This is a genomic window from Rossellomorea oryzaecorticis (genome assembly GCF_045897515.1).
Lineage (GTDB): Bacteria > Bacillota > Bacilli > Bacillales > Bacillaceae_B > Rossellomorea > Rossellomorea enclensis.
This window is the reverse complement of record NZ_JBJOSA010000021.1, coordinates 1-57,671: the sequence shown is the minus strand read 5'-3', so window position 1 is coordinate 57,671 and position 57,671 is coordinate 1. Positions and strand designations below refer to the sequence as shown.

At 45.3% G+C, this 57,671-nt stretch carries 56 protein-coding genes and 2 tRNA genes; 55 read left to right on the top strand and 3 right to left on the bottom strand.

What is annotated here, in order from left to right:
- The first annotated feature begins 195 nt into the window (after window positions 1-195).
- From ACKA06_RS18280 to rsmI, 10 genes are all read left to right on the top strand, one after another.
- Entirely contained in the window at window positions 196-396 is a 201-nt protein-coding gene (locus ACKA06_RS18280; protein ID WP_244888213.1) for a sigma factor G inhibitor Gin, read from the top strand.
- A gap of 97 nt (window positions 397-493) precedes the next feature.
- A complete protein-coding gene (locus tag ACKA06_RS18275) occupies window positions 494-1,921 on the top strand; it encodes an aminotransferase class I/II-fold pyridoxal phosphate-dependent enzyme (RefSeq protein ID WP_411160347.1) in 1,428 nt (475 codons plus the stop codon).
- Window positions 1,922-1,938: 17 nt separating this feature from the next.
- On the top strand, window positions 1,939-2,568 hold the full coding sequence (tmk, locus tag ACKA06_RS18270) for a dTMP kinase (RefSeq protein WP_064563550.1): 630 nt from the start codon (window positions 1,939-1,941) through the stop codon (window positions 2,566-2,568).
- 315 nt (window positions 2,569-2,883) lie between these two features.
- The gene (locus ACKA06_RS18265) at window positions 2,884-3,213 is read left to right on the top strand and encodes a cyclic-di-AMP receptor (protein WP_032085232.1); all 330 of its coding nucleotides are present in this window, start codon (window positions 2,884-2,886) and stop codon (window positions 3,211-3,213) included.
- A gap of 198 nt (window positions 3,214-3,411) precedes the next feature.
- The gene (locus tag ACKA06_RS18260; RefSeq protein ID WP_032085231.1) at window positions 3,412-3,852 is read left to right on the top strand and encodes a YaaR family protein; all 441 of its coding nucleotides are present in this window, start codon (window positions 3,412-3,414) and stop codon (window positions 3,850-3,852) included.
- 13 nt (window positions 3,853-3,865) lie between these two features.
- Window positions 3,866-4,849: a DNA polymerase III subunit delta' gene (gene holB / locus ACKA06_RS18255; protein ID WP_032085230.1), complete on the top strand. Its 984-nt coding sequence runs from the start codon at window positions 3,866-3,868 to the stop codon at window positions 4,847-4,849.
- Between the two features lie 7 nt (window positions 4,850-4,856).
- Window positions 4,857-5,684 (top strand): PSP1 domain-containing protein, encoded by an 828-nt coding sequence (locus tag ACKA06_RS18250; protein ID WP_032085229.1) that lies wholly within the window; start codon window positions 4,857-4,859, stop codon window positions 5,682-5,684.
- A gap of 14 nt (window positions 5,685-5,698) precedes the next feature.
- On the top strand, window positions 5,699-6,073 hold the full coding sequence (gene yabA / locus ACKA06_RS18245; protein ID WP_032085228.1) for a DNA replication initiation control protein YabA: 375 nt from the start codon (window positions 5,699-5,701) through the stop codon (window positions 6,071-6,073).
- A gap of 97 nt (window positions 6,074-6,170) precedes the next feature.
- Window positions 6,171-6,914, top strand: coding sequence for a tRNA1(Val) (adenine(37)-N6)-methyltransferase (locus tag ACKA06_RS18240; RefSeq protein ID WP_032085227.1), 744 nt, complete (start codon window positions 6,171-6,173; stop codon window positions 6,912-6,914).
- A gap of 21 nt (window positions 6,915-6,935) precedes the next feature.
- Window positions 6,936-7,811, top strand: a complete 876-nt coding sequence (rsmI, locus tag ACKA06_RS18235; RefSeq protein WP_411160346.1) for a 16S rRNA (cytidine(1402)-2'-O)-methyltransferase — start codon at window positions 6,936-6,938, stop codon at window positions 7,809-7,811.
- 49 nt (window positions 7,812-7,860) lie between these two features.
- Here rsmI and ACKA06_RS18230 read toward each other — a convergent pair whose 3' ends face one another.
- On the bottom strand, window positions 7,861-8,142 hold the full coding sequence (locus tag ACKA06_RS18230; protein ID WP_032085225.1) for an AbrB/MazE/SpoVT family DNA-binding domain-containing protein: 282 nt from the start codon (window positions 8,140-8,142) through the stop codon (window positions 7,861-7,863).
- A gap of 477 nt (window positions 8,143-8,619) precedes the next feature.
- On the opposite strand from ACKA06_RS18230, the gene metG reads away from it, so the two are divergent.
- The 27 genes from metG (at window position 8,620) to ACKA06_RS18095 (ending at window position 36,794) form a co-directional block, all read left to right on the top strand.
- Window positions 8,620-10,581: a methionine--tRNA ligase gene (metG, locus tag ACKA06_RS18225; protein WP_058300015.1), complete on the top strand. Its 1,962-nt coding sequence runs from the start codon at window positions 8,620-8,622 to the stop codon at window positions 10,579-10,581.
- Between the two features lie 516 nt (window positions 10,582-11,097).
- Complete coding sequence (locus ACKA06_RS18220; RefSeq protein WP_058300016.1) at window positions 11,098-11,865, top strand: TatD family hydrolase; 768 nt, start codon at window positions 11,098-11,100, stop codon at window positions 11,863-11,865.
- A 250-nt stretch (window positions 11,866-12,115) separates the two neighbouring features.
- Window positions 12,116-13,336: a G5 and 3D domain-containing protein gene (locus ACKA06_RS18215; protein ID WP_231937996.1), complete on the top strand. Its 1,221-nt coding sequence runs from the start codon at window positions 12,116-12,118 to the stop codon at window positions 13,334-13,336.
- A 158-nt stretch (window positions 13,337-13,494) separates the two neighbouring features.
- Window positions 13,495-14,055 (top strand): ribonuclease M5, encoded by a 561-nt coding sequence (gene rnmV, locus ACKA06_RS18210; protein WP_058300017.1) that lies wholly within the window; start codon window positions 13,495-13,497, stop codon window positions 14,053-14,055.
- Entirely contained in the window at window positions 14,048-14,926 is an 879-nt protein-coding gene (rsmA, locus tag ACKA06_RS18205; RefSeq protein WP_058300018.1) for a 16S rRNA (adenine(1518)-N(6)/adenine(1519)-N(6))-dimethyltransferase RsmA, read from the top strand. Before rnmV ends, rsmA begins: the two co-directional genes overlap by 8 nt.
- A 253-nt stretch (window positions 14,927-15,179) precedes the next feature.
- On the top strand, window positions 15,180-16,058 hold the full coding sequence (yabG, locus tag ACKA06_RS18200) for a sporulation peptidase YabG (protein ID WP_176716116.1): 879 nt from the start codon (window positions 15,180-15,182) through the stop codon (window positions 16,056-16,058).
- A gap of 287 nt (window positions 16,059-16,345) precedes the next feature.
- Window positions 16,346-16,615: a biofilm formation stimulator Veg gene (gene veg, locus ACKA06_RS18195; RefSeq protein WP_032085220.1), complete on the top strand. Its 270-nt coding sequence runs from the start codon at window positions 16,346-16,348 to the stop codon at window positions 16,613-16,615.
- A gap of 471 nt (window positions 16,616-17,086) precedes the next feature.
- On the top strand, window positions 17,087-17,269 hold the full coding sequence (locus ACKA06_RS18190) for a small, acid-soluble spore protein, alpha/beta type (RefSeq protein WP_032085219.1): 183 nt from the start codon (window positions 17,087-17,089) through the stop codon (window positions 17,267-17,269).
- A gap of 218 nt (window positions 17,270-17,487) precedes the next feature.
- Entirely contained in the window at window positions 17,488-18,342 is an 855-nt protein-coding gene (gene ispE / locus ACKA06_RS18185) for a 4-(cytidine 5'-diphospho)-2-C-methyl-D-erythritol kinase (protein ID WP_058300019.1), read from the top strand.
- A gap of 68 nt (window positions 18,343-18,410) precedes the next feature.
- Complete coding sequence (gene purR / locus ACKA06_RS18180; protein WP_032085217.1) at window positions 18,411-19,247, top strand: pur operon repressor; 837 nt, start codon at window positions 18,411-18,413, stop codon at window positions 19,245-19,247.
- A gap of 15 nt (window positions 19,248-19,262) precedes the next feature.
- Window positions 19,263-19,637: a RidA family protein gene (locus ACKA06_RS18175; RefSeq protein WP_411160345.1), complete on the top strand. Its 375-nt coding sequence runs from the start codon at window positions 19,263-19,265 to the stop codon at window positions 19,635-19,637.
- A gap of 192 nt (window positions 19,638-19,829) precedes the next feature.
- The gene (gene spoVG, locus ACKA06_RS18170) at window positions 19,830-20,123 is read left to right on the top strand and encodes a septation regulator SpoVG (protein WP_032085215.1); all 294 of its coding nucleotides are present in this window, start codon (window positions 19,830-19,832) and stop codon (window positions 20,121-20,123) included.
- A 616-nt stretch (window positions 20,124-20,739) separates the two neighbouring features.
- Window positions 20,740-22,113 (top strand): bifunctional UDP-N-acetylglucosamine diphosphorylase/glucosamine-1-phosphate N-acetyltransferase GlmU, encoded by a 1,374-nt coding sequence (glmU, locus tag ACKA06_RS18165; protein WP_214872471.1) that lies wholly within the window; start codon window positions 20,740-20,742, stop codon window positions 22,111-22,113.
- Window positions 22,114-22,127: 14 nt separating this feature from the next.
- Window positions 22,128-23,087, top strand: a complete 960-nt coding sequence (locus ACKA06_RS18160) for a ribose-phosphate diphosphokinase (RefSeq protein ID WP_032085213.1) — start codon at window positions 22,128-22,130, stop codon at window positions 23,085-23,087.
- Between the two features lie 764 nt (window positions 23,088-23,851).
- Window positions 23,852-24,505 (top strand): 50S ribosomal protein L25/general stress protein Ctc, encoded by a 654-nt coding sequence (locus ACKA06_RS18155; protein ID WP_032085212.1) that lies wholly within the window; start codon window positions 23,852-23,854, stop codon window positions 24,503-24,505.
- A gap of 81 nt (window positions 24,506-24,586) precedes the next feature.
- Complete coding sequence (pth, locus tag ACKA06_RS18150; RefSeq protein ID WP_032085211.1) at window positions 24,587-25,144, top strand: aminoacyl-tRNA hydrolase; 558 nt, start codon at window positions 24,587-24,589, stop codon at window positions 25,142-25,144.
- A gap of 134 nt (window positions 25,145-25,278) precedes the next feature.
- The gene (locus ACKA06_RS18145; RefSeq protein ID WP_032085210.1) at window positions 25,279-25,509 is read left to right on the top strand and encodes an anti-sigma-F factor Fin family protein; all 231 of its coding nucleotides are present in this window, start codon (window positions 25,279-25,281) and stop codon (window positions 25,507-25,509) included.
- Window positions 25,510-25,637: 128 nt separating this feature from the next.
- Window positions 25,638-29,171, top strand: a complete 3,534-nt coding sequence (mfd, locus tag ACKA06_RS18140; RefSeq protein WP_214872480.1) for a transcription-repair coupling factor — start codon at window positions 25,638-25,640, stop codon at window positions 29,169-29,171.
- 592 nt (window positions 29,172-29,763) lie between these two features.
- On the top strand, window positions 29,764-30,300 hold the full coding sequence (gene spoVT / locus ACKA06_RS18135) for a stage V sporulation protein T (RefSeq protein WP_032085208.1): 537 nt from the start codon (window positions 29,764-29,766) through the stop codon (window positions 30,298-30,300).
- Between the two features lie 161 nt (window positions 30,301-30,461).
- Window positions 30,462-32,084 carry a putative polysaccharide biosynthesis protein gene (locus ACKA06_RS18130; RefSeq protein WP_411160344.1) on the top strand — a complete coding sequence of 541 codons (1,623 nt, stop codon included), beginning with the start codon at window positions 30,462-30,464 and terminating at the stop codon, window positions 32,082-32,084.
- Window positions 32,085-32,093: 9 nt separating this feature from the next.
- Entirely contained in the window at window positions 32,094-33,560 is a 1,467-nt protein-coding gene (gene yabN / locus ACKA06_RS18125; protein WP_064563566.1) for a bifunctional methyltransferase/pyrophosphohydrolase YabN, read from the top strand.
- Window positions 33,561-33,582: 22 nt separating this feature from the next.
- Window positions 33,583-33,852 (top strand): RNA-binding S4 domain-containing protein, encoded by a 270-nt coding sequence (locus ACKA06_RS18120; protein WP_032085238.1) that lies wholly within the window; start codon window positions 33,583-33,585, stop codon window positions 33,850-33,852.
- A gap of 84 nt (window positions 33,853-33,936) precedes the next feature.
- Window positions 33,937-34,239 carry a sporulation protein YabP gene (gene yabP / locus ACKA06_RS18115; protein WP_032085205.1) on the top strand — a complete coding sequence of 101 codons (303 nt, stop codon included), beginning with the start codon at window positions 33,937-33,939 and terminating at the stop codon, window positions 34,237-34,239.
- Window positions 34,236-34,883 (top strand): spore cortex biosynthesis protein YabQ, encoded by a 648-nt coding sequence (gene yabQ, locus ACKA06_RS18110; RefSeq protein WP_064563568.1) that lies wholly within the window; start codon window positions 34,236-34,238, stop codon window positions 34,881-34,883. Before yabP ends, yabQ begins: the two co-directional genes overlap by 4 nt.
- A gap of 44 nt (window positions 34,884-34,927) precedes the next feature.
- A complete protein-coding gene (locus tag ACKA06_RS18105) occupies window positions 34,928-35,302 on the top strand; it encodes an FtsB family cell division protein (protein WP_032085203.1) in 375 nt (124 codons plus the stop codon).
- 92 nt (window positions 35,303-35,394) lie between these two features.
- Window positions 35,395-35,817 carry a S1 domain-containing RNA-binding protein gene (locus ACKA06_RS18100; RefSeq protein WP_032085202.1) on the top strand — a complete coding sequence of 141 codons (423 nt, stop codon included), beginning with the start codon at window positions 35,395-35,397 and terminating at the stop codon, window positions 35,815-35,817.
- Between the two features lie 506 nt (window positions 35,818-36,323).
- Window positions 36,324-36,794 carry a DinB family protein gene (locus ACKA06_RS18095; RefSeq protein ID WP_032085201.1) on the top strand — a complete coding sequence of 157 codons (471 nt, stop codon included), beginning with the start codon at window positions 36,324-36,326 and terminating at the stop codon, window positions 36,792-36,794.
- Between the two features lie 88 nt (window positions 36,795-36,882).
- Here ACKA06_RS18095 and ACKA06_RS18090 read toward each other — a convergent pair.
- Both ACKA06_RS18090 and ACKA06_RS18085 read right to left on the bottom strand, forming a co-directional pair.
- Window positions 36,883-36,954: transfer RNA gene (locus ACKA06_RS18090), tRNA-Glu, on the bottom strand.
- 10 nt (window positions 36,955-36,964) lie between these two features.
- A tRNA-Met gene (locus ACKA06_RS18085) sits at window positions 36,965-37,041 on the bottom strand.
- Window positions 37,042-37,324: 283 nt separating this feature from the next.
- Here ACKA06_RS18085 and spoIIE point away from each other — a divergent pair.
- The 18 genes from spoIIE to lysS all read left to right on the top strand — a co-directional run bounded on the left by spoIIE (window position 37,325) and on the right by lysS (window position 57,237).
- Complete coding sequence (gene spoIIE, locus ACKA06_RS18080) at window positions 37,325-39,817, top strand: stage II sporulation protein E (protein ID WP_411160343.1); 2,493 nt, start codon at window positions 37,325-37,327, stop codon at window positions 39,815-39,817.
- A 97-nt stretch (window positions 39,818-39,914) separates the two neighbouring features.
- Window positions 39,915-40,655, top strand: a complete 741-nt coding sequence (locus ACKA06_RS18075; RefSeq protein ID WP_032085199.1) for a VWA domain-containing protein — start codon at window positions 39,915-39,917, stop codon at window positions 40,653-40,655.
- Complete coding sequence (locus tag ACKA06_RS18070) at window positions 40,624-41,616, top strand: protein kinase domain-containing protein (RefSeq protein ID WP_411160348.1); 993 nt, start codon at window positions 40,624-40,626, stop codon at window positions 41,614-41,616. The genes ACKA06_RS18075 and ACKA06_RS18070 overlap by 32 nt, the downstream gene beginning before the upstream one ends.
- Window positions 41,617-41,682: 66 nt before the next feature.
- Window positions 41,683-43,089: a tRNA lysidine(34) synthetase TilS gene (gene tilS, locus ACKA06_RS18065; RefSeq protein WP_197669878.1), complete on the top strand. Its 1,407-nt coding sequence runs from the start codon at window positions 41,683-41,685 to the stop codon at window positions 43,087-43,089.
- A gap of 3 nt (window positions 43,090-43,092) precedes the next feature.
- The gene (gene hpt, locus ACKA06_RS18060; protein ID WP_032085197.1) at window positions 43,093-43,641 is read left to right on the top strand and encodes a hypoxanthine phosphoribosyltransferase; all 549 of its coding nucleotides are present in this window, start codon (window positions 43,093-43,095) and stop codon (window positions 43,639-43,641) included.
- Between the two features lie 126 nt (window positions 43,642-43,767).
- Complete coding sequence (gene ftsH / locus ACKA06_RS18055; protein WP_058300024.1) at window positions 43,768-45,744, top strand: ATP-dependent zinc metalloprotease FtsH; 1,977 nt, start codon at window positions 43,768-43,770, stop codon at window positions 45,742-45,744.
- Window positions 45,745-46,227: 483 nt separating this feature from the next.
- A complete protein-coding gene (locus ACKA06_RS18050) occupies window positions 46,228-46,995 on the top strand; it encodes a type III pantothenate kinase (protein ID WP_197495108.1) in 768 nt (255 codons plus the stop codon).
- 22 nt (window positions 46,996-47,017) lie between these two features.
- The gene (gene hslO, locus ACKA06_RS18045; protein WP_058300025.1) at window positions 47,018-47,896 is read left to right on the top strand and encodes an Hsp33 family molecular chaperone HslO; all 879 of its coding nucleotides are present in this window, start codon (window positions 47,018-47,020) and stop codon (window positions 47,894-47,896) included.
- A 27-nt stretch (window positions 47,897-47,923) separates the two neighbouring features.
- Window positions 47,924-48,826 carry a peptidyl-prolyl cis-trans isomerase gene (locus tag ACKA06_RS18040; RefSeq protein WP_411160342.1) on the top strand — a complete coding sequence of 301 codons (903 nt, stop codon included), beginning with the start codon at window positions 47,924-47,926 and terminating at the stop codon, window positions 48,824-48,826.
- A 370-nt stretch (window positions 48,827-49,196) separates the two neighbouring features.
- Entirely contained in the window at window positions 49,197-50,126 is a 930-nt protein-coding gene (cysK, locus tag ACKA06_RS18035; protein WP_058300027.1) for a cysteine synthase A, read from the top strand.
- Window positions 50,127-50,728: 602 nt separating this feature from the next.
- Complete coding sequence (pabB, locus tag ACKA06_RS18030) at window positions 50,729-52,138, top strand: aminodeoxychorismate synthase, component I (RefSeq protein ID WP_098151152.1); 1,410 nt, start codon at window positions 50,729-50,731, stop codon at window positions 52,136-52,138.
- On the top strand, window positions 52,135-52,722 hold the full coding sequence (gene pabA, locus ACKA06_RS18025; RefSeq protein WP_032085190.1) for an aminodeoxychorismate/anthranilate synthase component II: 588 nt from the start codon (window positions 52,135-52,137) through the stop codon (window positions 52,720-52,722). The genes pabB and pabA overlap by 4 nt, the downstream gene beginning before the upstream one ends.
- On the top strand, window positions 52,722-53,609 hold the full coding sequence (gene pabC, locus ACKA06_RS18020; protein WP_411160341.1) for an aminodeoxychorismate lyase: 888 nt from the start codon (window positions 52,722-52,724) through the stop codon (window positions 53,607-53,609). The genes pabA and pabC overlap by 1 nt, the downstream gene beginning before the upstream one ends.
- Entirely contained in the window at window positions 53,593-54,426 is an 834-nt protein-coding gene (folP, locus tag ACKA06_RS18015; protein WP_411160340.1) for a dihydropteroate synthase, read from the top strand. Before pabC ends, folP begins: the two co-directional genes overlap by 17 nt.
- Window positions 54,419-54,781 carry a dihydroneopterin aldolase gene (gene folB, locus ACKA06_RS18010; protein WP_032085187.1) on the top strand — a complete coding sequence of 121 codons (363 nt, stop codon included), beginning with the start codon at window positions 54,419-54,421 and terminating at the stop codon, window positions 54,779-54,781. Before folP ends, folB begins: the two co-directional genes overlap by 8 nt.
- Window positions 54,781-55,308: a 2-amino-4-hydroxy-6-hydroxymethyldihydropteridine diphosphokinase gene (gene folK / locus ACKA06_RS18005; RefSeq protein WP_058300032.1), complete on the top strand. Its 528-nt coding sequence runs from the start codon at window positions 54,781-54,783 to the stop codon at window positions 55,306-55,308. The genes folB and folK overlap by 1 nt, the downstream gene beginning before the upstream one ends.
- Window positions 55,260-55,484, top strand: a complete 225-nt coding sequence (locus ACKA06_RS18000; RefSeq protein ID WP_032085185.1) for a helix-turn-helix domain-containing protein — start codon at window positions 55,260-55,262, stop codon at window positions 55,482-55,484. Before folK ends, ACKA06_RS18000 begins: the two co-directional genes overlap by 49 nt.
- A gap of 265 nt (window positions 55,485-55,749) precedes the next feature.
- Window positions 55,750-57,237, top strand: coding sequence for a lysine--tRNA ligase (lysS, locus tag ACKA06_RS17995; RefSeq protein WP_058300033.1), 1,488 nt, complete (start codon window positions 55,750-55,752; stop codon window positions 57,235-57,237).
- Window positions 57,238-57,671 lie beyond the last annotated feature (434 nt).

Here is a 57,671-nt window from a genome sequence, read left to right as displayed (position 1 = left end):
ATCCCACTCACTCTTACACCCAAACACCGTCCCCAAATCAATTCTACAAACTTTTTTAACAAGACATACACAGACTGGGCGCTCCCTACATAAGATAAAAGTACACTTGATAATTCTGTTAGTTTAAAAGTTTAAAATATTGTATACAATTGGAGCACTTGGGGCACAATAGATTGTATGGAGGTGGGGAACCTTATGATGAATGCAGAGCGTAAGGCGGTTGAAGAGCAGTGTATTGTGTGTCAAAGTGAAAAGTCGGTCGGAATTCATCTGTACACATCATTTATCTGTACGGAATGTGAACGGGAAATGGTCCAGACGGATACAAATGATCCGGTGTACAAATTGTTCGTCCAGCGATTGAAAAAAGTGAATACCCCTCAAATTTATTCATAACCAGGTGATAGACAGCTTGGTTATGATTTTTTTAGTTTAAGAACATAAAATATGGTACGATGAAGATTGATATTTGCGGTGAGAAAGAGGGGTAAACATGAAGGTTGATCAAGCGAGGATGCCTCTTATTGAAGCGATTGAAAGGCATGTTGAGAAAAATCCCATCTCATTTCATGTACCTGGTCATAAAAATGGTTTATTAATAGATGAGAAGGACAAGCAGTTTTTTTATAAAAGGGATTTGACAGAACTTAGCGGATTGGATGATCTACATGATCCGCAGGAAGCGATAAGGGATGCTGAGGCGCTGCTCAGTGATCTGTATGGAAGCAAGAAGAGCTGCTTTCTGGTAAACGGCAGTACGGCAGGGAATATTGCTGCGATACTCGCATCGTGTTCTCAGGGAGAGACTGTTTTGGTACAAAGGAATTGCCATAAGTCCGTGATGAATGGAATAAAGCTTGCGAGGGCGGTACCAGTCCTAATAGAAACAGAGTGGGATGAAGAAGGGAAGATGCCGACCGGGGTCAGTCTTGAGTCGGTCAGGGAGACGATGAAGGCTTTCCCTGATGCCAAGGCATGTGTGCTCACGTATCCTACCTATTATGGAATGACTTTTGATTTGAAATCATTAATCGATGAATTTCACCAACACGGAGTGATCTGTATCATTGACGAAGCACACGGTCCGCATTTTCAGCTGGGAGATCCGTTACCTGCGTCGGCGCTTGATCTGGGAGGGGACATTGTCATTCACTCGGCCCATAAAATGCTCCCTGCGATGACGATGGGATCTTTTTTACATATAGGAAGTGAACGGGTGAATGAAGGAAAGGTAAAGGAATACTTATCGATCCTGCAGTCAAGCAGTCCCTCTTACCCGATCATGGCTTCACTTGATTATGCCAGATCCTACTTAGCGACGGTGACAGCAGCGGATATAAGAAAGAATATAGACGTAATCAATGAATTTGTGCAAGCTTTAAGCGGTATTCATGAGGGATTATCGGTGAAGCGTACAGATGACCCATTGAAGCTGCTGCTTTCCATGAAGGGGATGTCGGGGTATGAGCTTCAACGCTTGTTGGAGGGAGAAGGTATCTTCTGTGAACTCGCGGATTCTTATTATGTTCTGCTGATCCTGCCTTTAATGAAGGAAGGCTTCTCGTTTCCTTATAAGGAAGCAGCCGGGCACATCCATGCTGTATTGAGTAAGGAAGGGGTTCCGGGACAAGCAGGAGACGCCCCTAAGGCAGTAAGAAAAAAACGGCGTTCTTACACGGAACTTGCATTAACCCACGAAGAAATGGATGATAGGGAAGAGGAGTGGGTATCGTTAGCCGGGGCTGAGGGAGAAATCTCGGCGCGGATGATCACTCCGTATCCGCCGGGCATCCCATTGCTGATCCCGGGTGAAAGAATATCAGAAGAAACGATGGCAAGACTGAAACAATATATGGAGAATAAAGCAAACATACAGGGAGATCACCGTTTGGATGAAAGCCGTGTATGCGTGTATCGATAGATGGAGGGTAAAGGGAAATGAAACAAGGAAGATTTATTACAGTCGAAGGCCCTGATGGTGCGGGAAAGTCTACAATACTCAATGAACTTTACAACAAGCTCGTTGAAGAAGGCCGCGATGTTGTGAAAACACGGGAGCCGGGCGGCGTGTCCATTGCTGAACAGATCAGGGAAGTCATTTTGAATAAAGAAAACACAGCCATGGACATCCGCACGGAGGCATTGCTGTATGCAGCGGCAAGGCGCCAGCATCTGGTAGAGGTCGTCATCCCTGCACTTGAAAAAGGGTCCATCGTCATCTGTGACCGGTTTATTGACAGCTCACTGGCTTACCAGGGAAAAGGCCGGGACATAGGGATGACAGAAGTGATGAACATCAATCAATTTGCGATCGAGGATAAGATGCCGGATCTTACACTTTATTTCGATATAACCCCTGAAGAAGGCTTAAAAAGAATCGCCGGGCATGATGGCCGGGAAGTAAATCGGTTAGATCTCGAGTCCCTTGATTTCCACCAAAAGGTTTATGAGGGGTATCAATCTCTAATCGAACAATATCCAGACCGCATCAAGGTCGTGGACGCAAGCAAAAGCAAAGAGGAAGTACTCGCATCAGCATACGACATCGTAAAAAGATTTATAGGGTAACCGTTATAAAGGCAGCTTCGATATGACAGAATGAGTCTATAAAGAGGTTGTCTTTTTATTATACGGCGCTAACTATGTGGTAATTATTGTTATTAGGGGATATCCAGAGCTGTCCTGTAGCTGGACAGTGCTTTCCTTAGATCATTACGACCGGGGAAGTGAACGGGCCACGCGCGGAAAGCGAAGTCTTCCACGGAAATCAACAGCTATAGAGAGTATTTATTAGAGTATTTCTGATAAGTAGGATGTCAGCCCAACCCATTTATTGATATAATAGAAGGAAGTATATGTCTTTGAAACGGAGGAAAGCCGCATATGAAAGTCATTATGGCTGTTGTTCAAGATAAAGATAGCAATCGTTTATCCAATGCGTTGATGGACCACAATTTTCGTTCGACAAAACTTGCAAGCACCGGGGGCTTCCTGAAATCAGGGAATACCACATTCATCATCGGGACGGAAGATATCCGCGTCGACAAAGCCCTGCAGGTGATCAAAGATAATTGCAAATCGCGCGATCAGCTTGTTGCGCCCGTTTCCCCTATGGGAGGGAACGCAGATTCGTATGTTCCTTATCCGGTTGAGGTCGAGGTCGGCGGCGCCACAGTGTTTGTCCTGCCAGTCGATCAGTTCCACCAGTTTTAATAAAAGGCTGTTTTCTAAAAGGTTGTTGCTTTTCGTAAATAGGTTGTAACCTAAATGCAGCTTGTTGTCGTGCTCTTTTCGAACTCAAGTTCGATCTAGGGAAGGACTGATAACCCGAAAATACCCAAGTTCTGTTATTTTCTTGTCTGTATAGCAACAAAGTATGCGAAAAGAGCCTAGTCAAAAGGGGTTTAACGTATGAAGATCAATCAGGATACCCGTGTATCTTTAGATAAACTTCACAAGGAAAGCAAGTCAGCAGGGACAAGCCAGGCGAAGTTCGGCCAGCTCGTTCAAAAGCATGATCAGAAAATGCAGATGGAACAGCTCAGTAAGCTTCTGGCCACGATTGAAGATGCCGGCAGCCGCCTGGCAAAGTCCCGTAATTTCAAGGATCTTGCAAAATATAAAACGCTGGTGAAGAAATTTGTGAGAGAAGCAGTCGATTTCGGCATGGATCTGAAACAATCGCATACATGGAATCAGTACGGTGAAGGAAGAAAGCTCAATATCGTGGAAACGATCGACAGTGAGCTTGTCGAACTGACCGAAGCTGTCATGGATAAAGAGAAAAAGTCGATCGATGTATTGGGGAAAATCGGAGAAATAAAGGGATTGCTGATCAATCTCTATATGTAAGTGAGTGGTTCAGATGAAGTTTGAAGAAATACAATCGTTTCAGCCTGTGGTTCTACAGATGCTTCAAAACAGCATCATGAAGGACCGGGTTGCGCATGCCTATTTATTCGAAGGAGAAAAAGGGACACGTAAAAGGGAAGTGGGCTTCCTGTTTGCGAAAGCCCTGCTCTGTGAAAACCGAACGGACGGCAAAGCATGCGAAGAGTGCAATAATTGCAGGCGCGTCAACCATGGAAATCATCCGGACCTCCATCTGGTTGAGCCGGACGGTCTTTCGATAAAAAAAGAGCAGATTAAATCTCTTCAAGAAGAGTTCTCCAAAACCGGGGTCGAATCGAAAAAGAAGATTTATATCATTGTTCACAGTGATAAGATGACGGCCAATGCCGCTAACAGCCTCCTGAAATTCCTTGAGGAGCCCCTTGCGGATGCGACGGCAATCCTGATTACGGAGAATATTCATAGAATGCTGCCTACCATTCTTTCGAGGTGCCAGACGATTTCTTTCAAACCGCTTCCAAAAGAATATTTAACAAAACAGCTGCTGGACGAGGGAATGCCGCCTCATATGGCGCCGCTCGCCGCTAACTTGACAAACCGATATGAGGAAGCTGTAGAAATATGTCAAAATGAGTGGTTTGCACAAGCAAGAATAATAGTGTTAAAATTATATGAAGTCCTCCAGAAAAGTCCCTTCCAGGCAATGGTGAAGATTCAAGAGGATTTTGTACAGCACTTCAAAGAAAAAGATCAAGTTGATCGAGCATTGGATCTTTTACTTCTAATATATAAAGACTTACTTCAAATCCAGTTAGGAAAAGAAGAACAGCTCGTCTACCCGGACCAAAAGGAAAAATGGAAATCAGACGCACTTCAAGTATCGACAAACCGTCTTTCTACTAGTATGACGGCGATCCTTGAAGCAAAACGCAAGTTAAACGCCAATATGAATTCTCAGCTGCTGGTAGAACAGCTTATGCTAAAACTGCAGGGGTGATGGTCCTTTGTACGATGTTGTAGGAGTACGCTTTAAAAAAGCGGGAAAAATCTATTATTTCGATCCGGGCGAACTCGATATCCATAAAAATAATTATGTGATCGTTGAAACTGTCCGCGGGGTCGAATTTGGAAAAGTAGTCGTAGAAAGAAAGCAAGTCGGTGAAAATGATGTAGTGCTTCCTTTGAAAAAGGTGATCCGGATCGCTGATCAGAAGGATCGGCTGACGGTGGAAGAAAATAAAACTTCCGCTCAGGAAGCCTACGATGTATGTTGTGATAAAATCAATCAGCATCAATTAGATATGAAATTAGTAGATGTAGAATATACATTTGATCGTAATAAAGTCATATTTTATTTTACAGCTGATGGGCGTGTTGATTTCCGGGAGCTGGTGAAAGACCTGGCTTCTATTTTCCGTACGCGGATTGAACTTCGTCAGATTGGCGTTCGTGACGAAGCGAAAATGCTAGGGGGTATCGGTCCTTGTGGCCGTATGCTTTGTTGTTCGACCTTTTTGGGAGATTTTGAACCGGTATCCATCAAGATGGCGAAAGATCAAAATCTATCTCTTAATCCTACCAAGATCTCAGGGCTTTGCGGCCGCTTGATGTGTTGTCTTAAATACGAAAATGACGAATATGAAGCAGCCAAAGCGGAATTGCCTGATATTGGTGAAGTGATTAAAACACCTCACGGGAAAGGTAAAGTGGTAGGTCTTAATATTCTTGAGCGTGTTCTTCAAGTAGATATAAAAGATGCGGAACGCGTATTGGAATTCACTTTAGATGAAATAATGAACGAAGGTGCCGTATCATTCCAAGCCACAGAGTAACGGGGTGTAGTGTCGTGGATAAAAAAGAGTTCTTTGATTCAGTCAGCAATATGGAACAACAGATTGGTGATTTATACAATCAACTTGGCGAGCTTAAGCAGTGTCTTGCCGAAATGCTTGAGGAGAATAATGCGCTCAAGCTTGAAAACGAACATTTGCGCCGAAGACTGGAACAGACTGAGAACTCACCGAAAAAGGTTCAAACAACAGGCGATGCGGGTACGACGAGCGAGTCGGACTTAGAAGATAAACAACTGGATATCGGGGAAGGCTACGATAACCTTGCCCGGCTTTACCAGGAAGGCTTCCATATATGCAATATCCACTTTGGAAGTCCGCGCAAAGACGAGGATTGCTTGTTCTGCCTGTCTTTCTTGAACAAGAAATAAAGCAGGACCTGTAATGCCTAGAATAAGATAAATGATGAAAAGGGCTGATCCATTCAGAAGGGATTGGTCCTTTTTGTTGAACAAGCGGAGGAAACACATGGTTGTATTAAAAGACGATGAAAGATTGGATTATCTGCTGGCAGAAAATATGAGGATCATTCAAAGTCCGTCGGTATTTTCCTTTTCCCTGGATGCGGTATTGCTTGCGCGCTTCAGCTATCTTCCCTTGAAAAGAGGGAAAGTGGTGGATCTATGTTCCGGAAATGGGATCATACCGCTGCTTTTAAGCGCACGGACGAGCGTTGAAATCACCGGGGTGGAAATCCAGGAGCGTCTGCTTGATATGGCTGAGAGAAGCATTCGGTATAATGGCGTTGAGGATCAGGTAACGATGAAGCTTGGCGATGTAAAAGAAATAAACAAACTGCTTCATCATTCCCATTATGATGTGGTGACGTGCAATCCGCCTTATTTCGAAACCGTTCCGACATCCATGCAAAACTTGAATGAACATTATACCATCGCGCGCCATGAAGTCCTCTGCACCCTTGAGGACACCATCCAGGCTGCAAGCTACCTGCTGAAGCAAGGCGGAAAAGCTTCTTTCGTACACAGGCCGGGAAGGCTGATGGATATCCTGTCCCTGATGAGGAAGCACCGTCTTGAACCGAAGCGGATGAGGCTCGTCTATCCGAGGGAGGGAAAAGAAGCCAATACGCTTTTGATCGAAGGAATCAAAGACGGAAAACCTGATTTAAAGATACTCCCGCCTCTATTTGTCTACAATGAAAACAATGAATATTCTCAGGAAGTTTATGAAATGCTTTATGGAAAAGAATAATCCCAGGAGGTGAAACCCATCATGAACCAGCAAAAAAGCTACCAGGAAACCGGCAAAGGCCGCCTCTATCTTGTCCCCACCCCAATCGGGAATCTTGAAGATATGACATTCAGGGCAATTCGCATCATGAAGGAAGCGGATGTCATTGCAGCAGAGGATACAAGAAATACAAAGAAGCTGAGCAACTACTTTGAAATCGATACCCCGATCATCAGTTATCATGAGCATAATAAAGAATCGAGTGGTCCAAAGCTCATTGAGAGAATGGAGCAGGGTGAAACGGTCGCGCTGGTCAGCGACGCAGGGATGCCCTCCATTTCCGACCCGGGTTATGAACTGGTACAGGCAGCGATAGAAAACAATCTGGCCGTCATCCCTCTGCCGGGTGCAAATGCTGCTTTGACGGCATTGATTGCTTCGGGACTTGCCCCCCAGCCGTTTTATTTTTACGGATTCCTTCATAGGGGAAAGAAAGAAAAACGTGCAGAACTCGAACGGCTCCGGTCATTGAAGGATACATTTATCCTGTATGAATCCCCTCACAGATTGAAAGAAACGCTGAAGGAACTTCATCAGTCTCTCGGGAATCGGCAGATTGTCATTTGCCGTGAACTGACAAAGAAATTCGAAGAGTTCATCCGCGGTTCATTGGAAGACGTGCTGGAGTGGGCTGAAACCGGTGAAATAAGAGGTGAATTTTGTGTCATGGTCGAAGGGAATCCGCAGCCAGATGAAGAGGAGCAGGAAGAATGGTGGAATGATTATTCAATTGAAGGCCACGTTCAGTATTATATAGAAGAAAAAGAAATGTCTTCAAAATCGGCGATTAAAGAAGTCGCAAAGGAAAGAAACCTCCCTAAGAGGGAAGTATACCAGGCATTTCATGTGGAGAAATAGAAAAAGGGCTGAGTACATCATGACTCAGCCCTTGTATTTATATCAATGATTAATTTTTTTGGAAAGAATCCTGGATTTCTTTGATTAACTGTTCTGCACCTTCACGGCTCAAAATCAATTTGCCGTCAGCAAGCTTGATGTTATCATCAGATACTTCACCAGTGATTTGGCAAGTCATGCTTGGCTTGTATTTCTTTAAGATGATTCTTTCGTCGTCCACGTAGATCTCAAGCGCATCCTTCTCAGCGATGCCAAGTGTACGGCGAAGTTCGATAGGAATAACGACACGTCCTAATTCGTCAACTTTTCTTACAATACCTGTAGATTTCATATAATTTTCTCCTCCAAAGAATGATTTTATTTTATCTCTCTAGTTTGTTAAAGGTTCGTCAATATTCGACATTTTTCTGTATCTGGTAATATCATACCAACGATTTTATCTATCGTCAATAATTAAATTTGTAAATTTTTTAAAAAGGTTTCCAAAGAGAAAGTTGATATGACAAGCTTTACGATGTATTGTAAATAATTGTATTACCAATTTAATATTATTGTAATCAATTAAGATTTGTCGAAAAATCTTTACAGGTGCAATAATTCGACATTAATCGACATATTACATCTGTCTTTTCGACATTATTTGAAGGTTGGATAGTGCAGTTGCAGAATCCCTTTATTTTAGGTATATTTTGATGAGATAAGCGGTTAAGATAATAGGTAAGAATATAGAATAAAACCCACTTTATACCATTCGTATCTGATTAAAGGTTTATGTGGGCATTATAGAAAAAAAGAGGAGGAAGCGAAAGTGGAAGAGAAATTGAATACCTTCTATATTACAACACCAATCTACTATCCAAGCGGTAATTTACATATTGGTCATGCCTATACGACGGTGGCCGGAGATGCGATGGCCCGTTACAAAAGAATGCGCGGATATGATGTAAGATATTTAACGGGCACAGATGAGCACGGCCAGAAAATCCAGCGTAAAGCGGAAGAGCAGGGTGTCAGCCCGCAAAAATATGTAGATGATATTGTGAGCGGCATTAAAGATTTATGGGGGAAACTTGACATCTCCTATGATGACTTCATCCGGACGACCGAAAAGCGTCATAAAGATATTGTCGAAAAGATCTTCAAGCAGCTTTTAGACCAGGGAGATATTTACCTTGATCAATACGAAGGCTGGTACTGTACACCGTGTGAATCCTTCTTCACAGAAAGACAGCTTGAGAATGGGAATTGCCCAGACTGCGGCCGTCCTGTTGAAAAGGTGAAGGAAGAATCCTACTTCTTTAAGATGAGCAACTATGTAGACCGTCTGCTTGCTTATTATAATGAAAATCCTGAATTTATACAGCCTGAATCTCGTAAAAACGAGATGATCAATAACTTCATCAAACCCGGTCTCGAAGATTTGGCAGTATCACGGACGACTTTTGATTGGGGAGTGAAGGTCCCGGGTGATCCGAAGCATGTCATTTACGTATGGATCGATGCCCTATCCAATTACATCACGTCGCTTGGCTACGGCAGCGAAAATGACAAGAATTATCTGAAGTACTGGCCGGCTGATGTGCATCTGGTAGGGAAGGAAATCGTACGTTTCCATACCATCTATTGGCCGATCATGCTGATGGCATTGGACCTTCCGCTTCCGAAAAAGGTATTTGCACATGGCTGGCTTCTGATGAAGGATGGCAAAATGTCCAAGTCCAAAGGGAATGTAGTCGATCCTGTCACGCTGATCGACCGTTACGGTCTTGATTCACTTCGTTACTATTTATTAAGGGAAGTTCCATTCGGTTCTGACGGGGTATTCACTCCGGAAGGATTTGTCGAACGAATCAACTTCGATCTTGCGAATGACCTTGGTAACTTATTGAACAGAACCGTTGCCATGATCAACAAGTATTTTGACGGTGTTATCCCTGCTTACGAAGGCTCCGACGGGGAGTTCGATCAAAATCTGCTGAACATCAACAAAGATACTGTTAATAAATACGAAGAAGCAATGGAAAACATGGAGTTCTCGGTTGCTTTATCAAGCCTCTGGCAGCTGGTGAGCCGGACCAACAAGTATATCGATGAAACACAGCCTTGGGCCCTTGCCAAAGAAGAAGACAAGAAAGCTGAATTGGGCAGTGTCATGAGCCATCTGGCAGAATCATTGAGAAGAGTGGCCGTCCTGCTGCAGCCGTTCTTGACAAGGACTCCGAAGAAAATCTTTGAACAGCTGAATCTCCATGACGAAAAACTTCAAACATGGGAAAGTTTAGAGACATTTGGTGCCATCCCGTCAGGAACAGAAGTGGTGAAAAAAGGCGAGCCGATCTTCCCGCGTCTTGATCTGCAGGAAGAGGTTGACTTTATCAAAGAAAAAATGCAGGGAAGCAAGCCTGCTGAAGAAGAAAAAGAAGCTGCACCTGCTCCGGAAGAAAGTGATGAAATCACAATTGACGATTTCATGAAAGTAGAGCTCAGGGTAGCACAGGTCGTAAATGCCGAACCTGTCAAAAAAGCGGATAAACTCCTGAAAATCCAGCTTGATCTCGGATATGAAAAGAGACAAGTCGTCTCAGGAATCGCGAAACACTTTAAGCCGGAAGAGTTAGTCGGAAAGAAAGTCATCTGCGTCACAAACCTGAAACCGGTCAAACTGCGCGGTGAACTCTCCCAGGGAATGATCCTCGCAGGAGAAGAAAACGGAACACTATCACTCGCAACCGTGGACCAAACACTGCCAAACGGCACAAAAGTAAAATGAATTCAACAAAAGGATGTTCCACGTGGAACATCCTTTTGTTATATAAAGATAGTATGTGTGAAAAATCGTATTATATTAATAAGTATTATTGTTTGTATTTATTATATGAAAATAATAAGTCGAAAAGATGAAATCAAATTGTTTTAGAATATGCTTTTAAGCCTATACAATATACGGAGATAGATAATAATAAAAATGGGAAAATTGATAGTAACCGGATCCAGCTGTTGGTTGGAGTGGAAGACGAAGACTCCTGCGGGAAAAGCGAAGCTGGGGAGACCCCGCAGGCGCAGAGCGCCGAGGAGGCTCCCCGCTCGCCCGCGGAAAGCGAAGTCTTCCACGGAAACCAACAGCGGTATTTCAAGGTTTTCCAGGCATTAATAAATGGCGTGCGGTGAAGCACTAAAGTTAATATTTTCTCATTCACCCATAATTTGTAACCTAAATGTTACGTTACTGAGATGCTTGTTACTCGTTTTTATAATAAAATTACTTTGAATACAAGGAGTGTCACATATGTTATTTGATACACATGTTCATCTGAACGCTGAACAATTCAATGAAGATCTTGAGGAGGTCATCTCAAGAGCAAAAGAAGCAGGAGTCGGAAGGATGGTTGTCGTCGGCTTTGACCGCCCGACCATCGAAAGAGCCATGGAACTGGTGGGACAGTATGACTTTCTTTATGCCAGCATTGGCTGGCACCCTGTTGATGCAATTGATATGAAAGAGGAGGATCTTGCTTGGATCGAAGAACTTTCCTCTCATCCCAAAGTGGTCGCCCTCGGCGAAATGGGCCTTGATTATCACTGGGATAAGTCACCTAAAGATATTCAAAAAGAAGTATTCAGAAAACAAATTCACTTAGCGAAAAAAGTGAAACTGCCAATCATCATACATAACAGGGAAGCGACTCAGGATATAGTTGATATCCTTCGGGAAGAAGGAGCTGAAGAGGTAGGCGGAATCATGCACTGCTTCAGCGGAAGTCCTGAGATTGCCCAGGAATGCGTAGATATGAATTTCTATATTTCCCTCGGCGGACCGGTGACGTTCAAGAACGCGAAAAAGCCGAAGGAAGTAGCCCAGGAAATTCCACTGGAGCGGCTGCTCATCGAAACAGACTGTCCGTATCTTGCCCCTCATCCGAACAGAGGGAAACGGAATGAACCTGCGTATGTAAAGCTGGTGGCAGAACAGATTGCAGAATTGAAAGGCATCTCCTTGGAAGAAGTAGAAACGGTCACAACAGAAAATGCAAATAAATTATTCAACATAAACTGACATCGAATGCTGTCGAGAATTGAGGGAGCTTGTCCGAAAACTTAAAGAAAACAAAAAGTTCTACATGGCAATTGTCCATCATAGGATAACCATGTCGATAACTCTCTCTTTTCTTTTTCTCTTTTTTTCTGCATAATATGTCCTATGTTCCCTGGTTTTCAATATTTTGCTAGATTAAGAAAAAAGAAGTAAGGGTTGACACTCTCTGGAATACTCTATATAATCACTCCGAGAAAAGGAGGCGTTTTTCATGAACATTCAAAACATGAAAAGCCTGTTTTCCAAGTCTTTGAGTCGAAGGAAATGGATCGCTGCTGTCGCAACAATCGCAGCATCGGCAGCTGTTTTCGGAATCCTTTTTTATGAAGGTTCCAAAAACACTGTGGCATTGACCTTAGACGGCGAGCAAAAAGAGATTAGAACGCATGCAAACACCATTCAAGATATATTAAAAGATTTAGAGATTTCAACCCGCTCAGAAGACTATTTGTATCCCTCGGGAACAAGTAAGGTTACGAACAACATGAAAATCGTTTGGGAACCGGCAAAACAGGTAGAGGTATCGGTTGGTGATCAGAAGAAGAAGATCTGGACCAACGCAGATACGGTAAAAGAGTTACTATCGGAGAACAAGATCGAGATTGGGGAACATGATAAGGTCGAACCAGCCTTATCCAAAAAGATTTCAGGGGACATGAAGATTACCATCGAGGAAGCCTTTCCGCTTCAGCTTGTGGATGGAGGCAAAAAGAAAAAGGCATGGTCCACTTCGACTACGGTCGCTGACTTTTTAAAGCAACAGGGCATCACACTTAATAAAACCGATCGCGTTGAACCGGGTTTAGACAATGTCATCAAACCAGATGACGTCGTAAACGTCGTTCGAGTTGAAAAAGTCACCGATGTAGTGGAAGAACCAACTGACTTTACGGTCGTTTCTCGAAAAGACTCAGCCCTTTCCAAAGGCAAGGAAAAAATCGTGCAGGAAGGGAAAAAGGGTCTTGTTGAAAAGAAATACGAAATCGTCAAAGAGAATGGAAAAGAAGTTTCCAGGAAGTTAGTCAGTGAAAACGTGGTAAAAGAAAGTCAGGATAAAATAGTAAACGTCGGAACAAAAGTGCTTGTCGCACAGGTTTCGCGTGGAAGCTCGCCTTCCGCCTCAGCCTCAGCAGAGAGCGGCGGCAGGGAATTCTATGTTAGCTCAACGGCTTACACAGCAAACTGTAACGGATGTTCAGGACATACGGCGACAGGCATCAACCTGAAAGCCAATCCTGGCGCTAAAGTCATTGCGGTCGATCCTTCAGTTATCCCGCTTGGTTCAAAGGTATATGTAGAAGGGTATGGCTATGCAGTCGCAGCCGATACAGGCGGCGCTATCAAAGGGAACAAAATCGATGTTTTCTTCTCATCGCAATCTGATGCGTACCGTTGGGGAAGAAAAACAATCAAAATAAAAATATTAGACTAAGGGCAGGAGTCTTTTTCTCCTGCTTTTTCTTTTTGGATTGATATGGGGACTGACCTTTCTGTATAAGCACTGAACGATTTCAGTTATAATAAAAATATTGGGTTCTACAGATTAGACGAACGTCACGGATAATAAGTTTCAACTTTTTTGGAGGTTTTATGAAAATAAAAGAAATCATCGTCGTGGAAGGAAAAGACGATACGACAGCGATACAGCGTGCTGTATCAGCCGATACGATTGAAACGAACGGCTCTGCGGTTTCTCCTGTTACGATTGAAAAGATCAGGCATGCACAGGAAAAAAGGGGAGTCATCATTTTCACCGACCCCGATTATCCGGGAGAGCGTATCCGGAAGATTGTGAGTGAGGCCGTCCCGGGCTGCAAACATGCTTTTGTCCATAAAAAAGATGCCCTCCCGAAATCAGGCAGGGGGATCGGTGTCGAGCATGCTGCCCCGGAAATCATAAGGGAAGCCCTCAAGGAAGCCCATATGATCGAAAAGGAAAATGAAGAAATTATCACAAAGGATGATCTTGTCACAGCCGGGCTGATTGGCAGTCCGCAGTCAAAGGACAGAAGGGTCGCACTTGGTGAGAAACTCAGAATCGGATACACTAATGGTAAACAGCTTCATAAGCGCTTGATGATGTTCAATATCCAAAAGGATGAGTTCAAGCGTGCGCTAATGGAAATTATTCAGGAGGAAACTAATGCATAAAGATATCGCCACACCGCTGCGTACAAAAGAAATCTTGGGGAAATACGGATTTTCTTTTAAAAAGAGCCTCGGTCAGAACTTCCTGATCGATCCCAATATCCTACGTAATATAACGGAATTTGCAGGCCTCTCTAAGGATACTGCAGCCATCGAAATCGGACCGGGTATAGGCGCCCTGACCGAACATCTGGCCCGTACCTCGGGAAAAGTAGTCGCATTTGAAATCGATCAGCGTCTGATCCCGATACTCGGAGATACACTTTCACCGTATGATAATGTGAAAATCATCAATGAAGATGTGCTTGAGGCGGATGTAAAAGCGATCATAGATGAAGAATTCGCCGGCTACGAGGATATAATGGTGGTTGCCAATCTTCCGTATTACGTGACAACCCCCATCATCTTGAAGCTTCTGATGGAGCGTCTGCCAATCAGGGGCATCTGTGTCATGCTGCAAAAGGAAGTAGGAGCCCGGATCTCTGCAAAGCCCGGCACAAAGGAATACGGTTCGTTATCCATCGCCATTCAATACTATACGGAAGCGGAAATGGTCATGACTGTGCCAAAAACGGTATTTATGCCGCAGCCGAATGTGGACTCTGCCGTCATCCGCTTGACGAAGAGAGAAAAGCCTCCGGTGGACGTGATTGATGAAGACTTCTTCTTTACGGTGACACGCTCTTCCTTCGCCCAGCGGAGAAAAACGATCTTGAACAACCTGACCAGCCAGCTGCCGAGCGGGAAAGAAAAGAAAGAGTATATTTTAGAGGCGTTATCGAATTCGGGAGTGGAACCGACACGAAGAGGTGAGACGCTTTCAATCAAGGAATTCGGTGCGTTGAGTGATGCGCTGTACCCTCATTTCAATTAAAACATTGAAAGGAAAGCTGCCTTTTGGAATCAATTGATGATTTCAAAAGGCAGTTTTTTTATATAAGGATATCCCAAGATATTTACATACACCCACAACCCATGGCCTGCATAGGTTATCAAAGGGAGTCATTACGAATGAAACAGGAGAGCGTGAGAGGGCGATTGGTGTGTTGGGACATCTGGTGGCATCAGCCCTTTATTTGCTTTTTCCTTTCCCGCTTAATGAATGCAAGGCCATGGGAGTGACGGATGTGAAAATCGAAATCAATGATGTCGTGGGTCGACTTTCTTATAAGTGTGATATCTTGTTTAGAGTCATCGATATCCGTCTGTTGGACGGACAGAGAACGGCCATACTTTACGGGGAAGATTATCGATTAATAGCGGATGCTCCTTTTCATGATTTGAAGAAGATGGACCCTAGAGAGCAGGACCGGCTCATTCAAGAGTTCCGTTCGAAGGAAGAGCAATCTTTTGATTTGTTCCGGCAGGATATTGAGCTCCTTAAGCAAAAGCAAGAGTATACCATGACGAATGCTTATAGAGATGAGTTTAACTATTTCCAGGTTCCCGGTAAAGTTCTTCATCTTGATGGAGATCCCAGCTATTTACGAAAATGTCTAGATCTATATGAAAGAATCGGTGTACCGGTAAAGGGGGTACATTGCAGCGAGACAGAGATGCCGAATGAAATCGGCCCACTCATCGATAAATACAGACCGAATATTGTGGTGGTCACGGGTCATGATGCTTATTCAAAAGCAAAGGGGGCAAAGTCGGATATTAATGCTTACCGGCACTCTAAATATTTCGTCCAGGCGGTGAGGGAAGTGCGAAGGAAGTATCCCCACTTGGATCAGCTCGTCATTTTTGCAGGAGCCTGCCAATCGCATTTTGAATCACTGATCCACGCAGGCGCGAATTTTGCCAGTTCACCTTCAAGAGTCAACATCCATGCCCTGGACCCGGTTTATATCGTAGCCAAGATCTGTTACACCGGTTTTAAGGATTCGGTGAACGTTTGGGATGTCATCCGGAATACACTGACCGGGGATAAGGGGCTCGGCGGTGTGGAAACGAAAGGTATGCTGCGTACCGGTATGCCCTATAAAATCGATGAAGAGGAATAAATACCTTTCGACATAAACTGTAGACCCTGCGATTATCATCATGATTGCGGGGGTTATTTTTTGTCAGGAAATATAGGCATTTAACCCTGTTATTGTTGAAAATATCCTGGATAAAAATAGTTTACATAATTTATCAATTACCAGGGAAAGGTAAAAGTGTAGAAAAAACGTATTTTTTGTTGAATAAAATATATTGACAGGTATTTAAATTTCTTGTTAAAATAATAAATTTATTTGACTTAAATTACATAATGTGTTATAATTTTTTTCAGTGAGGTGGAAGCGAAATGCCAAAAACATTAGCCGACATTAAAAGATCCCTTGATTCAAATCTCGGGAAACGTTTAATGCTTAAAGCAAACGGTGGACGTCGTAAAACAATTGAACGTTCAGGCGTTCTAGCCGAAACGTATCCTTCTGTATTTGTGGTCCAGCTTGACCAGGAAGAGAATGCGTTCGAACGAGTTTCTTACAGCTATGCAGATGTTCTCACTGAGACAGTCCAATTAACATTTTATGATGAAGCAACAGGAAATATCATCTTCAGCCAGCAGTAAACAAACGTTTGCTGCTTTTTTATTTGTCCTTTTTTCTTATCTTTTGATGGACTATATGATGTGATGAAATGAATCAGCAGCGTTTTCTTGATCTGAACCGGCCCCAGCTGTTGATTGGAGTGGGAGACGAAGACTCCTGCGGGAGAAGTGACCAATGTGAGACCTGTCCAGCTACAGGGCTTAGAGGCAAATGTCATAAATCAACTCGTCCAAGAAGGCAAAGAACGCCTTCGTGGCCTATTCGCCTTATGCCAAAGCCTCTAAGCAAAGCCCTTCCGCTTTTCTTCTCGCACCTGAAGCCGAGGAGGCTCACGGGTCACCCGCGGAAAGCGGAGTCTCCCACGGAAATCGGGCAGCGGTATTAACTGCCGAACCTAAAGAATCTTTCTGAAATTGGTTCCCGTCCCCTAGTAAAGAATCGTCCATCCAGGCACATATTAAACATATGGTACATCTTAAGGGGGAATAACCATGAGCAGAAGAAGAGGAATCATGTCTGAACAATTAAAAGAAGAACTTGCACAGGAACTCGGTTTCTATGACGTTGTTCAGAAAGAAGGCTGGGGCGGCATCACATCACGGGACGCCGGGAACATGGTCAAACGTGCAGTCGAACGAGCCAGCAGCCAGCTGTCATCCATGAACAGCCTGTAATTCTTTTCTTTTAGGAGTATCTTGACTTTTATACGTACCAAAAGAGGATCATCTCAGGTTCAACACCATGAGATGATCCTTTTTCTATCAGGCTGTCTTTTCTATTGTTAGGTAACGTGGTAAAATATCGTATTTGTATGAGTATTGCAAGATGATGACACTTCCTGAAGAAGTGTATGATACAATAAGTGAAAAGAGTATGGTAAGAAGGTGATGAAATGAGGTTATCAGTCAAGGCGCCGGCAAAAATTAACCTGTCACTCGATGTATTACATAAACGCCCCGATGGATACCACGAGGTTGAGATGATCATGACGACCATCGATTTAGCAGATCGAATCGAACTCACGGATCTTTCTGAAGATACGATTAAGATTCTTTCTCATAATCGATTTGTCCCGGATGATGGAAGAAATCTCGCCTATCAGGCTGCGCAGCTGTTAAAGGACCGGCTCAACATCAGAAAGGGAGTGGCAATTTCCATTGATAAGGTAATCCCGGTGGCTGCGGGACTGGCCGGGGGAAGCAGTGATGCGGCTGCCACGTTAAAAGGATTGAACCAATTATGGGATCTGGGGCTCAGTTTGGACGAGCTTGCCGATCTTGGAGCGGAAATAGGATCGGATGTCTCTTTCTGTGTGTACGGCGGGACTGCACTTGCAACCGGCCGCGGTGAAAAGATTGAACATCTTCCCGCACCTCCCAATTGCTGGGTCATTCTGGCGAAACCGACTATAGGGGTTTCAACAGCGGATGTTTATAAGAATTTAAATGTCCAGAATATCAAGCACCCTGACACAGCAGCGATGATCTCCGCTTTGAACCGCGGTTCGTACAGTGACATATGCTCAAACCTTGGGAATGTACTGGAGTCGGTGACCCTCGATTTGTATCCTGAAGTCGCACAGATAAAGGATCAAATGGAGCGCTTCGGAGCCGATGCAGTGTTGATGAGCGGGAGCGGGCCGACAGTTTACGGACTTGTGCAATATGAGTCAAGGCTTCACCGGATCTATAATGGGCTGAGGGGATTCTGTGACCAAGTTTTCGCAGTCCGCATGCTTGGTGAATAAGTGTTTGCTTAAATCCGTATATTAATGGTATATTTACTATATAATATTCGGATTTGGAGGTAGTTTTGGTGAAGTTCAAGCGTAGTGAACGATTGATTGACATGACTCATTATTTAGCAGAGCGCCCTCACCAACTTGTACCTTTGACATTTTTCTCTGAGCGTTATGGTTCTGCCAAGTCCTCCATCAGTGAAGACTTGACGATCGTTAAAGAAACCTTTGAAGGACGCGGGATAGGAATTGTTCAGACGGTACCGGGAGCGGCAGGGGGAGTGAAATACATCCCCAAGGTAAATGCCAGTGAGGCAAAAGAAGTGATAGAGGAACTGTGCCAGCATATGGAAAGCTCGGACAGGCTCCTTCCAGGCGGTTATTTATATATGACGGATCTCTTAGGGAATCCACTCTTGATGAAAAAAGTCGGGAAGCTCCTTGCTTCGGCATTCGCTGAAAAAGAAATCGATGTCATCATGACGGTCGCCACAAAAGGGATCCCAATTGCCAATGCAATAGCAGCATACCTGAATGTCCCGGTCGTCATCGTCAGAAGGGACAGCCGTGTGACGGAAGGCTCGACGGTGAGCATCAATTATGTTTCCGGATCTTCCAAGAGAATTCAATCGATGGTGCTTTCAAAGAGAAGCCTGAAAGAAGGCTCGAACGTACTGGTGGTCGATGACTTCATGAAAGCCGGAGGAACGGTGAACGGGATGAAAAATCTTCTAGAAGAATTTTCAGCAACGTTATCCGGCATCGGTGTGCTGGTGGAATCGGAAAATGCTGAAGAGCGTTTAGTGGACGATTACGTATCACTATTGAAATTATCTGATGTGAACGAAAAAAATAAACAGATTTCCTTGAAAGAAGGAAATTACTTTCAATCAAACCTGACATTCTTATCATAAAGGGAGGCAGCTACAATGCGTGTTGTTTCAACAAATCAAGCACCTGCAGCAATCGGTCCGTATTCTCAAGGGATCGTGGTCAATAATCTATTCTACAGTTCAGGACAGATTCCGTTGACGGCAGAAGGAAGCATGATCGAAGGAGATATCGCCGTTCAGACACACCAGGTCTTTAATAACCTGCAAGCCGTTTTAAAAGAAGCAGGCGCTTCTCTCGAAACTGTTGTGAAAGCTACTGTATTCATCAAGGATATGAATGATTTCGGTGTCATCAATGAAGTATACGGAGAGTATTTCAATACTCATAAACCGGCACGTTCCTGTGTGGAAGTTGCCCGCCTGCCAAAAGATGCAGGGGTTGAAATCGAAGTAATCGCACTCGTGAAGTAATCTTCACGGGTGTTTTTTTATGCAGAAAAAGCTCCAAGCGGCTGTGTTAACGGTTTTAGGACAAAAGATGTATGCAAAGATTAAGTGAAAAATAAAATTTTTCAAAAAATTTTACATTTAAAGAAGGAATATCTAATCGAATCGTTGAATTAGTACAGTAGATTTCATCTAGGGAAAAAGGTGGTGAACAGAATGGAAGTAACTGACGTAAGATTACGCAGGGTAAACACCGATGGCCGCATGAGAGCAATTGCATCGATTACATTGGATAATGAATTTGTTGTCCATGACATTCGTGTAATTGACGGGAACAATGGCTTATTCGTAGCAATGCCGAGTAAGCGTACTCCTGATGGGGAATTTCGTGATATCGCTCACCCAATCAATTCCGGTACCCGCGGCAAAATACAAGATGCCGTGTTAGCAGAGTACCACCGTCTAGGTGAGCTTGAAGAAGTGGAGTTAGAAGAAGCTGGCGCTTCCTAAAAGAGTCTATTGCAACAAGAGCCTACTTCACAGTAGCGCTCTTTTTTTTCTTTTCTTCCTATTACCCCGATAACCCCCTCTCGAAACCTATATTAGAAAAAATTCAACATTTTTTTAAAATTACTGTGTTCAACTTTAAACGGTCTTAAAAATAGGTTGCCTGTAATAAATGAATAATTATTTGTTATTGAATGTTGCCACCGGTTGATTGCAGTGCAGGACGAAGACTCCTCATTTCCTTACCGGGGATAAATGTCTAGCTGCAGGGCTAAGAGGCACCTGTCATAAGCCAAACCGTCCAAGAAGGCAAAGAACGCCTTCGTGACCGCTTCGTCTTATGCCACACGCCTCTGACCAAAGCCCTTCCGCTTTTCTGATGGAAAACAAAGTCTTACACGGAAATCAAAAGCGGCTTATAGAAGTGTATCTTCTTTTTTATAAGCAAAATTAGCGCTGCATTACTATTCTCCTTTATCCATCTTACAAAGTCACAGTCCGGAATATTATTAACAAATCTATTACTTGACAAATATATGTATATTTTTCTCTATCCTTGAAATGAAAGAGCTTTTAGGATATATTCGTTATGGATAAAAAGGTTATTGGAGGACCAAAAATGACAAAACGATATGCCGTTATATTAGCTGCCGGACAGGGAACAAGGATGAAATCGAAGCTATACAAAGTTCTTCACCCTGTATGCGGTAAGCCTATGGTGGAACATGTGGTCGACCAAATTACAACATTGAATATAGAGAAGACCGTTACAATCATCGGCCATGGTGCTGAACTTGTGAAATCTCACCTTGAAGGCAAAAGCGATTTTGCCCTACAGGAAGAACAACTGGGTACAGCTCATGCGGTCATGCAATCAGAAGATGTTCTCGGCAATTTAGAGGGTACAACGCTGGTTGTGTGCGGAGATACTCCCCTGATCAAGGGAGAGACAATGGAAGCGCTTGTGAAGCATCATGAAGAACAAGGTGCAAAAGCAACCATTCTGACCGGTCACACAGAATCTCCTGATGGATACGGAAGAATCATCCGCAATGATTCAGGTTTGGTGGAGCGCATCGTAGAACATAAAGATGCGTCAGAAGACGAAAGAAAAGTAAAAGAAATCAATACAGGTACGTACTGCTTTGATAATAAAGCACTATTCAATACGCTGAAAAAGGTATCAAATGACAATGTCCAAGGTGAGTACTACCTGCCGGATGTCATTGAAATCCTTCAGACAGAGGGCGAAATCGTGAGCGCTTATCAAACAAGCGACTTTGATGAAACACTTGGCGTAAATGATCGCGTGGCCTTATCGCAAGCAGAGACGACAATGAAGAAACGCATCAATGAACAACATATGAGAAACGGTGTGACGATCCAAGATCCTGCCAACACATATATTGATGCAGGCGTAACCATCGGCAGAGACACTGTCATCTTGCCGGGGACCGTGATTAAAGGTAACTCTTCAATAGGCGAGGATTCCATAATCGGGCCGAATACGGAAGTAAAGGATTCCACAATCGGCAATCGCACCGTTGTGAAGCAATCTGCAGCACATGACAGTTCCATCGGTTCCGATGTTCAGGTCGGTCCTTTCGCTCATATCCGTCCCGATTCAAGCATCGGGGATGAAGTGAAAATCGGTAACTTCGTTGAAATCAAAAAAGCATCCTTTGGTAAAGGAAGCAAAGCTTCTCACTTAAGCTACATCGGTGATGCCGAGGTAGGAAGTGACGTCAATATCGGATGCGGATCGATTACAGTCAACTATGACGGTAAGAACAAGCATCTTACAACGATTGAAGACGGAGTGTTCGTTGGCTGCAACTCCAACCTGGTTGCCCCTGTGAAGGTTGGTAAGGGTGCCTATATCGCAGCAGGTTCGACGATCACCGAAGATGTTCCCGGAGAGTCGCTGTCAATTGCAAGGGCTCGTCAGGTCAATAAAGAAAACTACGTACAAAATCTTAATCATAAGAAATAAACTGGAGGTCCACCATGCCAAACTCTTATATTAATTCTAAGTTGAAAATATTCTCACTTAATTCAAACCACGAACTTGCGAAAGAAATCGCAGATGAAGTCGGCCTTGAGTTAGGAAAATCGTCTGTTAAACGCTTCAGTGACGGAGAAATCCAAATCAATATCGAAGAAAGTATCCGCGGATGTGATGTCTTCGTTATTCAGTCGACATCTCAGCCTGTCAATGAGAACCTGATGGAACTGTTGATCATGGTTGATGCACTAAAACGTGCATCTGCCAAAACGATCACAATCGTTATGCCTTATTATGGGTATGCACGCCAGGACCGTAAAGCAAGAGCGCGTGAACCAATCACAGCCAAGCTTGTAGCAAATCTATTGGAAACGGCAGGAGCTACACGTGTGATCACACTTGATCTGCATGCTCCACAAATTCAAGGATTCTTCGATATCTTGATTGATCACCTAATGGGAGTGCCGATCTTGGCTGAATACTTCCAGGAAAAAGGATTCAAAAACGAAGACATCGTCATTGTATCTCCAGACCATGGCGGTGTTACGAGAGCCCGTAAACTTGCGGAGCGCCTGAAGGCACCGATCGCGATCATCGATAAACGACGTCCTAAGCCTAATGTGGCGGAAGTCATGAATATCGTTGGTAATATCGACGGCAAAGTGGCAATCTTGATCGATGATATCATCGACACTGCAGGCACGATCACCCTGGCTGCAAACGCACTTGTGGAAAACGGTGCAAAAGAAGTGTTCGCTTGCTGTACGCACCCTGTCCTTTCAGGTCCTGCAATCGAGCGCATCGAGAATTCCAACATCAAAGAGCTGGTCGTATTGAACACGATTCAGCTGCCTGAAGAGAAGATGATCGGCAAAATCAAGCAGCTTTCCGTGGCGAAACTGATCAGCGAAGCCATCATCCGCGTCTACGAACAAAAATCCGTAAGTACGCTATTCGATTAAGAATTAATATCAGTGTTTGTGCTATGACAAGAACCCGTTTTCTCAATTTGAGAAGGCGGGTTCTTTTACTATGCTTCAGTTCTGATCACCGCGTTGGATTTCCGTGCAAGACTTCGCTTTCCGCAAGGGATGAACTGTCCAGCTGCAGGGCTTAGAGGCACATGTCATAAGCCAAACCGGCCAAGAAGGCAAAGAACGCCTTCGTGGCAGATTCGTCTTACGCCACCCGCCTCTGAGCAAAGCCCTTCTGCTTTTCGGTTAGGAGTCTTCGTCTTGCACTCCAATCCAACGCTGGTAACGTTTAATTTATATAAAATACCCTTTACAAATTAAAAATCGGATTATGAAATCCCCTTTAAATAAGAAAAAGGATTGTAATTGTTTATCAGTCCTGAGTTGTTTGGAGCGGAAGGTGCTCGACTCCTGCGGGATTTGCGGGACAGGTGAGACTTGTCCAGCTCCGCGGCTTAGAGGCACATGTCATAAGTCAAACCGGCCAAGAAGGCAAAGAACGCCTTCGTGGCCAATTCGCCTTATGCCACCCGCCTCTGAGCAAAGCCCCTCCACCTTTCCAACCCACAGGAGCATAGCGACGAGGAGGCTCACCGCCCGCCCCGCGGAAAGCGAGCACCTGCAGCGGAAATCAACGGGCTTTGTTAACGGAGGGAAATCTACAATTCACATGTTTATTCCCCACACAAATAGGGTAATTACTATATATAGAACTCTACAATTAAAAGATCAGGGAAGGTGTTGGATTAAACATGGCAACAGAATTAAAAGCAAATACAAGAGATGATTTCAAACGCTCAACGTTAACGAAGCTGAGGCATGAAGGGAACATCCCGGGCGTTGTCTACGGCTATAAAGCTGAAAACACACCAATCGCAATCGACGCGATCACATTCATCAAGACAATCCGTGAAGTAGGAAGAAACGGAATCATTTCGTTAAACGTAAATGGCAACAAACAAAATGTCATTTTAAGTGATTATCAGCAGGATCATATTAAAGATCAGATCACTCACGTTGATTTCCTTGCGGTTAACATGTCTGAGGAAATTGACGCAGACGTCCGCATCGAGCTTACAGGTGAGTCTGCCGGCGTTAAAGACGGAGGGGTGCTGCAGCAGCCGCTTCATGAAGTATCCGTCACGGCCAAGCCGTCTGATATACCTGAATCAATCGAAGTTGATATTTCAGAGCTCCAAGTAGGGGACACCGTGACGATCGCAGATGTGCGTGACAAGTACAGCGTCACATTGAATGAAGAAGATGACCGCACCATCGCCTCCGTCCTGGCTCCTAGACAGGAAGAAGAAATTTCTACAGGTGAAGAGCAGGAAGCCGGCGTTCCTGAGAACGAAGAAGGCAGAGAAACTGAAGCAAGCGAGGAAAGCGAGTCTTCTGAAGAATAATTAATATTTTTAGCGTAACCTTTTGCAGGTTGCGCTTTTTACGTTTATCCTAGTAGTATTAGGTCAGAATGAGGTGGAAGCATGAAATTAATCGTCGGACTCGGCAACCCGGGCTCGCAATACGAAAAAACAAGGCATAATATCGGGTTTGTCATCGTTGATGCACTCGCAGAGCGGCTGGGTGTCTCTTTAAATCAATCAAAGTTCAAAGGGGTCTACGGTACCTATCATTATAACGGAGAGAAAATCGTCCTTTTAAAGCCGCTTACATATATGAATTTATCAGGTGAAAGCATCGTCCCGTTAATGGATTATTTTAATATAGATGAAGAAGACCTGCTTGTCATCTATGATGATCTGGATCTGCCAGTAGGAAAGATCAGGCTGCGTCAGAAAGGCAGTGCAGGCGGACATAACGGCATCAAGTCAACGATCGCCCACTTGGGCACCCAGAACTTCAACCGGATCCGCGTCGGCATCGACCGTCCAACAAACGGAATGAGTGTCCCGGACTATGTACTCGGCAGATTCAGTAAAGACGAGCAGGCAGAACTGGACAAAGTCATCAACGACTCTGTTGAGGCCTGTGAAACATGGTTTAATAAGCCGTTTCTGGAAGTCATGAATAAATTCAATTAAGCAGCTTCAATTGATTTCACCGGTCCCAGCGGAAATAAATAGCGGTGTTGAAATGGTAAAACTAAGCAGCAACTGAATAACTCCCTTCTATTCCGTTCATACTAATCGTATAAATGGAATTGGAGGGATATCAATTGGCTATCCACTATCATTGTCGTCATTGCGGGACAAATGTAGGTACGATTTCCAATATGTCGGTCCACTCAGAACAACTTGGCATCCACAAACTGACTGAGGAAGAACGTCTGAATATGGTTCAGTATCAGGACAACGGAGATATCCACGTCCGCACCATCTGTGAAGACTGCCAGGAAAGTCTTCAACGAAATCCGGATTATCATCAGCTGGATTATATCATTCAGTAAGTATATAAGCATGAAAAGGAACAGCGCTTTGGTGGCAGAACCAAAGCATTTTTCTGTTTTTACTATAGAGATCCATTTCGCACGAATATAGCATAGAGATAGAAAGATCCACGGGGAGGAGCGTATTCTTGAAAGGTATTTTAAAACAAATCCACCAAAGTGAAGAACTTCAATCCCTCATCACGGGAATTGATGAACAATTATCAGAACAGCTTGTTGCAGGGCTGTCAGGCTCATCGCGCACAGCCTATATCGCCGATGTTTATTTAGAGACTGGCAAATCCTCAATGGTCGTCACGCACAATCTTTTCCAGGCCCAGAAAATATATGACGATCTCATTCAATTCCTTTCAGAAGATGAGGTATTCCTATATTCCGCCAACGAATTGATTGCAGCAGAGCTCAGTGTGGCAAGTCCCGAACTGCGTTCTCAGCGGATCGAGGTGTTGAATAAGCTGTCAAAAAATCAAAAAGGTGTATACATTGTACCTGTCGCAGGGCTTAGAAAAATCCTTCCGGAGAAAAAACAGTGGGAAAAGAATCAAATCACCTTTACCCAGGGAGAAGATATCGATCTGGATGATATGCTGAATCAATTGGTTCAAATGGGATATCAGCGCACGGGGATGGTCAACACCCCGGGAGAATTCAGTCTCCGCGGCGGTATTGTCGATATTTACCCGCTGACCCTTCCGAACCCTGTCCGGATTGAACTTTTCGATACAGAAATCGATTCGATCCGTACGTTCTCAGTGGATGATCAGCGCTCAATCGACAAGCTTACAACCATCGAAATCGGCCCTTCTTCGGAAGTGTTGATGAATTATGAGGATATGGACAGCTTGATCAAGAAGATTGAATCCGGAATGGCAAAAAGTCTGAAAAAGATAAAAACGGACAGTGTAAAAGAAAAGTTGACCGAATACATCGGACACGAAATCGCGCAGCTAGAAAACGGTCAGATTCCCGAGCAAATCTTCAAGTATCTCTCGCTTGCCTACGAGACGCCTAGTAGTTTGCTAGACTATCTGCCTTCAGACAGCGTGATCTACTTCGACGAATACAGCAGGATCATGGAGACAAGCGAATCTCTGGAAAGAGAAGAAGCAGAGTGGTATACGTCCCTGCTGCAGGATGGACAGATCATCCACGATATTTCGGTGTCCCATAAGTTTCAATCCTTGACGGCGAATACGAAGCTGCCTAAGGTTTATTTTTCATTATTCCTCCGCCATATCCCGAATACAAGCCCTCAGAATATTTTCAATGTGTCCGCGAAACCGATGCAGAGTTTTCATGGGCAGATGAATGTCCTGAAAGCAGAGCTCGACCGCTGGAAGAAAGGGAAATATACGGTCGTCCTGCTGGGGCCGGATGAAGAACGTGTTAAGAAGCTTCAGCGAGTACTTGACGATTATAAAATCGAAATAGCCTTTGTCGAGGACAGTTCCAAATTATTAAAGGGCAAAGTCCAGATGATCAATGGAAGCCTGACGAACGGGTTCGAGCTTCCGATGCAGAAGCTTGCCGTCATCACCGAAGAAGAACTGTTTAATAAAAAAACCAAAAAGAAACCGAGAAGGCAGAAGCTTTCGAATGCTGAAAGAATCAAAAGCTACTCCGAACTGAAAGTCGGGGATTATGTGGTGCACGTCAACCACGGGATCGGAAAATACCTTGGGCTTGAAACACTTGAAATCAATGGAGTCCACAAGGATTATCTTCATGTTAAATACCAGGGCAGCGATAAACTGTATGTCCCGGTTGAGCAGATTGAGCTTGTCCAAAAGTATGTCGGTTCTGAAAGTAAAGAACCGAAGCTTTATAAACTCGGCGGCACTGAGTGGAAGAAAGTCAAATCCAAGGTACAGTCATCCGTCCAGGATATCGCAGACGACTTGATCAAGCTGTATGCTGAGCGTGAAGCCGCAAGGGGATATGCGTTCTCGCCGGATGGCGATATGCAGCGTGATTTCGAAACGGCCTTCCCATATGAAGAAACGGATGATCAATTAAGGTCGATCCACGAAATCAAGCACGATATGGAAAAAGAAAGGCCGATGGATCGATTGCTCTGCGGAGATGTCGGATACGGGAAGACGGAAGTGGCGATCCGTGCTGCCTTCAAAGCGATCGCTGACGGCAAGCAGGTAGCCTTCCTGGTACCGACCACCATACTCGCCCAGCAGCATTATGAAACGATCAAGGAGCGTTTTCAGGACTTCCCAATTGAAATCGGCCTGTTGAGCCGGTTCCGGTCGAGGAAGCAGCAGCAGGAGACCATCAAGGGATTGAAGGCAGGAACGGTCGATATCGTAGTCGGCACACACCGTCTATTATCAAAAGATATCCAATACCGTGATATCGGACTGCTCATCATCGATGAAGAGCAGAGATTCGGTGTCACCCATAAAGAAAAAATCAAACAGCTCAAAACGAATATCGACGTGCTGACGCTGACGGCCACCCCGATCCCCCGCACCCTTCATATGTCGATGCTCGGGGTGAGGGATCTATCTGTCATCGAAACACCGCCTGAAAACCGCTTCCCTGTGCAGACATATGTCATGGAGTACAACGGACCTCTCATCAAAGAGGCGATCGAGCGGGAGATGGCGCGGAACGGACAGGTGTATTTCCTCTATAACCGGGTCGAAGATATTGAACGGAAAGCGGATGAAATCTCGATGCTCGTGCCTGATGCCAGGATTGCGTACGCACACGGACAGATGAGTGAAAGTGAGCTCGAGTCGGTCATCTTAGGCTTCCTTACAGGGGAATATGATGTGCTCGTCACGACCACGATCATCGAGACAGGGGTCGACATCCCGAATGTCAATACACTCATCGTCTTCGATGCCGACCGCATGGGCTTGTCCCAGCTGTATCAGCTGCGTGGACGGGTAGGACGTTCGAACAGGGTGGCGTATGCGTACTTCACGTACCGGAAGGACAAGGTTTTGACCGAAGTGGCTGAAAAACGCCTCCAGGCCATCAAGGAGTTCACGGAACTCGGGTCCGGATTCAAAATCGCCATGCGTGACCTCACGATCCGTGGTGCAGGGAATCTGCTCGGGGCGCAGCAGCACGGATTCATCGACTCAGTCGGATTCGATCTGTATTCACAAATGCTGAAAGAAGCCATCGAGGAACGGAAGGGAGATCTTCCGAAACAGCCTGCCTCCATGTTTGAAGTCGATATTGAAGTGGATGCCTATATCCCGGATGACTACATCAAGGACGGACATCAGAAGATTGAGATGTATAAGCGATTCCGCTCGATCTCTTCACTGCCTGAAATAGAAGAGTTGCAGGAAGAGATGCTCGACCGCTTTGGTGAATATCCGGAAGAAGTGGAATACCTATTCCTCATTTCCGAGATGAAGGTCTTTGCCAAAAACACGGACCTGGAAAACATCAAGCAGGAGCAGAAAAATGTAAACATCTATATGTCTCCGGAAGGAACAAACCGGATCGACGGATCCAAAGTATTCGATATCTGCAACAAACACGGACGTGCAGTCGGACTCGGAATGGAAGGCTCCAAACTGAAAATATCCATCAACACCGCACGCCTTGAAACATCCAAATGGTTCCACATGGCCTACGACATCATCAAGAACCTGGATACTGCCCTAAAAGAAGAAAACCACGTTTCGTGATGACAGCCTACTAACTATTTTGATTTAGAAAACATATAGAGGGTAGAGGTAAATCTTTTTGTTTTAGAATAGGTTTTGTTAAAAATACTTGATATGTATAACTGATATCCAGCTGTTGATTGGAGTGGAAGACGAAGACTCCTGCGGGAAGAGTAGCTTATGTGAGACCCCGGAGGCTCACGGTCTACCCGCGGAAAGCGAAGTCTTCCACGGAAATCAACAGCGGTGTTTATGGATTTAAACAAATTTATTATTCTTTGTGCTTTGCGAAAAGTCTTGCTGACAGCCGTCACTTTCGATACAATCAGATGATTTTCGACATTTAACTCTAATATTCGTTATCACATTGTAACTGAACTGTAAATGCGTTCACTGGTTTATTTTACTATGATAAGGGTATTAGTATTAATGCAGCTGCCAACTTTGGAAAAAGTAACCTGCAATAGCATTTTAGTGAAATGACAGAAAAAATAACTGAATGTGTATAGAACTTCTAAGATGTAAGATACTAAACTCAACAATGGCAAAGTATTCAAACCAAATGGATGCCTTGCTAAATAAAAATCATCTGATGAAAGTGAGGCAACTATAGATGAAAGCAACTGGAATTGTTCGTCGTATTGATGATTTAGGACGCGTTGTTATTCCGAAAGAAATCCGCAGGACGTTAAGGATCCGCGAGGGAGATCCCCTTGAGATCTTCGTAGACCGCGACGGGGAAGTCATCTTGAAGAAATACTCTCCGATCAGCGAACTGAGTGATTTCGCGAAGGAATATGCAGAAGCATTATACGACAGCTTGGGAAGTGCCGTCCTGATCTGTGACCGCGATGCAGTTATCGCGATTGCCGGTGCATCGAAGAAAGAGTATTTGAACAAAAATGTCAGCGAATTGATTGAAAAGGTCATGGATGACCGTACATCATTCCTGCACACGCAGCAAGGACAAGCCGAGCTTGTCGATGGACATGAAGAAGACCTGAATTCTTATACGATCGCTCCGATTGTAGCAAACGGAGACCCGATCGGGGCCGTGACGATTTTCTCAAAGGATCGTACGGTTGGCGAAGTGGAACAAAAGGCAGTGGAAACGGCAGCTGGCTTCTTGGCAAGACAGATGGAATCATAATGCAGAGGGAGTGGCAGCCGCCACTCTCCTTTTTTTCTTCTTTCAATCATCCTCTGAAAGCGAAGTCTTGCACGGTATCTGTCAGCGACTTATGATAAAATAAACTTAATTTCTACATAACCGGTTCAATGGAAGTTTCACATGGAAAGGCAGGAAGCTCGTTGAGGAAGCAATACTCCTCCAAGCAATTTCTCAAAGGCGCCATGGTATTGACAGTGGCTGCGCTCGTGACCAAAATATTGAGCGCCGTCTACCGGGTCCCTTTTCAGAATATCGTTGGAGACACCGGATTTTATATATATCAGCAGGTTTATCCTTTCTATGGGATCGCGATCGCGTTATCCACTTACGGGTTTCCTGTTATCATTTCAAAGCTTGTCGCGGAGAAGCTTGAGGAGAATGATGAGGAAGGTGCGAAGGACGCTGCCCTGACATCTTTTCTTTTTTTGTGTATCACAGGCTTGGTTTGGTTCATGGCCGTCTTTTTCGGTGCAGGCATGATCGCGGGGTGGATGGGGGACCCGCATCTCAAGCCTCTCATCCAGGTCATTTCGCTGTCCTTCTTGCTCCTCCCCCCGCTGTCGGCCCTGAGGGGGTATTACCAGGGGAAAGAAGATATGCTCCCGACTGCCGTTTCGCAGGTGGCGGAACAGAGTTTCAGGGTGGTCACCATCCTGGTGTTCTCCGTCATTCTGGTCGGTCAGGGACAATCATTATACACGGTCGGAAAGGGTGCATTATTCGGGTCGATCACCGGCGGGATTGCGGCGGTCATCGTGCTGATTTTCTTCCAGGCATTGAAAAAGGAAAAGAAGCTGTCATCAGGGATCTTTACACTTTCGAAAGATTATCTTTCCATTTGGAAACGGCTGTTGAAAGACGGTACGGCAATCTGTGTGAGCGCCATGCTGCTGATTCTTCTTCAATTCATCGATTCATTGAACGTGTATGCGTTATTGACTTCTTCCGGGATGGAAGAAAGTGCGGCCAAGGCGTGGAAAGGGATCTATGACCGCGGACAGCCTTTTGTGCAGCTGGGGAATGTGGTTGCCACATCGATTTCCCTCACCATTGTCCCTCTTGTTACAAGTGCGTATATCGGTAAAAAAGAATCACTCGTAAGGGAATACAGTCAATTGTCACTGAAGATCAGCATCATCATCGGATTCGCCGCATCGCTTGGCCTGATCAATCTCATTGTCCCGACGAATACGATGCTGTTCGAAAATGCAGAAGGTTCCGGTGTCATTGCCGTTTTTTGCATCTCGATTTTTTTCAGCTGCCTGATCCTGACGTTTGCAGGGATTTTTCAGGGAATCGGAAAGATTTATTTTCCGGCGTATTGCATCATTGCAGGGGTTCTGCTTAAATATGCGGGCAACGCCGTCCTTGTCCCTTCGTTCGGCACGATGGGAGCGTCCCTATCAACCGTCATTTCCCTGGCAGTGATCACGGTGCTGATGGTGTTCCAGTTAAAAAAACTTTTTCCGATAAGGCTGATCGATCCCTCCTTTTATTTGACGCTTTTAGCGAGCGGTGCTGCAATGACGGCTGTTCTGCAGGGGCTTATGTATCTGTACGTCCTGACGTTGAACGCCGGGATGCCGGAGCGTCCGTTGTCGGTTGTCTTCTCTTTAGGGGGAGTGATGACCGGCGGAGCGGTGTTTATGATTGTGCTTCTGAGAGGGAATGTCCTTAGTGAGGATGAAATCGGTTTTCTGCCGTTCGGAAGCAAGTGGGTCCGGCTGTTGGGGAAAATCCAGCCAATTTCAAAAAGAAGATAGGAGAGTCTTATGAATACGATTACGGTTGTCGGCCTCGGAGCCGGGGATTTGGAGCAGCTGCCTCTGGGCGTCTATCGTCTTATTAAAGGCAGTGAAACGCTATTTTTACGTACAAAGGAACATCCTGTGGTCAATGATTTAACTGCAGAAGGAGTGGAGTTCCATTCTTTTGATGAAATATATGAAAAGCATGACCGGTTTGAAGAAGTGTATGAAGAAATTACACAGATTCTTGTCTCTCAGGCTGAAAAGGGACCGCTCGTTTATGCCGTGCCGGGTCATCCGCTTGTAGCTGAAAAAACGGTACAGCTTCTGCTCGAGCTTCAGCAGGAAGGCAAGATCGACGTAAAGGTCGGCGGGGGACAAAGCTTTATCGATGCCCTTTTTGCATCGGTGGGGGCCGACCCGATCGACGGTTTTCAATTATTGGATGGGACGAGTCTGAGTCTTCAGGACATCCATATGAACCAGCAGCTCATCATCGGTCAGGTGTATGACGGCTTCATCGCTTCCGAAGTAAAGCTTACCCTGATGGAACTGTATCCATACGATTATGAGGTCATGCTGGTAACCGCTGCTGGCAGTAAAGATGAACAAGTGGAGAGAATCCCTCTTGTAGAACTGGACCGCGCCGCGGGTCTCAGTAATCTGACAAGCCTTTATGTGCCGGCAGTCAAGGGGATGGAGGATTCCTTCAAGCAATATGGTACGCTGCGGGAGATCATCTCAACTCTTCGCGGGCCGGACGGGTGTCCCTGGGATAAGGAACAGACACACCAATCATTGAAAAAGTACCTGATTGAAGAAACCTATGAACTACTGGAAGCAATCGATGAAGATGATATCGATCATATTGTCGAAGAGCTTGGTGACGTCCTCCTCCAAGTGATGCTGCACGCACAGATCGGGGAGGATGAAGGAATGTTCACGATGGAGGAAGTGATCGAGACGATCGCTTCCAAGATGGTGCGCCGTCATCCTCATGTGTTCGGTACAGTGGAAGTGGAAGATGCAGAACAGGTCACAGCGAACTGGGATAAAATCAAGCAGCAGGAAAAAGGCGGAGTGGAAGGACAGGAACCGATGCTCAAAAACACGGCCAAGGGAATGCCTGCCCTCCTAAAAGCATATGAATATCAGAAAAAGGCTGCCAAGGTCGGTTTCGACTGGCCGGATGCAAAAGGAGCCTGGGATAAAGTATGGGAAGAGTTGAAGGAATTTGAGAGTGAAGTGGAGAAGAGTAGTGAAACGGCGATAAAGAAAGAATTCGGTGACATTCTTTTTGCTCTTGTCAATGTTGCACGCTTCTATAAGATTTTTCCTGAGGAAGCGCTCGCGATGACAAATTCGAAGTTTTACCGCCGTTTTTCTTATGTGGAAGAAAAAGTCCACAGCTCGGGGAAGACCTTTGATGATTTCACGCTGGAAGAACTCGATTCCTTCTGGAATGAAGCGAAAAACAAAAATATCGGGTAGGGGAGTTTTATAGATGGTATCAATGAGATTGGATAAATACTTAAAAGTGTCCAGATTGATCAAAAGAAGGACGCTTGCGAAAGAAATAGCAGATCAGGGGAGGATCCTGGTCAACGGCACCCAGGCGAAAGCAAGCTCTAATGTAAAAGTCGGGGATGAGCTCAGTGTGAGGTTTGGACAAAAAGTGATGAGGGTAAAGATTGAGAGGCTTCTTGATACGACCAAGAAAGAAGAGGCTAGCAGTCTATACTCCGTCCTTTCCGAAGAACGGATCAAAGAGGAATCGGAGTAAGCAGGCTTTCTTTTTGTTCTAAAATCCCCTTGTCCACATACATATAGTACAAAGCTTGTACTATGTGAATGTGAGGGATAAAAGATGAACCAATACTATGATGGAAACAAAGACAAGACTTCTTACCAGGAACATGATGTCATCATGAGAGGCAGGAAGCTTCTCGATATTACAGGCGTTAAACAGGTGGAAAGCTTTGATAATGAAGAATTCCTGCTTGAAACGGTCATGGGCATCCTGTCTGTCCGGGGGCAGAACCTGCAAATGAAAAACCTGGATGTCGATAAGGGGATCGTTTCGATTAAAGGAAAGGTGTTTGACCTGATTTATCTGGACGAGCACAATTCGGAGAAAGCTAAAGGACTCTTTAGCAAGCTGTTTCGATGACCCTGACGACCCAGTTTTACACCATGCTTTCAATGATCGGTATGGGAGCGTTATTTGGTGCGTCGCTGGATACGTACAACCGGTTTCTGAACAGGTCCCAGCGGAAGCGTTGGCTGGTATTCTTAAATGATCTGCTTTTTTGGATCTATCAGGCACTTGCCATTTTCTATATCCTGTTTTCCGTCAACTACGGGGAACTCCGTTTTTATATTTTCATCGCGCTTCTATGCGGGTTTGCCGGCTACCAGGCGCTGCTTAAACAAGCATATCTCCGCTTGCTGGAAAAACTGATCCTGTTTGTGATTTCACTTTATAATTTTTTCGTTTCCATGGTGAAAAAGCTGGTCTATTCGCCGATAAAATGGATAGTGGTACTGCTGATCACGCTCGTTCTTTCGCTGGCGAAAGGGCTATGGAAAACCGCAGCATTCCTGTTTAAAATCGTTTATTCCATCCTTAAATGGATGTTTAAGCTCGTATGGAGTCCAATTTGGTGGATTCTTAAAGGCATTTGGAATTTATTGCCGAATTATCTTACAAAAAGAGTCGAGAAGTTATATAATAAAATGGCAGGAATAATGACGTTCAATATCAAAAAAATATATAGAGTCATAGAAAAGGTGAAAAAGCGCTTCAAGAAATAGCGCCTTTTCCCTTTCTAGTCTTTAGTAAAAAAGGAGGTTTGGGAATGAGGAAAAACGTCACGTCAATGGAAAATGAATATGTTCGTCATCAGGAGCATATACATAAGTCGTCATCGAAGAGAAAAAAACGTTTGGTCCGCAGATTATCCCTATTTTTTGTATTAGTGCTGGCAATTAGTGGATTTATGGTCTCGACTCTCATTTCCAGAGCCCAAATGTTAGAAGAAAAACGCGCGGAAAAAACACAGCTTGAAAATAAAATGGAACAGCTTAAAGATCACCAAAACGCCTTGGAAGAAGAGATTGTCAAGCTCAATGACGACGACTATATCGCCAAGCTAGCACGCCGCGATTACTTCTTATCCGACGATGGTGAAATTATATTCAATATCCCGGAACCGGAGAAAAAGAAAGAATAAGAAGAGGTGTCTTATTGACACTCTTTTTTTTAATTGGCTATAATATATAGTAAGGTTTATCTTTTATAATTTTAAGGAGGAGCATTTCTTTTATGTCAATCGAAGTAGGCAGCAAGTTACAGGGTAAGGTAACAGGCATTACAAATTTTGGAGCGTTCGTGGAGCTATCGGAAGGTTCAACTGGTTTGGTACACATTAGTGAGGTTGCAGACAATTACGTTAAGGATATCAACGAGCACCTTAAAGTCGGTGACGAAGTAACGGTTAAAGTCATTAATGTAGAAAACGATGGAAAGATCGGATTATCCATCCGTAAAGCCAAAGATCAGCCACAACGCCCGCAGCGCCAACAGCGCCCTCAGCGTCCGCGTAACAACAAACCGAATGATACGCGTACGAAAGAAAATTTCGAACAAAAGATGGCGCGCTTCCTGAAAGACAGTGAAGACCGTCTGTCATCTTTAAAGAAAAACACTGAATCGCGACGCGGCGGAAGAGGAGCGAAACGAGGCTAACTTGCTGTCTATTAACTCATATAGCAGGTTGTAAGACAGGGAACAGGCACATTCATTTTGAGTGTGCCTGTTTTTTTGTGTGCAACTTTGTGTGAAGGGGAACGGTCATGGCGCGGTTATCGATTTTGATTTCGATAATACAGAAGCTTGATTGATCATAAAAAAAGTCACTTCAATAATAAGCAGGAAGGTATCGATCATATATTTTTTTCAAATAAGCTATTCGATAATAAAACTCACTTTTTCAATAATAAAAGTTAAGAATTCGATAATAAAACTTTGATTTTCGATAATAAAGTCATCGTCTGGTTTTGGTTTTGAAGGAAAGCCGGGGACATCTGCAGTATATAGGGCAGTATCACTCAGAAATATTCCAATATACTGCAGTAATACAGCTTTGAATGCAAAAAGCCGGCCAATATAAACAATTTTGATACTATAAAAAGGAGTTCTATTCCCCGCCACCGAATATATGTTTGTAAACAGACAAACGGGGTGGGGTTAATATGAATAGGGAAGAACTTCTCAATCATCATGACTATTTTATTTTGTGGATGAAGGAATTGAAGGATATAGAAGAGGCGAAATGGTTCGCACCGATGGAAGAAGGGAAATGGTCGATCGCTGCAAATGTTTCGCATATCATAAAATGGGATGCTTATCTTATTGAGAATATACTGCCGAACCTGTCGGAAGGGGCTGTCCTTTCTGCATTTCCGGATTTCGACCCGTTTAACAGGGAAGCTGCAGAATATGCCCACGGCGGGGTCACCCAGGAACGGCTTCTGGAGGAGGGCATTGAAACACGGAAGTCCATCCTTCATTTTATTGACGGCCTAGAGGAGTCGCAGCTGGGCCTTTCCTTTGAAGTGGATGACCATCACTATACACTGAGCGAGTTCTTTGACGATTTCATTTGGCATGACAAGCATCACCAGAAACAGATCGAAGAGACGCTTTGCAAAGAGAAGGCATAATAAAGAAGACTATCCGGAATCGGATAGTCTTCTTTATTGTTTACCTTCAGCGCCAAACTCAGTTTGGGGCGCTTCCGCTTTTCTAATATGACCCGTACGGGATTCGAACCCGTGTTACCGCCGTGAAAGGGCGGTGTCTTAACCGCTTGACCAACGGGCCTAAAAAAATATGGTAGCGGCGGAGGGGATCGAACCCCCGACCTCACGGGTATGAACCGTACGCTCTAGCCAGCTGAGCTACACCGCCATATGTGTTTTAAGCACAAAATCTATAATACATACAAACAAAAATCTTGTCAACAGAATTTATAAAAAGAATTTGTCAAAATTCCTTCAAGTCAGTCTGCGTCTTGCGTATAGGAGCAAATTGGAAAAAAACACTCCGGTAGAGAGTGAAATTATCAGAATATTATAACGTATTCGCTAGAATGCCGTCGAAACATTCTTAGGCTTCATTCCCTCATTTTGACAAACTTCTGAACTTGTCCCATTTATACTAGACAAAAAAGTAAATGGGGAGTGTTTGTTACATGGGTAAAGCCGATCAGTCAATCATAGAACCTGTTCAAAATGTAGACATTGAACACACCAGACTGGAATTTTCCAAAGGAATCAAGTCGGTTTATTCCAAATTGGAATGGCTGTTTGTACAAAAAGGGATCGCATTGTTCATCATCGGATTTTTATTGGGAAGGGCACTCATTCTGTCACATTTGACTCCATTTGCCCTGCCTTTCTTTGCGTCTGTTTACCTTGTCCGGAGGGAGAAATCCCCGATTGCTTTACTGGGGCTGCTCGCAGGGGCCGTCACATTATCTTTCTCTAGTATTACGTATACGTTTGCAAGTACGATACTATTCCTGTTAATTTTCCGGTTAACGCAGAAGTATCATAAAAATGAACTTAAATATGTAGCATTTTATGTGTTATTCACTGCACTGAGTGTGAAGCTTGCCTTCAATTACATCCAGCAGGATCAGGTCCTGACCATCTATAACGGGGTCATGGCCATGATTGAGGCAACTCTTGCCTTTCTATTAACCTATATTTTCATACAAAGTATACCGCTTGTGACCGTGCAGCGGAGAAGGCGTTCGCTCAAAACAGAAGAAGTGGTCAGCCTGATCATCCTGCTCGCGTCGATCATGACAGGTACGATCGGCTGGGCTGTATACAGTTTGTCCATCGAACACATCCTGTCCCGCTACCTGGTGCTGTTATTCTCTTTTGTGGCAGGGGCTACAATCGGATCGACTGTCGGGGTCGTGACCGGTCTGATTTTCAGTCTGGCAAGTGTTGCGAGCTTTTATCAAATGAGTTTGCTTGCTTTTTCTGGACTTCTGGGCGGATTGATGAAAGAAGGAAAGAAATTTGGAGCGGCAATCGGTTTACTGATCGCTACCCTGCTTATGGGAATGTACGGAGATAGTGATACTGTTTTGACAAAAACATTGTATGAATCCGGAGTGGCGATTCTCTTGCTGTTTTTAACACCACAGAGTCTGGCCCTTAAAATAGCCAAACATATCCCGGGTACATCTGAATATCAGCAGGAACAGCAGGGATATATGAGAAGAGTGAGAGATGTGACCGCAAACCGGGTCACTCAGTTTTCGTCTGTGTTTCAAGCGTTATCGAAGAGTTTTCAGCAAATCGAAGACCAATTTGAAGAGGAGGAAGATAAGGAGTTTGACTATTTTTTAAGCAATGTCACGGAAAAAACGTGTCAGACATGCTTTAAAAAGGATCAATGCTGGTCACGGAATTTCGATAAAACCTATAATCTGATGAAAGATGTGATGAATGAGTTCGACCAGGGGAAAATACCGCTCAATCCGCGCCTTCACCGGGAATTGGACAAGCATTGTACGAAAGAAAAGAAGCTGCAGGATACGATTTATCAGGAACTGACCTTTTACCAGGCCAATTTGAAACTGAAAAAACAAGTAAAGGAGAGCAGGAGATTAGTAGCCGATCAATTACTGGGTGTTTCAGAAGTCATGGGCAATTTCGCGAAAGAGATTCAAAGAGAAAGGGAAAATCATTTTATACAGGAGGAGCATATCCTCTCGAGTATCAATGAATTCGGGATTGATATAGAAAATATTGAAATTTACAATCTGGAACAGGGGAATGTTGATATAGATATTACGACCCCTTACTGCGGGGGACATGGACAGGGGGAGAAACTGATTGCTCCGATGCTTTCGGATATCGTCGGGGAAAATATTATCCTGTTTAAGGAGGATTGTGCCCAATTTCCGAACGGGTACTGTCAGATGACATTCAGGTCGGCAAAGAAATTCGTGGTCGATACAGGTGTATCGCATGCGGCCAAAGGAGGGGGACTTGTATCGGGTGACAGTTATTCGATGATTGAACTTGGTGCCGGGAAGTTTGCGGTTGCGATCAGTGATGGAATGGGGAACGGGGAACGTGCCCATTATGAGAGCAACGAAACGCTCAGGCTGCTTCAAAAGATACTTGAATCGGGAATCGAGGAGGAGGTGGCGATCAAGTCCATCAATTCCATCCTGTCACTCAGGACGAATGATGAAATTTTCTCGACACTGGACCTGGCGATGATCGACCTTCAAAATGCATCCTCTAAATTCCTGAAGATCGGTTCCACACCGAGCTTTATTAAGCGCGGGGATAAAGTGATGAAAATAGAAGCCAGCAACCTGCCGATGGGGATGCTGCAGCATGATTTCGATGTGGATGTCGTGTCCGAACAGCTGAAAGCGGGCGATCTGTTGATCATGATGAGCGACGGTGCCTTTGAAGGGCCGAAGCATGTAGAGAACTATGATGTGTGGATGAAACGCAAAGTGACGGAACTTCAAACGGATGACCCTCAAGAAGTGGCGGATATACTCATGGAGGAAGTGATACGTTCAAGTTCCGGTCTGATAGAGGATGATATGACGATCATGGTATCGAAGATCAAACATAATATCCCGAAATGGTCATCGATTCCAGTGCAGAAACCATATGAAAAGGATAAGAAAAGAATCTCCTAGGAAAGGCGGTCTTCTCTATAAATATAGTGAATTGAAGTATAAATCTCTCCTGATTCGGCGAAGATGATACCATCTTTTGAATTAGGAGGGGAGTCTGATGAAGACAGGTACACTTCGTCAAATTCTATTGTTAACGGATGGCTGTTCGAACCAGGGTGAAGACCCGATTGCCATGGCGGCACTCGCCAAGGAGCAGGGGATCACGGTCAATGTAATCGGTGTAATGGATAATGATGTGATTGATGATAACGGCATGCAGGAGATTGAAGGGATCGCCCTGTCAGGCGGCGGGGTCAGCCAGATTGTCTATGCCCAGCAGCTGTCCCAGACGGTCCAGATGGTCACGAGGAAAGCGATGACCCAGACGCTGCAGGGATTGGTGAATAATGAACTGAAACAGATCCTCGGGAAATCGGCTTCGATGGAAGAATTACCTCCCGACCAGCGCGGAGAAGTGATGGAAGTGGTGGATGAGCTTGGCGAGAATGTGGACATGGAAGTGTTGATTCTTGTCGATACGTCTGCGAGCATGAAGCATAAGCTTCCGACGGTCAAGGAAGCCTTGCTGGATCTGTCTTTAAGCCTGAATGCGAGAATGGGAGACAACAAATTTTCTGTGTTCGTATTTCCCGGGAAACGACAGGATGTCGAAAAATTGCTGGATTGGACACCTAAACTCGAAACACTTACGAGTATTTTCTCTAAGTTGTCCCCAGGCGGTATCACCCCGACGGGTCCGGCCATTTCTGAAGCTCTGACATACTTCAAGAAAAAACGTTCATTAAGGGGATTGCTCTCTCGTGGCGATGATGAACAATACTTCGAAGAAACCATTTAATTTCCCTGCGGGGACGGTGATCCGCGGAAAATGGTATAAACAGATTTATACGATTGTGAAAGAGTTGGGCTATGGCGCCAACGGAATGGTCTATCTTGTGCAGGGCGCCTCCGGCTACCTCGCATTGAAGATGAGTGACAGCAATGTCTCCATCACTTCGGAAGTCAACGTATTGAAGTCTTTTTCCAAGGTCCAGGGAACTCCCCTTGGACCTAAGCTTCATCAAGTCGATGACTGGGAGACCAGGGGCGTCATCATTCATTTTTATACGATGGAATATATACAGGGTATGAATCTATTAAGTTTTGTACAATCGAAAGGGCCTTCATGGACAGGTGTCCTGATTGCGCAGCTGCTTTCTGACCTTGAGCGGATTCATCAGGAAGGCTGGGTGTTCGGTGATCTCAAGCCGGAGAATCTGATTGTGACAGGGCCGCCTTACCGGATACGCTGTATCGATGTCGGCGGGACAACGATACAGGGAAGGGCAATAAAGGAATTCACCGAGTTCTTCGACCGGGGTTACTGGCTCGGGGGTTCCAGGAAAGCAGAACCTACCTATGATCTTTTCTCAGTGGGTATGATCTTAATTAATATAGCCTATCCCCAGCGTTTCAATAAGACCGGAACGGGGAATATGCAGCAATTAAGGAAGGCCATTGCATCGAAAGACCAATTAAGCAAGTTTCAGCCCACCATTGAAAAAGCGCTGGAGGGTAGTTTCCGCACAGCGGGTGAGATGAGAATTCATTTGTTGAACGGGCTCTCGCATGGAAGAAGCGCTCACTCTGCCGGTCCAGCGGTAAAAGCCGCTTCATCTTCTCCGAGGCAGCCGGCTTCCCAGCGGAGCAGGGTACAGAAGCAACAGAGGAAGAAATCGAGCCACTTCCTTGAAACAGTACTGGTGGTCATGATCGTCTCCCTTCTTTATGTCTTATACATATACGGAGAGCTGATGTAGATTGGTAGTAGCGGAGCGCTGAAATTGTTACAATGAGGAAAAAGAGCCCGGGAAGAGGAACGTAACATGTTTGAGCATACGGTGAAAGTTTTCATACAGCGTCATGGGTTGATCGAAGCAGGCGACCGGATCGTGACAGCCGTCTCCGGAGGACCGGATTCGCTGGCCCTTCTTCATTTTCTTCATGTGAATAGAAAAGAATGGGGAGCTGAAGTGATTGCTGCTCATCTCGATCATATGTTTCGGGGAGAGGAGTCATATCAGGAGCTCCTTTTTGTTAAGGACTTTTGTGAAAAGCGGGACATCCCTTTCTACAGTGAAAGAATTGATGTCGGGAAAGTCATGGAAGACGAATCGGGCAGTCTGCAGGAAAGCGCCCGCAATGTCCGGTATGGGTTCCTCCGGGAAGTCATGGAGGAAGCCATAGCGGACAAGCTGGCACTCGGCCATCACGGGGATGATCAGATGGAAACGATCTTGATGAGGATGACCAGGGGTTCTGCCGGAAAGGGAAGGGCAGGCATCCCGTATAAGCGCGAGTTCCACAGGGGAATGATTATCCGTCCATTCCTGACTGTGACCAAAAAGGAAATCTGGGACTACTGCCGGGAGCACGGACTCACACCCCGCATCGATCCCAGCAATGAAAAAGATCTCTACACAAGGAACCGCTTCAGGAGGGCGGTCATTCCTTTCCTGAAGGAAGAAAACCCCCAGGTCCATCATCAATTTCAACAATTTAGTGAAGAAATAACAGAAGATGAAGAGTTTTTAGAGGAATTAACACGGGTAAAGTTGAATAAAGTATGGAATAATACTGAGGTTTTCTCGGTATTGAATATCGAAGGCTTCCTTGCAATGGCTGAGCCTTTACAAAGAAGAGGGATTAATCTAATATTAAACTATCTTTACAAACTAAGACCATCTTCTTTATCGACTATACATATTTACGATGTATTGGGTATATTAAGAGGAAATTCACCTAATGCTAGCTTGGATTTACCTGGAGGTCTCACAGTAACAAGGGCATATGACACCTGTTATTTTCACTTTGGGAAATTAGAGTCTGGTCAAGCCCCTTATTGCTATGAGTTAAAGGAACATACACCTCTCACACTTCCAAGCGGTTCTCAATTTATTCTCAAGGATTCTTCAGAAGTCCGCGGTTCAAGCGGCGGTGACTGCATTTACCTCCATCGAGGGGATACAGCGCTCCCGTTATCCATCCGGACGAGGAAGACAGGGGATCGATTGAAAATCAAGGGTTTAAATGGGACAAAAAAGCTTAAATCCTTATTCATTGATGAAAAGGTCCCTCGCCATTTGCGCGACGCGTGGCCGGTTGTCACGGATGCCGAGGATAACATCCTCTGGGTTCCAGGCATAAAAAAGTCAATATACGATTTAGGAGAAGCCCGGGAAAATAGTTTAGTATTACAATTTACAAGCAATCATCTTCTAGGAGGCAGTTGAACATTGTTAAATCAGGATATTGAAAAAGTATTGATCTCAGAGGAAGAACTTCAGGCGAAAATCAAGGATTTAGGGGCGCAGCTGACAGAGGAGTATCAAGATAAATTCCCACTCGCCATAGGTGTGCTGAAAGGTGCAATGCCATTCATGGCTGACCTGTGCAAACGCATGGACACACATATGGAAATGGATTTCATGGACGTATCAAGTTACGGGAACTCCACTGTTTCTTCCGGTGAAGTCAAGATTGTGAAAGACCTGGATACAAAAGTTGAAGGCCGTGACATCCTGATCATCGAAGACATCATCGACAGCGGTTTGACGCTGAGCTACCTTGTGGAATTATTCCGCTACCGCAAAGCGAAATCGATCAGCATCGTCACACTTTTAGATAAGCCGTCCGGCCGCAAAGCGGACATCGTAGCAGACTATGTCGGCTTTATCGTTCCGGATGAATTCGTCGTTGGCTACGGTCTGGATTATGCGGAAAGATACCGTAATCTTCCTTACATCGGTGTCTTGAAACCTGAAGTGTATACAACAGGTGAATAAGCGTAATCTAAAGAGGAATCATTCTATTCGTTTTAACGGAAAACATCAAGGCCTATTTGTTGTAATGCCATGATTTACTATGATACTATTTTAGTTAGTTTGTTTACCCGTGGGAGGAGGTAAGGGATGAACCGGATCTTTCGTAACACCATATTCTATTTACTGGTCTTTTTAGTCATTATAGGTGTGGTGAGTTATTTCAGTAACAACAACGAACCAACCAAAAATATCGAATACAGCACGTTCATCAACCAGCTTGAAAAAGGGGAAGTCGAATCATTCTCCATTCAGCCTGGAAGAGGTGTATATGAGGTAAAAGGAGAACTGAAAGGTGCTAAAGAAGGAGAATCCTTCTTAACCTATGTCCTTACAACCGATGGCAAGTTAATGGACCAAATCAATGCTGCAGCTTCCGAGCAGGGTATTGATGTAAATGTATTGCAGGCCAAAGAAACAAGCGGATGGGTATCGTTCTTTACAACGATCATTCCATTTGTCATCATCTTCATACTGTTCTTCTTCTTACTGAACCAGGCTCAGGGCGGCGGAAGCCGAGTCATGAATTTCGGTAAGAGCAAGGCGAAGCTTTACAGTGAAGAGAAAAAGAAAGTCCGCTTTAAAGATGTAGCAGGAGCGGATGAAGAGAAACAGGAACTTGTAGAAGTCGTGGAATTTCTTAAGGATCCGCGTAAATTCTCTGAAATAGGTGCACGCATACCTAAAGGGGTGCTGTTGGTAGGACCTCCGGGTACCGGTAAAACATTGCTTGCCAGAGCAGCGGCAGGAGAAGCGGGAGTACCGTTCTTCTCCATCAGTGGTTCTGACTTCGTTGAAATGTTTGTCGGTGTCGGTGCATCACGTGTACGTGATCTATTTGAAAACGCAAAGAAAAATGCGCCTTGTATCATCTTCATCGATGAGATTGATGCAGTGGGACGCCAGCGTGGAGCGGGACTTGGCGGAGGCCACGATGAACGTGAGCAGACGCTTAACCAGCTTCTTGTTGAAATGGACGGTTTCGGAGCCAACGAAGGGATCATCATCGTTGCCGCAACGAACAGACCGGACATTCTTGACCCGGCATTACTTCGTCCAGGACGTTTTGACCGTCAGATTACGGTTGACCGCCCGGATGTCATCGGCCGTGAAGCGGTACTGCAGGTACATGCACGCAACAAGCCGCTTGATGATACAGTTGATTTGAAGGCGATCGCCATGAGGACCCCTGGTTTCTCCGGTGCCGACCTTGAAAATCTTCTGAACGAGGCAGCACTCGTGGCAGCCCGTGAGGACAAAAAGAAAATCGATATGCGTGACATCGACGAAGCAACGGACCGCGTCATTGCAGGGCCAGCTAAGAAGAGCCGCGTCATATCTGAAAAAGAACGTAAAATCGTTGCTTACCATGAAGCCGGCCATACGGTGATCGGGGTCATACTTGATGAAGCGGATATGGTACATAAAGTGACCATCGTTCCACGCGGTCAGGCTGGCGGATATGCCGTCATGCTTCCTAAAGAAGATCGCTACTTTATGACAAAGCCTGAGCTTCTTGATAAAATCACGGGCTTGCTTGGAGGACGTGTCGCAGAGGAAATCATCTTCGGCGAAGTATCCACCGGTGCCCACAATGACTTCCAGCGTGCAACGGGTATTGCACGCAAGATGGTGACCGAATACGGTATGAGCGACAAGCTCGGACCGCTTCAATTCGGTTCACAGCAAGGCGGTCAAGTGTTCCTGGGCCGTGACATCAATAGTGAACAAAACTATTCTGATGCCATCGCTCATGAAATCGACACGGAAATGCAGCGCCTGATCAAAGAAAGCTATGCACGTGCGAAGAAGATTCTCACCGAGAACCGCGACAAGCTTGAACTGATTGCCAAAACGCTGCTTGACGTCGAAACACTCGATGCAGCCCAAATCAAACACCTCGTCGATCACGGAAAACTGCCTGAACGCGTTTACGAATCTGACAAAACAGACAACGGCGACGTAAAGGTAAACATCCAAAAGAAAAACGAACAAAACGTGATCGAAGCAGAAACACCAGACACAACACCAAAAAACGACGATCCTGACAAAACAGATCGCGTGTAATAAGAGAAGACTGTACCTGTAACGGGTGCAGTCTTTTTTTATATTCATTTCACAATGGCGGGTTGCACAACACAAAACATTCATTAAAACCGGCTCCAGCGTTGATTGGAGTGCAAGACGGAGACTCTTGCGGGAAAAGTAGCTAATTAGAAAAGCGGAAGGGCTTTGTATAGAGGCGGCTGGCATAAGACGAATCGGCCACGAAGGCGTTCTTTGTCTTCTTGGCCGGTTTGGCTTATGACATGTGCCTCTAAGCCCTGCAGCTGGACAAGTGAGACCCCGCAGGAGCGAATGCGACGAGGAGGCTCACGGGCTACCCGCGGAAAGCGAAGTCTTGCACGGAAATCATAAGCGGTATTTAAGAACAATCTAAGTTTTAAATTTGCAGTGATCAACCGCTCAGTTTTTGTACTTACCTATTATTTATTAGATATGGTATGATGTTGGCAGTGTGTAAAACAATACGCTTAGTAGGTGAGAATATTGATTTTTGTAATGGACGTAGGGAACACAAACATCGTCTATGGCGTCTATGAAGGCGACCATTTAAAATATCACTGGAGATCTGAAACCAACAGGCACAAAACCGAAGATGAATTCGGTATGCTGGTCAAGAATCTCTTTCAGCATGTAGACTTGAAATTCGAAGAAATAGACGGCATCATCATTTCGTCCGTCGTTCCGCCAATCATGTTCAGTCTGGAGCGCATGTGCGAAAAGTATTTCAATGTCACGCCGCTTGTTGTCGGACCCGGGATCAAAACAGGTTTGAATATCAAATATGAAAATCCCCGTGAAGTCGGTGCAGACCGGATCGTGAACGCGGTTGCCGGCATCCATGAATACGGCGGGCCGCTGATCATCGTCGATTTCGGTACCGCGACTACTTACTGCTACATCAACGAGGAAAAACAATATATGGGCGGGGCGATCGCGCCCGGAATCGGCATTTCGACTGAAGCCCTTTATTCGAAGGCGGCAAAGTTACCGAGGATCGAAATCGCCCGTCCGGATAACATCATCGGAAAGAACACGGTAACCGCGATGCAGGCCGGCATCCTTTATGGATATGTAGGACAAGTTGAGGGAATCGTACAAAGGATGAAATCCCAAAGTAAAAAGGAACCGACCGTGATTGCAACCGGGGGACTGGCGACGTTGATATCCAAAGAATCGAACACAATCGATGTCGTCGATCCGTTCCTTACCCTTAAAGGATTAAAACTGATTTATAAACGAAACATGAATTAAGAAAAAGGAAAGGAGCTTGAATATGAGCGACTACTTAGTGAAAGCCCTGGCTTATAATGGGCAAGTGCGAGCGTATGCCGTCAAAAGTACAGATACTGTCGGCGAAGCGCAGAGAAGACATGACACCTGGCCGACAGCTTCAGCTGCTCTTGGCCGTTCCATCAGTGCCGGTGTCATGATGGGCGCGATGCTTAAGGGAGAAAATAAACTGACGATCAAGGTGGAAGGCGGAGGTCCGATCGGTGCCATCATCGTAGACAGCAACGCCAAGGGTGAAGTGAGGGGATATGTCTCCAACCCGCATGTCCATTTTGATTTGAATGAACATGGAAAGCTCGATGTCCGTCGTGCGGTGGGTACATCAGGAACTCTTTCGGTCGTGAAAGACATCGGAATGAGAGACCATTTCTCAGGACAGGTACCGATTGTTTCAGGAGAACTGGGCGAAGATTTCACCTACTACTTCGTGACTTCAGAACAGGTGCCTTCATCTGTCGGAGTCGGAGTATTGGTCAATCCCGACAATACAATCCTTGCTTCAGGCGGCTTCATCCTGCAATTGATGCCGGGTACGGACGATGAAACAATTACAAAAATCGAAGAAAGATTGTCAAAAATCCCGCCGATATCAAAGCTGATTGAAAAAGGCCTGACTCCTGAAGAAATATTGGAAGAAGTGCTTGGAGAAGGTGAAGTGAAGGTCCTTGAAACGATGCCGGTATCATTCCAGTGTAAGTGTTCAAAAGACCGTTTTGCCAATGCGATCATCAGCCTGGGTGAAAATGAGATTCAAGATATGATCGATGAAGAAGGACAAGCAGAAGCGAAATGCCACTTCTGTAATGAGACATATATGTTTTCCGGGAAAGAATTGGAAGAACTTAAAAACGAAGCGAAATAGTAAAAAAATCAGGGAGACACACAATCGATGAAACGTAAACCAAAACCTTTTCTGATTGCTGCGGCCGTACTGCTGGTGACGAATATCATCACTTTATTTTTATGGTTGAAACCTGATGCTTCCCCGGGTGTTGGCGGAATCAGTGCGGGCAGCGAGGTCGTTGCCACGGTAGGCGGTGATTCTGTCACCAGGGAAGACTGGCTTTATACGCTTGAACAAAAGTACGGCGAACAGGAGCTGAGACAGCTGGTCAATCAAAAAGTGATCGACAAAGCTGCGAAGAAGTATAATGTTTCCATTTCCGATAAAGAAGTCGATCAAGAATTTGATCTGATACGCTCTGCGTATGACTCTTTCGATGAAGAGTTCACTGCAGACGAGCAAACGGTCAAAGCCCAGATCAGGACCGACTTACTGCTGGAAGAGCTGCTGACCAAGGATGTAGAAATATCGGAAGAAGACATGAAAAACTTCTATACCCAAAATGAAGAAATGTACTCGATTCCTAAAATGTTCAACCTGAAACAAATCAAAGTAAAAGACAAATCCGAGGCCGGGCAGGTCATCAAGGAATTAGAGAGCGGCTCAAGCTTCGATGTCCTGGCAATGGAGCGTTCCACCGATGACGGGAGTGCCAATCTGGGCGGGGACATCGGCTATGTGCCTGCAGAGGGAGAGCTTTTATCCCCTGAAGCGGTGAAGGAGCTCGAATCCACCAAGAAAGGCAAATGGAGTCAGCCGGTGAAAACGGGATCAGATTATGTCATTTATCTTTTAAAAGATACCGTAAAAGAAAGACAATACAGTTATAAAGACGTAAAAGATCAGATCCGCCGCCAGCTTGCGATGGAACAAGTGGAAACACCGCTCACGCCTGAAGCATTCTGGGATGAAGCAGAAGTGGAATGGTTTTACGGCACGGAACAATGATGAAAGACTGGCTTAGCGGCCAGTCTTTTTCCATTTACATAAACATAAGGGGTTTAACGAATCATAGTAGGGATATATGGTGAATAGAGTAGGAAAAGAGAAATGCGTGCTCACGAGAGATAGACCCTGCGTCTTACTTTGTCCAGCTTCAGGGCATAGATGCCATAAGCTAAACCCAAGAACGCAAAAACGCCTTCACAGCAATTCATCTTATGCCAAACGCCTCTGAACAAAGCCCATACGCATTTATGGTTGTCCATCTACGCCGGGTATATCCTCGAGGTCATTTCAATTGACAATTTGATTGAAAATTGGTACGTTTTAGATAATAAATCCAACAAAATTACTTGGGATTGGGAGTGTGGAATGTATGGTAAGAGTGGCTAATTCAATTTCGGAATTAATCGGTCAGACTCCAATAGTGAAGCTTAATCGACTAGTCGATGACAACAGCGCGGATGTGTACTTAAAATTAGAATATATGAATCCAGGAAGCAGTGTGAAAGACAGGATCGCCCTGGCGATGATCGAAGAGGCTGAAAAAGCAGGGAAGATCAAGCCTGGGGATTCCATCGTGGAACCGACGAGCGGAAACACAGGGATCGGCCTTGCCATGGTTGCTGCGGCAAAAGGCTATAAATCAGTACTTGTCATGCCTGACACCATGAGTATGGAAAGACGAAACCTTCTGCGTGCATACGGAGCGGAGTTAGTATTGACGCCGGGATCCGAAGGGATGGGCGGCGCGATCCGCAAAGCCGAAGAACTATCCAATGAAAAAGGATACTTCATGCCGCAGCAGTTCAAAAATGAAGCAAACCCGAAAGTGCACAGAGAAACGACAGGGAAAGAAATCGTTGAGCAAATGGGCGGGCAGCTTGATGGTTTTGTTGCAGGGATCGGAACCGGCGGAACGATCACCGGAGCCGGCGAAGTATTGAAGGAGCATTATCCATCCATCAAATTGTATGCGGTGGAACCAACCGACTCCCCGATTCTGTCGGGCGGTAAGCCAGGTCCTCATAAAATCCAGGGGATCGGCGCGGGGTTTGTGCCTGACATCCTGAATACTTCTCTTTACGACGAAGTCATCCAGGTGAAGAATGATGAGGCTTTTGATTATGCAAGGAGAGCCGCCAGGGAAGAAGGGATCCTCGGAGGCATCTCATCCGGAGCCGCGATCTGCGCTGCACTGAAAGTCGCAAAAGAACTCGGCAAAGGAAAGAAAGTCCTCGCCGTCATCCCGAGTAACGGGGAACGCTACCTGAGCACTCCGCTTTATCAATTTGATGACGAATAAATAAATGAACCAAATCCTGAAGAAGGCAATTGCTTCGGGATTTTTCTTTTGTTGTATGAAATTTTACCCCCTGTGGTTGAAAGAATTTTGGGGAGTATCCAGCAGCTGGTTGAGCACACTGGGCGTGGAGGGGACTAGCAGGTTAATTCCTTATTTTTACATTTGGTGGAATTATCCCCGGAATTGAAAGATTAATTGCTGAATTTCAAAGATTAACGGTCAAAATTCGAAGATTATCAGCTGAAATTCGAAGATTATCGTCCCGAATTCGAAGATTACCCGCCCCGAATGAAGTGAAGCCTCCCCATCCGGAAGGTTTTCAACCCAAAGTCAAAGGTGGCGGTCCCGTATTCGAAGATTGACTGCCTTAAACTAAGATCGCCGACCCCATCCCGGGGATTTACACCCCGAATTCAAAGATCACCGCCCCAACTCCGAAGATTTTCCTCCCCAAACCCGATAATTAAAAGCCCAAACTCAAAGTTCAATGAATCAAACCACAAGATTCCTACAAAACTCCCCCTTTCCATACTTTCAACAGTGAAACCTTCCCAAACTTCATGTATCATGAAAGAAGATAAAACAGTAGGAGTGTGAAGTACGTGCAGCACTTATATTTTCATAAAACCCGAACAACAAAAGAACAATTCTTCTCAGCATATGAACAACTGAGCCGGGACCAATCACATCATGTATTGTTGGAAAGCGGCCGGGGAGGAAGATATAGTGTTGCCGGACTTCAACCGAAAGCAATCGCGCAAAGCTCAGGGGATGGCCTTATCATCCAGGATGATGAAAACACGGAAATCAGATATGGTGATCCATTGATCGAACTGGAAAAATGGCTGGATCCCCTAAAAACCGAGAGGCATCCCGACCTTCCTGATTTCCAGGGAGGGGTCATCGGTTTTCTGAGCTATGACTATGCAAGGAGAATCGAGAAACTGCCGGAACTGAGTCAAGATGATCTCGGGATTCCGGAAGTGTATTTCTTTTATTTAGATCAGTGGGCGGTATTTGACCACGAAGAAGAGGTAATGTGGACGATGATCCTCACGCAGGCTGAGAAGTCAGATGCCGAAACACTGCTGCAAACGTGGACGGAAGTGTGGAAAGGGAAGCTTGCAAATCGTGACCTTCAAGTCGATATGGAGCCGGATAAGGAGACCGCCGGCCGCGGAGTATCCATGGATGAAGAACAATTTTCAAATGCGGTAAAGAGAATACAAGATTATATCTCGCAGGGTGATGTTTTTCAGGTCAATCTATCGGTCAGGCAGTCAGAGAAACTCAATGCCGAGCCGTTCGCGGTTTATAAAAAACTACGTGAACTGAATCCTTCTCCATATATGAGCTACATCCAGACACCGGACTTCCAGATCGTGTCGGGATCACCGGAGCTTTTGGTCAAGAAAAAGGGGACGGAAGTGAGCACAAGACCGATTGCCGGCACGCGTTCCCGCGGGAAAGATGCCAATGAAGATGCAGCGCTTGCACAGGAACTCATCGGCAATGAAAAGGAACGGGCCGAACACGTCATGCTCGTTGATCTAGAGCGGAATGACTTGGGGAGGGTTTGTGCCTACGGGACGGTTGAAGTCAATGAGTTCATGGTCATCGAGAAGTATTCGCATGTCATGCACATCGTTTCTAATGTAAGAGGGAGACTGGATGAGCAGAAGACCAATGCCGATGTCATCCGTTCTGTTTTTCCGGGAGGCACGATCACCGGGGCACCAAAAGTAAGGACGATGGAAATCATCGAAGAATTGGAGCCGGTCAGAAGGGGCATTTATACAGGGTCGATCGGCTGGATCGGCGTGAACGGTGATGTGGAATTGAATATCGTCATCCGCACGATGCTGGTGAAGGACCAGCAAGCTTACATCCAGGCGGGTGCTGGCGTTGTCATCGACTCGAACCCGAAATATGAATACAAGGAATCGCTGAAGAAAGCCAGGGCGCTCTGGGTTGCCAAGGCCATGGCGGAAGGAAACGGGGGACAACCATGATACTCATGATCGATAATTATGACTCATTCACATATAATCTTGTCCAGTTTTTAGGAGAGCTTGGTGAAGAATTGGTCGTCAGACGGAATGACGAAATCACCATCCCTGATATCGAAGCGATGTCACCCGATTACCTGATGATATCTCCCGGGCCCTGCAGTCCGGACGAAGCAGGGATCAGCCTTGAGGTGATTTCTCATTTTGCAGGGAAAATACCGATCTTCGGTGTATGCCTGGGCCACCAGTCGATTGCCCAGGTCTTTGGAGGGGATGTCATCCGCGCCGAACGTCTGATGCACGGTAAAGTGTCTGACATGCATCATGACGGAAAGACCCTCTTCAAGGGACTCAAGAACCCGTTTGAAGCAACACGCTATCATTCGCTGATTGTAAAACGTGAAACCCTGCCGGATTGTTTTAATATCACAGCCGAGACCTCCAAGGGAGAAATCATGGCCATCCGCCATAAAGAGCTCCCGATCGAAGGGGTGCAATTCCATCCAGAGTCGATCATGACCCAGTATGGAAAGCAGCTTCTGAAGAACTTCCTTGAAACCTATAAGAAAGCAGAGCTGCCGGTTTAATGTATATCTATTCCAACGGCAAGATCATTCATCAGTCAGAAGCCGCCATCTCCCCTTTTGATCACGGTTACCTTTACGGTCTTGGTGTCTTTGAAACCTTCCGGACGTATGGCGGACATCCCTTTTTATTGGGGGATCACTTAGCCAGGTTGAATAAGGGTCTCCAAGTACTGAACATCGAAGTGGATCTAGATGAAGCGGAAATAAAGCAGGTTGTGGCCTCGCTTATAAGAAAAAATGGACTGGACGATGCCTACTGCCGGCTGAATGTATCGGGAGGTCCTGGTGAAATCGGATTACAGACTGCTCCTTACGGGGATCCAACGGTCATCCTTTTTCAAAAAAAATTGCCGCCATCCGTGCCATTGCGAGAAAAAGAGGGTGTCTTCCTCAAGCTGAGGCGGAGCACCCCTGAGATAAAGGAGAGATTGAAGTCCCATCATTATCTCAATAATCTTGCTGCTAAAAGGGAAATCGGTCCCGATCAGGATAAAGAAGGGATCTTTATTACGGGTGACGGCTATCTATGCGAAGGGATCACATCGAATCTCTTCTGGATAAAAGAAGGAGAACTTTTTACCCCTGCTGTTGAAACCGGACTTTTAAACGGAATCACCAGACAGTTTATTCTCGCCCTGGCGGAGAAATTGAACCTCCCTGTCCGGGAAGGGTTTTTCCAAGAGAGCGATCTGGAAGCGGCAAGCGAAGTATTCTTTACGAATTCCGTGCAGGAAATCGTACCGGTAAGGAAAATCGGGGATCAAACCTATGCAGGCCGTGACGGCCGCTGGGTCAGGTTGCTGCATGAACAGTATCAAGAATACGTATCTTACTTAAACTCCATTGAGGACATGAAAGAAGGGAACACCCATGACAAAAACGATTAAATGCGGAAACTATGAATTGGACTATTCCAGCAAAACCCTCATCATGGGGATCCTGAATGTGACGCCCGATTCCTTTTCTGACGGAGGGTCATATGACTCCGTTCAGAAAGCAGTGGCGCGTGCGCAGGAAATGGTGGAAGAAGGAGCGGACATAATAGACGTCGGCGGCGAATCGACTCGGCCGGGGCATACCCCTGTCACTGCAGAGGAAGAGATTTCAAGGGTGGTCCCGATCATAAAAGCGCTTGTCAAAGAAGTCGATGTCCCAATTTCAATCGATACGTATAAAGCGGAGACTGCCAAAGCGGCTGTCGAGGCAGGCGCTCATATTATCAATGACGTCTGGGGCGCGAAGAAGGACCCGCTGATGGCAGCGGCGGCAGCTGAAAAGGGCGTGCCGATCATCCTGATGCACAACCGAGAGGATAAAGAGTATGAAGTCTTCATGAGAGATGCCGTACAGGACCTCCAGGAAAGCATCTCCCTTGTAAAAAAAGCGGGTGTAATGGATGAACAGATCATCCTCGACCCGGGGATCGGTTTTGCCAAATCATTCGAACAGAACCTTGAAATGATGAGGAACGTCGACACCCTCGTATCCCTCGGTTATCCAGTCCTTTACGCCACCTCGCGAAAACGGGTCATCGGCCATGTGCTGGACCTGCCGGTGGAAGAAAGGATGGAAGGGACGGGTGCGACGGTATGCTGGGGCATTCAGAAGGGCTGCCAGCTCGTACGTGTCCATGATGTGAAGGAAATGGCTCGGATGGCGAAGATGACAGATGCTTTAATGGGAAAGGGGCAGTACGATGGATAAAATCATGTTGAACGAAATGGAATTCTACGGCTATCACGGGGTTTTTTCAGAAGAAAACAAGCTCGGCCAGCGGTTCCGGGTGAGCGTGGAGCTGCATCTCGATCTGAAAAAATCAGGACAAACCGACAATCTCGAGGATTCCGTCAATTATGCGGATGTGTATTCTATAGCCAAGTCTGTGGTGGAAGGGGAACCTCTTAATCTGGTGGAAGCGGTGGCCGAAAGGATATCTTCGGAATTATTGGAATCATTCTCTGCTGTTGAAAGCTGCACGATAACACTGATCAAGCCCGACCCGCCGATTCCCGGTCACTACCGGTCGGTGGCGGTGGAGATTACGAGGAGTCGATCATAATGAAGAGTATTGCATACCTTTCCCTGGGCTCGAATATGGGGGAGCGGGAGGCTTATCTGGAAAAAGCCATTAATATCCTGGATAGTCATGGTAAGATAGAGGTAAGAAGGAAATCGTCGATCTATGAAACGGATCCAGTAGGTTTTACCGATCAAGGCGAATTTTTGAATATGGTGATTGAAGTCCGTACGGATTTACGTCCGGAAATATTGCTGCAGCAATGCCTGCAGGTGGAACATGACCTTGGGCGAAAAAGGGAGTTCAAGTGGGGACCGAGGATCATAGACATTGATATCCTGCTCTATGATCACAAATCGATTGATTCTGAGGATCTCCTCGTCCCTCATCCAAGGATGCAGGAGAGAGCGTTTGTTCTCATACCGCTTTTAGAGCTTGAACCGTCCATCCCGCATCCTGCTGACGGCACCCCGTTCAATCGCTTTCTGGACGAAATACCTGACAAAGAAGGAGTTCGGTTATGGAAACAGATAAATGGGGAAGACGCGTTCGTGCATTCAGAAAGCTGAAAGGATTCACTCAGGAAGGTCTGGCAAAGGAACTGGGCATCTCCGTCTCTGTTCTCGGAGAAGTGGAGAGAGGGAGCCGCATTCCCAAAGAAGACTTCATGGTGAAGGTGGCAGATGTGCTCGGCATTACGCTCGAGGACCTGGACCCTCAGGGTGATTTGGAGCATAGTGAATAATCCATCAGTGATAAATCAATCGAAATCTGTTATTCTGAAAAAGGCTGGATTCCAATCATGATACCCCTCATGAACGGAGCAGCCTTTTTTAGATAGATTCTTTATTGCAGTATCCGTGTGCCCTGGTCGGCACACACGGGACAGTTTTCTCAAAGAACTGGAACTTTAGGGGTGTTACAATCCCTGATATTGTGTAAAATAGTATGGTATATATTCGTATCAGTCTAGTAAAGCAGGAAAGCAGATAGAATAGGAGTGAAACACAATGAGTCACGAAGAAATAAATGACCAGTTCCGCGTAAGGCGCGAAAAAATGGAATCCATCCGTGAAAAAGGAATGGATCCTTTCGGTAAACGTTTTGAACGCACACACAGCTCATCAGATATCAAATCACAATATGATGAGTTTTCTAAAGAAGAGTTGGAAGAAAAAGAGGTTTCGGTAACGATTGCCGGCCGTATCATGACGAAGCGCGGAAAAGGGAAAGCGGGATTTGCCCACCTTCAGGACCTCGAAGGACAAGTTCAAATCTATGTTCGTAAAGATGCAGTAGGCGAAGAAGCGTATGAATATTTCAACACTGCAGACCTTGGAGATATCGTCGGTATTACAGGGACAGTTTTCAAAACGAAGGTTGGAGAACTTTCAGTTAAAGCAAAGGAATTTACCTTGCTGACAAAAGCGCTGCGTCCTCTTCCCGAGAAGTTCCACGGTTTGAAAGACGTAGAGCAACGTTACCGCCAGCGCTACCTGGACCTGATCACAAGCCAGGAAAGCAAAGAGACATTCATCGCCCGGAGCCGCATCATCCAATCGATGAGAAGATACTTAGATAACAACGGCTACCTTGAAGTAGAAACACCGATGATGCACAGCATCGCGGGAGGAGCATCAGCACGTCCTTTTACAACGCATCACAATGCCCTCGATATGCCGCTGTATATGCGTATCGCAATCGAGCTGCACTTGAAGCGCCTGATCGTCGGCGGTCTTGAAAAAGTATACGAAATCGGCCGGGTATTCCGTAATGAAGGGGTGTCTACGCGACACAACCCTGAATTCACAATGATCGAGCTTTATGAAGCCTATGCAGATTACCGCGATATCATGGCATTGACTGAAAACCTTGTTGCGCATATCGCAAAAGAGGTATTCGGTTCTGCAACCGTTCAATACGGTGATTATGAAGTGAACCTGGAGCCTGAGTGGACCCGTCTTCATATGGTAGACGCCGTAAAAGAACATACTGGAGTAGACTTCTGGAAAGAAATGTCCGCTGAAGAAGCACGTGCACTGGCTAAAGAGCATGGCATTGAAATCAAGGACAATATGCAATACGGTCATGTCGTAAATGAATTCTTCGAGCAAAAAGTAGAAGACAAGCTTATTCAGCCTACATTCATCTACGGCCACCCGGTGGAGATTTCTCCGCTGGCGAAGAAAAACGATGAGGATCCTCGATTCACAGATCGTTTCGAATTGTTCATCGTGGGCCGTGAGCACGCAAACGCGTTTACAGAGCTTAACGATCCAATCGATCAAAGAGAACGCTTTGAAGCTCAGCTAAAAGAAAGAGAAGAAGGTAACGATGAAGCACACATGATGGATGACGACTTCATTGAAGCATTGGAATACGGTATGCCTCCGACTGGCGGCCTGGGAATCGGGATCGACAGGCTTGTTATGCTGTTAACGAACTCCCCGTCCATCCGTGACGTCCTGCTGTTCCCATTGATGCGCCATCGTGATTAAAGGATAATATATAGAAGAAAGCAGCGGCTGCAGGCCGCTGCTTTTTATTTAAGTGGACTATACTCGTAATAGGAAGCATGAACCTGTTTTATATGGCTCGAGACCTATTTTGAAAAAGAATTAAAAAAGATGTAAAAAACTATTGCGCCCAAGTTTATATGGTGGTATATTATTATCTGTTGCCGCAAAACACGGCAGACACACAAAAAACTTTTTAAAAAAAGTTATTGACACTTCGGTGTTGATGCTGTAATATTTAAAGGGTCGCTTCAAACGAAGTAAGCAACAAATTGAACCTTGAAAACTGAACAAAACAAGACAATACGTCAACGTTAATTCTAGATTTACCGCAACGAGTAATCGTTGCAAACAAGAGCTATTCAAACTTTTATCGGAGAGTTTGATCCTGGCTCAGGACGAACGCTGGCGGCGTG

Bases quoted from the DNA above. Each gene is read 5' to 3' on its own strand.
- ACKA06_RS18120 (WP_032085238.1), top strand. From the start codon at position 33,583: ATGAGATTGGATAAATACTTAAAAGTGTCCAGATTGATCAAAAGAAGG.
- glmU (WP_214872471.1), top strand. From the start codon at position 20,740: ATGACAAAACGATATGCCGTTATATTAGCTGCCGGACAGGGAACAAGG.
- ACKA06_RS18275 (WP_411160347.1), top strand. From the start codon at position 494: ATGAAGGTTGATCAAGCGAGGATGCCTCTTATTGAAGCGATTGAAAGG.
- ACKA06_RS18100 (WP_032085202.1), top strand. From the start codon at position 35,395: ATGTCAATCGAAGTAGGCAGCAAGTTACAGGGTAAGGTAACAGGCATT.
- ACKA06_RS18215 (WP_231937996.1), top strand. From the start codon at position 12,116: ATGAACATTCAAAACATGAAAAGCCTGTTTTCCAAGTCTTTGAGTCGA.
- ACKA06_RS18260 (WP_032085231.1), top strand. From the start codon at position 3,412: ATGAAGATCAATCAGGATACCCGTGTATCTTTAGATAAACTTCACAAG.
- rsmI (WP_411160346.1), top strand. From the start codon at position 6,936: ATGAACCAGCAAAAAAGCTACCAGGAAACCGGCAAAGGCCGCCTCTAT.
- pth (WP_032085211.1), top strand. From the start codon at position 24,587: ATGAAATTAATCGTCGGACTCGGCAACCCGGGCTCGCAATACGAAAAA.
- tmk (WP_064563550.1), top strand. From the start codon at position 1,939: ATGAAACAAGGAAGATTTATTACAGTCGAAGGCCCTGATGGTGCGGGA.
- ACKA06_RS18160 (WP_032085213.1), top strand. From the start codon at position 22,128: ATGCCAAACTCTTATATTAATTCTAAGTTGAAAATATTCTCACTTAAT.
- ACKA06_RS18040 (WP_411160342.1), top strand. From the start codon at position 47,924: ATGAAACGTAAACCAAAACCTTTTCTGATTGCTGCGGCCGTACTGCTG.
- folK (WP_058300032.1), top strand. From the start codon at position 54,781: ATGAAGAGTATTGCATACCTTTCCCTGGGCTCGAATATGGGGGAGCGG.
- ACKA06_RS18075 (WP_032085199.1), top strand. From the start codon at position 39,915: ATGAAGACAGGTACACTTCGTCAAATTCTATTGTTAACGGATGGCTGT.
- hslO (WP_058300025.1), top strand. From the start codon at position 47,018: ATGAGCGACTACTTAGTGAAAGCCCTGGCTTATAATGGGCAAGTGCGA.
- folB (WP_032085187.1), top strand. From the start codon at position 54,419: ATGGATAAAATCATGTTGAACGAAATGGAATTCTACGGCTATCACGGG.
- lysS (WP_058300033.1), top strand. From the start codon at position 55,750: ATGAGTCACGAAGAAATAAATGACCAGTTCCGCGTAAGGCGCGAAAAA.
- ACKA06_RS18155 (WP_032085212.1), top strand. From the start codon at position 23,852: ATGGCAACAGAATTAAAAGCAAATACAAGAGATGATTTCAAACGCTCA.
- ACKA06_RS18190 (WP_032085219.1), top strand. From the start codon at position 17,087: ATGAGCAGAAGAAGAGGAATCATGTCTGAACAATTAAAAGAAGAACTT.
- cysK (WP_058300027.1), top strand. From the start codon at position 49,197: ATGGTAAGAGTGGCTAATTCAATTTCGGAATTAATCGGTCAGACTCCA.
- spoIIE (WP_411160343.1), top strand. From the start codon at position 37,325: ATGGGTAAAGCCGATCAGTCAATCATAGAACCTGTTCAAAATGTAGAC.
- ACKA06_RS18280 (WP_244888213.1), top strand. From the start codon at position 196: ATGATGAATGCAGAGCGTAAGGCGGTTGAAGAGCAGTGTATTGTGTGT.
- spoVT (WP_032085208.1), top strand. From the start codon at position 29,764: ATGAAAGCAACTGGAATTGTTCGTCGTATTGATGATTTAGGACGCGTT.
- ispE (WP_058300019.1), top strand. From the start codon at position 17,488: ATGAGGTTATCAGTCAAGGCGCCGGCAAAAATTAACCTGTCACTCGAT.
- ftsH (WP_058300024.1), top strand. From the start codon at position 43,768: ATGAACCGGATCTTTCGTAACACCATATTCTATTTACTGGTCTTTTTA.
- yabQ (WP_064563568.1), top strand. From the start codon at position 34,236: ATGACCCTGACGACCCAGTTTTACACCATGCTTTCAATGATCGGTATG.
- yabN (WP_064563566.1), top strand. From the start codon at position 32,094: ATGAATACGATTACGGTTGTCGGCCTCGGAGCCGGGGATTTGGAGCAG.
- ACKA06_RS18070 (WP_411160348.1), top strand. From the start codon at position 40,624: ATGATGAACAATACTTCGAAGAAACCATTTAATTTCCCTGCGGGGACG.
- folP (WP_411160340.1), top strand. From the start codon at position 53,593: ATGACAAAAACGATTAAATGCGGAAACTATGAATTGGACTATTCCAGC.
- rsmA (WP_058300018.1), top strand. From the start codon at position 14,048: ATGCATAAAGATATCGCCACACCGCTGCGTACAAAAGAAATCTTGGGG.
- veg (WP_032085220.1), top strand. From the start codon at position 16,346: ATGCCAAAAACATTAGCCGACATTAAAAGATCCCTTGATTCAAATCTC.
- holB (WP_032085230.1), top strand. From the start codon at position 3,866: ATGAAGTTTGAAGAAATACAATCGTTTCAGCCTGTGGTTCTACAGATG.
- pabA (WP_032085190.1), top strand. From the start codon at position 52,135: ATGATACTCATGATCGATAATTATGACTCATTCACATATAATCTTGTC.
- ACKA06_RS18240 (WP_032085227.1), top strand. From the start codon at position 6,171: ATGGTTGTATTAAAAGACGATGAAAGATTGGATTATCTGCTGGCAGAA.
- ACKA06_RS18220 (WP_058300016.1), top strand. From the start codon at position 11,098: ATGTTATTTGATACACATGTTCATCTGAACGCTGAACAATTCAATGAA.
- ACKA06_RS18175 (WP_411160345.1), top strand. From the start codon at position 19,263: ATGCGTGTTGTTTCAACAAATCAAGCACCTGCAGCAATCGGTCCGTAT.
- spoVG (WP_032085215.1), top strand. From the start codon at position 19,830: ATGGAAGTAACTGACGTAAGATTACGCAGGGTAAACACCGATGGCCGC.
- ACKA06_RS18265 (WP_032085232.1), top strand. From the start codon at position 2,884: ATGAAAGTCATTATGGCTGTTGTTCAAGATAAAGATAGCAATCGTTTA.
- pabC (WP_411160341.1), top strand. From the start codon at position 52,722: ATGTATATCTATTCCAACGGCAAGATCATTCATCAGTCAGAAGCCGCC.
- ACKA06_RS18105 (WP_032085203.1), top strand. From the start codon at position 34,928: ATGAGGAAAAACGTCACGTCAATGGAAAATGAATATGTTCGTCATCAG.
- ACKA06_RS18000 (WP_032085185.1), top strand. From the start codon at position 55,260: ATGGAAACAGATAAATGGGGAAGACGCGTTCGTGCATTCAGAAAGCTG.
- ACKA06_RS18095 (WP_032085201.1), top strand. From the start codon at position 36,324: ATGAATAGGGAAGAACTTCTCAATCATCATGACTATTTTATTTTGTGG.
- ACKA06_RS18230 (WP_032085225.1), bottom strand. From the start codon at position 8,142: ATGAAATCTACAGGTATTGTAAGAAAAGTTGACGAATTAGGACGTGTC.
- tilS (WP_197669878.1), top strand. From the start codon at position 41,683: ATGTTTGAGCATACGGTGAAAGTTTTCATACAGCGTCATGGGTTGATC.
- yabP (WP_032085205.1), top strand. From the start codon at position 33,937: ATGAACCAATACTATGATGGAAACAAAGACAAGACTTCTTACCAGGAA.
- rnmV (WP_058300017.1), top strand. From the start codon at position 13,495: ATGAAAATAAAAGAAATCATCGTCGTGGAAGGAAAAGACGATACGACA.